At 73.6% G+C, this 56,276-nt stretch carries 46 protein-coding genes and 1 riboswitch (2 of these 47 running past the window's edge); of the genes, 10 read left to right on the forward strand and 36 right to left on the reverse strand.

What is annotated here, in order from left to right:
• The 21 genes from ACIQBJ_RS27170 to ACIQBJ_RS27270 all read right to left on the reverse strand — a co-directional run.
• A protein-coding gene (locus tag ACIQBJ_RS27170) for an acyl-CoA dehydrogenase family protein (RefSeq protein WP_400715604.1) crosses the window boundary here: on the reverse strand, positions 1-1,032 show its 5' portion. Its footprint begins 765 nt before the window's first position; 1,032 of the gene's 1,797 nt are visible here — the first part of the coding sequence; its start codon is at positions 1,030-1,032; its stop codon lies beyond the left edge, outside the window.
• Positions 1,029-2,768: a fatty acyl-AMP ligase gene (locus ACIQBJ_RS27175; RefSeq protein WP_400715606.1), complete on the reverse strand. Its 1,740-nt coding sequence runs from the start codon at positions 2,766-2,768 to the stop codon at positions 1,029-1,031. The genes ACIQBJ_RS27170 and ACIQBJ_RS27175 overlap by 4 nt, the downstream gene beginning before the upstream one ends.
• Positions 2,769-2,914: 146 nt before the next feature.
• A complete protein-coding gene (locus tag ACIQBJ_RS27180; RefSeq protein WP_400715610.1) occupies positions 2,915-3,247 on the reverse strand; it encodes a DUF6059 family protein in 333 nt (110 codons plus the stop codon).
• Between the two features lie 177 nt (positions 3,248-3,424).
• Positions 3,425-6,463 carry an AAA family ATPase gene (locus tag ACIQBJ_RS27185; protein ID WP_400715612.1) on the reverse strand — a complete coding sequence of 1,013 codons (3,039 nt, stop codon included), beginning with the start codon at positions 6,461-6,463 and terminating at the stop codon, positions 3,425-3,427.
• A 110-nt stretch (positions 6,464-6,573) separates the two neighbouring features.
• Complete coding sequence (locus ACIQBJ_RS27190; RefSeq protein ID WP_400715614.1) at positions 6,574-6,783, reverse strand: hypothetical protein; 210 nt, start codon at positions 6,781-6,783, stop codon at positions 6,574-6,576.
• Positions 6,784-6,997: 214 nt separating this feature from the next.
• Entirely contained in the window at positions 6,998-8,491 is a 1,494-nt protein-coding gene (gene gatB, locus ACIQBJ_RS27195) for an Asp-tRNA(Asn)/Glu-tRNA(Gln) amidotransferase subunit GatB (RefSeq protein WP_400715825.1), read from the reverse strand.
• Positions 8,492-8,496: 5 nt separating this feature from the next.
• Positions 8,497-9,129, reverse strand: coding sequence for a hypothetical protein (locus ACIQBJ_RS27200; RefSeq protein ID WP_400715616.1), 633 nt, complete (start codon positions 9,127-9,129; stop codon positions 8,497-8,499).
• Positions 9,126-10,244: an AAA family ATPase gene (locus ACIQBJ_RS27205; RefSeq protein ID WP_400715618.1), complete on the reverse strand. Its 1,119-nt coding sequence runs from the start codon at positions 10,242-10,244 to the stop codon at positions 9,126-9,128. The genes ACIQBJ_RS27200 and ACIQBJ_RS27205 overlap by 4 nt, the downstream gene beginning before the upstream one ends.
• 33 nt (positions 10,245-10,277) lie before the next feature.
• A complete protein-coding gene (locus tag ACIQBJ_RS27210) occupies positions 10,278-10,517 on the reverse strand; it encodes a hypothetical protein (protein WP_400715620.1) in 240 nt (79 codons plus the stop codon).
• Positions 10,514-12,007 carry an Asp-tRNA(Asn)/Glu-tRNA(Gln) amidotransferase subunit GatA gene (gene gatA / locus ACIQBJ_RS27215; RefSeq protein WP_400715622.1) on the reverse strand — a complete coding sequence of 498 codons (1,494 nt, stop codon included), beginning with the start codon at positions 12,005-12,007 and terminating at the stop codon, positions 10,514-10,516. Before gatA ends, ACIQBJ_RS27210 begins: the two co-directional genes overlap by 4 nt.
• A 5-nt stretch (positions 12,008-12,012) precedes the next feature.
• Positions 12,013-12,309 carry an Asp-tRNA(Asn)/Glu-tRNA(Gln) amidotransferase subunit GatC gene (gatC, locus tag ACIQBJ_RS27220; protein WP_014138188.1) on the reverse strand — a complete coding sequence of 99 codons (297 nt, stop codon included), beginning with the start codon at positions 12,307-12,309 and terminating at the stop codon, positions 12,013-12,015.
• 189 nt (positions 12,310-12,498) lie between these two features.
• Positions 12,499-14,088, reverse strand: coding sequence for a putative bifunctional diguanylate cyclase/phosphodiesterase (locus ACIQBJ_RS27225; protein ID WP_400715625.1), 1,590 nt, complete (start codon positions 14,086-14,088; stop codon positions 12,499-12,501).
• A 301-nt stretch (positions 14,089-14,389) separates the two neighbouring features.
• Complete coding sequence (ligA, locus tag ACIQBJ_RS27230) at positions 14,390-16,765, reverse strand: NAD-dependent DNA ligase LigA (RefSeq protein ID WP_400715827.1); 2,376 nt, start codon at positions 16,763-16,765, stop codon at positions 14,390-14,392.
• A 20-nt stretch (positions 16,766-16,785) separates the two neighbouring features.
• Positions 16,786-17,757, reverse strand: a complete 972-nt coding sequence (locus tag ACIQBJ_RS27235; RefSeq protein WP_400715829.1) for a methionine synthase — start codon at positions 17,755-17,757, stop codon at positions 16,786-16,788.
• Between the two features lie 91 nt (positions 17,758-17,848).
• A complete protein-coding gene (locus ACIQBJ_RS27240; RefSeq protein ID WP_400715627.1) occupies positions 17,849-18,874 on the reverse strand; it encodes a HEAT repeat domain-containing protein in 1,026 nt (341 codons plus the stop codon).
• Positions 18,875-18,945: 71 nt separating this feature from the next.
• Entirely contained in the window at positions 18,946-19,635 is a 690-nt protein-coding gene (locus tag ACIQBJ_RS27245) for an SDR family oxidoreductase (RefSeq protein WP_400715629.1), read from the reverse strand.
• A gap of 11 nt (positions 19,636-19,646) precedes the next feature.
• Positions 19,647-20,180 carry a TIGR00730 family Rossman fold protein gene (locus ACIQBJ_RS27250; protein ID WP_400715631.1) on the reverse strand — a complete coding sequence of 178 codons (534 nt, stop codon included), beginning with the start codon at positions 20,178-20,180 and terminating at the stop codon, positions 19,647-19,649.
• A gap of 175 nt (positions 20,181-20,355) precedes the next feature.
• Entirely contained in the window at positions 20,356-21,489 is a 1,134-nt protein-coding gene (gene mnmA / locus ACIQBJ_RS27255) for a tRNA 2-thiouridine(34) synthase MnmA (protein WP_400715633.1), read from the reverse strand.
• A gap of 392 nt (positions 21,490-21,881) precedes the next feature.
• Positions 21,882-23,291, reverse strand: a complete 1,410-nt coding sequence (locus ACIQBJ_RS27260; RefSeq protein WP_400715635.1) for an MFS transporter — start codon at positions 23,289-23,291, stop codon at positions 21,882-21,884.
• A 94-nt stretch (positions 23,292-23,385) separates the two neighbouring features.
• Complete coding sequence (locus ACIQBJ_RS27265; protein ID WP_400715637.1) at positions 23,386-23,877, reverse strand: MarR family winged helix-turn-helix transcriptional regulator; 492 nt, start codon at positions 23,875-23,877, stop codon at positions 23,386-23,388.
• Positions 23,878-23,924: 47 nt separating this feature from the next.
• Positions 23,925-25,106 (reverse strand): cysteine desulfurase family protein, encoded by a 1,182-nt coding sequence (locus ACIQBJ_RS27270; RefSeq protein ID WP_400715639.1) that lies wholly within the window; start codon positions 25,104-25,106, stop codon positions 23,925-23,927.
• A 103-nt stretch (positions 25,107-25,209) separates the two neighbouring features.
• On the opposite strand from ACIQBJ_RS27270, the gene ACIQBJ_RS27275 reads away from it, so the two are divergent.
• On the forward strand, positions 25,210-26,031 hold the full coding sequence (locus ACIQBJ_RS27275) for an IclR family transcriptional regulator (RefSeq protein WP_400715641.1): 822 nt from the start codon (positions 25,210-25,212) through the stop codon (positions 26,029-26,031).
• Here ACIQBJ_RS27275 and ACIQBJ_RS27280 read toward each other — a convergent pair.
• From ACIQBJ_RS27280 to ACIQBJ_RS27325, 10 genes are all read right to left on the reverse strand, one after another.
• On the reverse strand, positions 25,967-26,626 hold the full coding sequence (locus tag ACIQBJ_RS27280) for a trimeric intracellular cation channel family protein (RefSeq protein WP_400715643.1): 660 nt from the start codon (positions 26,624-26,626) through the stop codon (positions 25,967-25,969). The two genes, ACIQBJ_RS27275 and ACIQBJ_RS27280, sit on opposite strands and share 65 nt — an antisense overlap.
• A 45-nt stretch (positions 26,627-26,671) precedes the next feature.
• Positions 26,672-27,451 (reverse strand): ferritin-like domain-containing protein, encoded by a 780-nt coding sequence (locus ACIQBJ_RS27285; protein WP_400715645.1) that lies wholly within the window; start codon positions 27,449-27,451, stop codon positions 26,672-26,674.
• A 121-nt stretch (positions 27,452-27,572) separates the two neighbouring features.
• Positions 27,573-28,484: a DUF6891 domain-containing protein gene (locus ACIQBJ_RS27290; RefSeq protein ID WP_400715647.1), complete on the reverse strand. Its 912-nt coding sequence runs from the start codon at positions 28,482-28,484 to the stop codon at positions 27,573-27,575.
• A gap of 58 nt (positions 28,485-28,542) precedes the next feature.
• Entirely contained in the window at positions 28,543-29,577 is a 1,035-nt protein-coding gene (locus ACIQBJ_RS27295; protein ID WP_400715649.1) for an ABC transporter ATP-binding protein, read from the reverse strand.
• A 28-nt stretch (positions 29,578-29,605) separates the two neighbouring features.
• The gene (locus ACIQBJ_RS27300) at positions 29,606-30,652 is read right to left on the reverse strand and encodes an ABC transporter ATP-binding protein (protein ID WP_400715651.1); all 1,047 of its coding nucleotides are present in this window, start codon (positions 30,650-30,652) and stop codon (positions 29,606-29,608) included.
• A complete protein-coding gene (locus ACIQBJ_RS27305; protein ID WP_400715653.1) occupies positions 30,649-31,659 on the reverse strand; it encodes an ABC transporter permease in 1,011 nt (336 codons plus the stop codon). Before ACIQBJ_RS27305 ends, ACIQBJ_RS27300 begins: the two co-directional genes overlap by 4 nt.
• A gap of 113 nt (positions 31,660-31,772) precedes the next feature.
• A complete protein-coding gene (locus ACIQBJ_RS27310; RefSeq protein ID WP_400715655.1) occupies positions 31,773-33,533 on the reverse strand; it encodes an ABC transporter substrate-binding protein in 1,761 nt (586 codons plus the stop codon).
• Positions 33,534-33,595: 62 nt separating this feature from the next.
• A complete protein-coding gene (locus tag ACIQBJ_RS27315; RefSeq protein ID WP_400715657.1) occupies positions 33,596-34,579 on the reverse strand; it encodes an ABC transporter permease in 984 nt (327 codons plus the stop codon).
• A gap of 385 nt (positions 34,580-34,964) precedes the next feature.
• Complete coding sequence (locus tag ACIQBJ_RS27320) at positions 34,965-35,825, reverse strand: enhanced serine sensitivity protein SseB C-terminal domain-containing protein (protein WP_400715659.1); 861 nt, start codon at positions 35,823-35,825, stop codon at positions 34,965-34,967.
• 140 nt (positions 35,826-35,965) lie between these two features.
• Positions 35,966-36,733, reverse strand: coding sequence for an enhanced serine sensitivity protein SseB C-terminal domain-containing protein (locus ACIQBJ_RS27325; RefSeq protein ID WP_400715661.1), 768 nt, complete (start codon positions 36,731-36,733; stop codon positions 35,966-35,968).
• Between the two features lie 197 nt (positions 36,734-36,930).
• A riboswitch (glycine riboswitch) is annotated at positions 36,931-37,036 on the forward strand.
• A 101-nt stretch (positions 37,037-37,137) separates the two neighbouring features.
• On the opposite strand from ACIQBJ_RS27325, the gene gcvT reads away from it, so the two are divergent.
• The 4 genes from gcvT (at position 37,138) to ACIQBJ_RS27345 (ending at position 41,553) form a co-directional block, all read left to right on the forward strand.
• The gene (gcvT, locus tag ACIQBJ_RS27330) at positions 37,138-38,307 is read left to right on the forward strand and encodes a glycine cleavage system aminomethyltransferase GcvT (RefSeq protein ID WP_400715663.1); all 1,170 of its coding nucleotides are present in this window, start codon (positions 37,138-37,140) and stop codon (positions 38,305-38,307) included.
• A 92-nt stretch (positions 38,308-38,399) separates the two neighbouring features.
• Positions 38,400-38,774, forward strand: coding sequence for a glycine cleavage system protein GcvH (gcvH, locus tag ACIQBJ_RS27335; RefSeq protein ID WP_380464730.1), 375 nt, complete (start codon positions 38,400-38,402; stop codon positions 38,772-38,774).
• A 15-nt stretch (positions 38,775-38,789) separates the two neighbouring features.
• On the forward strand, positions 38,790-40,058 hold the full coding sequence (glyA, locus tag ACIQBJ_RS27340; protein WP_400715666.1) for a serine hydroxymethyltransferase: 1,269 nt from the start codon (positions 38,790-38,792) through the stop codon (positions 40,056-40,058).
• Positions 40,059-40,185: 127 nt separating this feature from the next.
• A complete protein-coding gene (locus ACIQBJ_RS27345; protein ID WP_400715668.1) occupies positions 40,186-41,553 on the forward strand; it encodes an L-serine ammonia-lyase in 1,368 nt (455 codons plus the stop codon).
• 210 nt (positions 41,554-41,763) lie between these two features.
• Here the strand turns inward: ACIQBJ_RS27345 and ACIQBJ_RS27350 are convergent, their stop codons facing one another.
• From ACIQBJ_RS27350 to ACIQBJ_RS27365, 4 genes are all read right to left on the reverse strand, one after another.
• Positions 41,764-42,237, reverse strand: coding sequence for an ATP-binding protein (locus ACIQBJ_RS27350; RefSeq protein WP_400715670.1), 474 nt, complete (start codon positions 42,235-42,237; stop codon positions 41,764-41,766).
• Positions 42,238-42,427: 190 nt separating this feature from the next.
• Positions 42,428-43,636: an Ig-like domain-containing protein gene (locus ACIQBJ_RS27355; protein WP_400715672.1), complete on the reverse strand. Its 1,209-nt coding sequence runs from the start codon at positions 43,634-43,636 to the stop codon at positions 42,428-42,430.
• Between the two features lie 189 nt (positions 43,637-43,825).
• On the reverse strand, positions 43,826-45,094 hold the full coding sequence (locus tag ACIQBJ_RS27360) for an Ig-like domain-containing protein (RefSeq protein WP_400715674.1): 1,269 nt from the start codon (positions 45,092-45,094) through the stop codon (positions 43,826-43,828).
• A 167-nt stretch (positions 45,095-45,261) separates the two neighbouring features.
• Positions 45,262-46,473, reverse strand: a complete 1,212-nt coding sequence (locus ACIQBJ_RS27365) for an Ig-like domain-containing protein (protein ID WP_400715676.1) — start codon at positions 46,471-46,473, stop codon at positions 45,262-45,264.
• 213 nt (positions 46,474-46,686) lie between these two features.
• Between ACIQBJ_RS27365 and glgX the strand changes: the two genes are divergently transcribed.
• The 3 genes from glgX (at position 46,687) to ACIQBJ_RS27380 (ending at position 52,629) form a co-directional block, all read left to right on the forward strand.
• A complete protein-coding gene (gene glgX / locus ACIQBJ_RS27370; RefSeq protein WP_400715678.1) occupies positions 46,687-48,864 on the forward strand; it encodes a glycogen debranching protein GlgX in 2,178 nt (725 codons plus the stop codon).
• 91 nt (positions 48,865-48,955) lie between these two features.
• The gene (locus tag ACIQBJ_RS27375; protein ID WP_400715680.1) at positions 48,956-50,800 is read left to right on the forward strand and encodes an ABC transporter ATP-binding protein; all 1,845 of its coding nucleotides are present in this window, start codon (positions 48,956-48,958) and stop codon (positions 50,798-50,800) included.
• A complete protein-coding gene (locus ACIQBJ_RS27380) occupies positions 50,797-52,629 on the forward strand; it encodes an ABC transporter ATP-binding protein (RefSeq protein WP_400715683.1) in 1,833 nt (610 codons plus the stop codon). Before ACIQBJ_RS27375 ends, ACIQBJ_RS27380 begins: the two co-directional genes overlap by 4 nt.
• Positions 52,630-52,672: 43 nt before the next feature.
• On the opposite strand, the gene ACIQBJ_RS27385 is transcribed toward ACIQBJ_RS27380, so the two are convergent.
• Positions 52,673-53,083 (reverse strand): hypothetical protein, encoded by a 411-nt coding sequence (locus ACIQBJ_RS27385; protein ID WP_400715685.1) that lies wholly within the window; start codon positions 53,081-53,083, stop codon positions 52,673-52,675.
• Positions 53,084-53,272: 189 nt separating this feature from the next.
• Between ACIQBJ_RS27385 and ACIQBJ_RS27390 the strand changes: the two genes are divergently transcribed.
• Together ACIQBJ_RS27390 and ACIQBJ_RS27395 are read left to right on the forward strand one after the other, a co-directional pair.
• The gene (locus ACIQBJ_RS27390) at positions 53,273-54,247 is read left to right on the forward strand and encodes an ArsR/SmtB family transcription factor (protein WP_400715687.1); all 975 of its coding nucleotides are present in this window, start codon (positions 53,273-53,275) and stop codon (positions 54,245-54,247) included.
• A gap of 145 nt (positions 54,248-54,392) precedes the next feature.
• On the forward strand, positions 54,393-56,276 hold the 5' portion of the coding sequence (locus ACIQBJ_RS27395) for a discoidin domain-containing protein (RefSeq protein ID WP_400715831.1). Its footprint extends 60 nt past the window's final position; only the first 1,884 of its 1,944 coding nucleotides appear in the window; the start codon lies at positions 54,393-54,395; its stop codon lies beyond the right edge, outside the window.

The raw sequence follows: 56,276 nt of genomic DNA on the forward strand, positions 1-56,276 counted from the left end.
GCCGAGGTGCGCGCTGTCCGGCAGCAGGTGCAGGGCGCGCAGCACCGCGGTGGCGGTCGCGTCGGACAGCAGCAGGTCGGCGAACACCCCGGCCAGCAGCGCCCGTTGGCGCGGACCGGCGGGCCGTCCGGCGGCGCCGGTGCCGGCCCGGACGGCGGCCCGCAGCACGGTGTCGGCGGCGGCCAGCACCAGGGCGGGGATCAGGCTGCGGTTCAGCTGGAAGGTCCGCAGCGCCAGCCGGACGCCCTCGCCGGGCCCGCCGACCCGGGCGCCGGGGGGCACCGCGAGGTCGGTGAACTCCAGTCCGGCGAAGTGGCAGCCGCGCAGGCCGGTGCTGATCCGGCGGGGCAGCACGGCGAGGCCGTCGCCGGCCCGGTCGGGGTCGACCAGCAGCACCGAGTGGCTGCCGCCGGGCCCGCCGGTGGCGGCGTACACCACCACCGCGCCGGCCCGCCCGGCGTTGATCACCACGTCCTTGCGGCCGCGCAGCCGGTAACCGTCGCCGTCCGGTTCGGCGGTGAACTGGCCCTGCCACATGGCGTTGCCGTGCGCGAGCTGGTGGTGCGCGATCGCCACCGGGCGGCCCGCCAGCAGCAGCCGGGCCAGCCGGTCGCGCTGCGGGCCGTCGCCGGCCGCCCAGACCGCGGCGGCGGCGAACAGCGAGGTGATGCCGTGGCCGAAGCCGAGCGACACGTCGCGCCGGAACACCGGCCGCAGCACCCGGGCCAGCACGTCGGCGCGGTCCAGCCGCCCGCCCAGCTCGACCGGGACCAGTTCGGCGCCGAAGCCGCCGTCGCGGAGCACCGCGACCGCCCCGGCGGCGAGTTCGGCCCGCTCGTCGGCGGCCATCAGCGCCCGGAACCCGGCCGGGTTGGCCGGGTCGCCGGGGTCGCCGAGCCGGCGCTCCCACTCGGCGACCCGGGCCCGGACCAGCCGTTCGGCCGGGGGCACGGCGCCGCCGGGGCGGGCCCCGGGGAGCGGCGGGCCGTACGCGGCGGCGGCCGCCGCCCGCTCCCGCTCGACCACGCTCACGGGACCACCACCCGGCCGGGCCGGTCGGGAACCGGCAGCCCGGCGTCGAGTCCGGCGTCGAGTTCGGCGTAGACGGGTCTCAACTCGCCGTCCAGGAACAGCCGTCGCATCGTCGAGCGGCGGACCTTGCCGCTGGTGGTGCGGCGCACCGAGCCGGGGCGGACCAGCACCACGCCGGCGGCGGTGGCGCCGAACTCCTCGGCCAGGCAGCCGCGCACCCTGGCGGCGAGCGCGGCGAGCGCGCCCGCGTCCCGGCCGGGGTGCCGGACCTCCTGGACCACCACCAGGCGGTCGGGCTCGTCGGCGCCGAACACCACGGCGGAGGCGAGCCGTTCGCCGCAGTCGATCAGGCGGCGCTCCATCTCCTGCGGGTGGACGCTCTGCCCGGCCACCACCACGGTGTCCTTGAGCCGGCCGGTCAGGTACAGCTCGCCGGCCCGCAGCACGCCGAGGTCGCCGGTGCGCAGGAAGCCGCGGGCGCCGCCCGCGGTGACGGCGCCGAACACCTCGGCGGTCTCCAGCGGCCGCTGCCAGTAGCCGGCCGCCACCGCCGGTCCGCGCACCCACACCTCGCCCTCGACGCCCTCGGGCAGCTCGGTGCGGTCGGCGGGGTCGACGATCCGGACCTCGCCGCCGCGCGGCGGGCCGCAGCTGACGACCCGTCGGTCCGGCATCGGCCCGTCGGCCGGCACTCCGGTCGCGGTCCGGACCGGGCCGGCGCCGCCGGTGGCGACCAGCAGGGTGGCCTCGGCGAGGCCGTACCCGGCGACCATCGCGCCGGGCCGCAGCCCGGCCGCGGCGAACCGGGCGGTGAACGCGTCCACGGTGGCCGCGGAGACCGGTTCGGCGGCGTTGACGGCGCACTCCCAGCGCGACAGGTCGAGGCCGGCCAGTTCGGCGTCGGTGACCTCGGCGGCGCACCGGGCGTACGCCGAGTCGGGGGCGGCCGCGACGGTCACCCCGTGCGCGTCGATCGCCTCCAGCCAGCGCGCCGGGCGGGCGACGAACAGCCGGGGCGGCATCAGCACGGCGGTGGCGCCCAGCCAGAGCGGGTGCAGCAACTGCCCGATCAGGCCCAGGTCGTGGTAGCAGGGCAGCCAGCCGCCGATCCGGGAACCGGCGTGGGTGCCGAGCGCCCGCCGGATCTCCGCCATGGTGGCGAGCAGGTTGGCGTGGGTGACCTGGACGCCGCGCGGGGCGGCGGTGGTCCCCGAGGTGTACTGGATCAGCGCGACGTCGCCGGGCGCCGGACGGGCCGGCTCCCAGGGCGCGGCGTCGGCCGCGGGCTCGGGCAGCGGACGGTCCACGGCCAGGCAGAGCACCCCGCCGCGGCCGGCCTCGGACAGGCTGCGCGACACGTCGGCGGCGTGCCCGGCCTCGGTGAGGACGACCGGCACGCCGGTCTCCCGGGCGATCGCCGCGGTCCGCTCGGCCGCGGCCGGGGACGCCGAGGGCGGCGGCACCGGCACCACGACGGCGCCCGCGTACAGGCAGCCGACCACGGCGACGGCCAGGTCGGCGCCGGTCTCCAGGGCCACCATCACCGGGCGGCCGGCCACCCGGTGCCCGGCCAGCCAGGCGCCCAGCTGCCGGGCCCGCCGGTCGAGTTCCCGGTAGGTCAGGGTGTGCGGGGCGGTCCCGGGTCCGGCGTCGCGGAGCGCGACGACGGCGGGGCCGTCGCCCGCCCGGGCGAACACCTCGGCCAGGGCTCCGGTCAGGGTCGCCGACTCGCGCATCCCGTACCTCCGGGGGTTCCGTCGCCGGTCCGCGGCTCGGACCGTGCTCCGTCCAGTCTCCGGCGGCCCGCTCAACGGCCTCTTGAAGCGCGCTCTCCTCCGGCTCGGCCGGGCCGGGCCGCCCCCGAGGGCGGCCACCGGGCCGGTCACCGCCGGTTCTCCCCGGGGATCAGCCGGTCCAGGTGCGCGAGTTCGGCGCGCAGCGCCAGCTCCAGCTCGCTCAGCGGCTGGTCCGGGACGAGCTGCTCGGGGTGCCCGGGCGGCGGCGGCAGCAGGGTGATCGGGGGCTGCAGCGGCGGGTGGGGCGGCCACGGCGCGTCCCGGTCGGCACCGCGCAGCCGGGCTTCCTCCCGGCACAGCTCCAGGTAGAACTGCACCCCGCTGTGGGCGTGCATCCCGCCGAGCAGCGCCAGTGCCCGGACCACCCGGCGGACCAACGCTCCCAGTACCTGCCATGCCGGTGTCCTCGGCCCGGCCATGTCCACCACCTCCTCCGTGTCCGGTGCGTGCCGGAGGGGAGGATGGAACAGCGCGCCCGAGCGCCGCTCGAACCCGGGTCGGGCCGGGGCCGGGCCGGGCTCGGAGCGGCGTCGGGGTGGCGTCGGGGCGGGCTCGCGGCGGCGTCGCGGCGGGGTCGGCGCGGAGCCGACGGGGCGTCAGACCGCCCCGGCCACCGCCCCGTTCGCCGGTTCCGCCTCGAACAGGCGGAGCCGGTGGGCCAGCGCGGCGGCCTCGCCGCGGCCGCCGACGGAGAGCTTGGCCAGGATGTTCGAGACGTGCACGCTGGCGGTCTTCGGCGAGATGAACAGCTGCTCGGCGATCTGCCGGTTGCTGCGGCCGAGGGTCAGCTGGCGCAGCACGTCCCGCTCCCGCGGGGTGAGGCCGAGGCCGTCGCCGCCGGGGCGGTCCGGGCCGTCCGCGCGGGCCAGGCCGAGCCGCTCGGCGAGCAGTTCGGCCTCCTGACGGGTCGGCAGGTCGCCGCGGTCGCGGGCGAGTCCGGCGGCCTCGCGGAGCATCGCGGCGGCCTGCTCGCGCTCGCCGGCCGCGGCGTGCTCCTCGGCGGCCCGCAGCAGGGCGGCGGCCAGCGGCCCGGGCAGCGCGGCGGCCCGGAGTTCGGCGACGGCGGCGGCCCAGTGCGCGGCGGCGGGGCGTCCGGCGGCGCGGGCGAGGTGGCCGGCGGTCAGCGCGGCGCGGCCGCGGTCGAGGGCGCAGCGCGGGACGAGCCCGTCGGCGGCGGCGGCGATCCGGGCCAGTGCGGCGGCGCCCTCGGGGGTGCGCGGGTGCTGGTCGGCCTCGGCCTCGGCGGCGTCCGCGAGCAGGGCCAGCAGGTGGCGGTCCTGCCCGTCCGCGGCGGTGGTGTCGAGGGCTTCGGCGAGCCGGGCGCGGGCCCGGTCGGGGTGGCCGAGGCGGGTGGCGAGGCGGATGCCGAGGGCGGCGGTGGGCAGCGCGTGCTGGGGCTGCCCGCCGTCGCCGCCGCTGGCGCGGGCGGCCGTCCAGTGGGCCTCGGCGCCGGCGGTGTCGCCGCGCAGCAGGGCGAGTTCGCCGCACAGCCGGTGCATGAACTCGCCGTGGGTGTCGGACTCCGGCCGGTCCTCCCACTCGGCGAGGACGGCGGCGGCCTCGGTGGTGCGGCCGGCCGCGAGCAGCGCCTCGGCGAGGTTGCCGGTGAGGATCGGGCCGGTGTTGAGCAGCAGGCCGCCGCGGCGGGCCGCGTCCAGGCCCTCGCGGGCGGCGGTCACCGCCTCCTCGGCGCGGCCGTGCGCGAGCAGCAGGCTGGAGAGGTTGTTGAGGCCGCGGGTGTACACGTCGTCGTGGCCGAGCGGGCGGGCCCGTTCCACGGCGGCGGCGAGCAGTTCGATGGCGCGGTCGCCGTCGCCGAAGTCGCCGAGCAGCCCGGCGAGGGTGATCTCGGCGTGCACCTCGACGGCGGGCGCGTCGACCTGCCGGGCGATGCAGACGGCCCGTTCGGCGGTGGCGACGACCTGCGGGCCGGGCTGCCGGAGCATGCCGTGCGCGGCGTCCAGGGCGAGCGCCTCGGCCTGCACCACGGACGGGCCGAGGCCCTGCACCAGGCGGTGGGCGTACTGGATCTCCTCGATCGCGCCGCTGCGCTTGAGGTGGCCGAGCATCCGGGCGCGCTGGAGCCGGAACCAGGCGGCCCGGGCCGGGCTGGTGCCCTCGTCGACCAGGGCGAGGGCGCGGCGGGCCAGCGACTGGCCGCGGTCGCGGTCCCCGGCGCGGCGGGCGGCGACCACGGCCTCGGCGAGCACGTCGACCAGTCGGAGCCGGTCGCACCCGTCGCGGCCGTCCTCGGCGCAGCCGCACGGCGGGTAGGTGTCGGCCCAGTCGTAGGGGCGCAGGGTGGTGGCGAGGGTCTCCTCGGAGACGGTGTCCCAGAGTTCGAGGGCCCGTTCCAGCATCTTCAGCTGCTCGGCGAAGGCGTTGCGGCGGCGGGCGGCGCGGGCCGCGTCCAGCGCGGTGGGCAGCGCCCGGGCGGGGTGGTGCGCGTGGTACCAGTAGTCGGCGAGCCGGGCGGGGCGCAGTTCGGCGCCGACCAGCTCCGGGTCCTCCTCCAGGACGGTGGCGTAGCGCCGGTTGATCCGGTGCCGCTCGCCGGGCAGCAGGTCGTCGGAGACCGCCTCGCGGACCAGCGCGTGCCGGAACCGGTAGCCCTCGCCGTCGGTGTCGGGGCGCAGGATGTTGGCGCCGACGGCGGTGCGCAGCGCGCCGATCAGCGCGTCCTCGCCGGGGACGGCGCCGCTCCCGGCGGCGACGGCGGCGAGCAGGCCGTGCTCGACCCGGGAGCCGCCCTCGGCGGCCAGTCTGACGACCCGTTGGGTCTCCTCGGGCAGTGCCTCGACCCGGACCAGCAGGATGTCGCGGAGCGTCTCGCTGAGGCCGGCCAGGCAGCCGTCCTGGTGCGCGGCGGCGAGTTCCTCGACGAAGAACGGGTTGCCCTCGGAGCGGCGGTGGATCCGGTCGACCAGGTCCCGCGGCGGGGTGCCGGTGCCGAGGATGCCGGCCAGCTGGGCCGCCACCTCGGGCCGGTCCAGCCGTTCCAGCTCCAGTCGCTGCACGGTGCGCAGCCGCTCCAGTTCGGCCAGGAACGGGCGCAGCGGGTGCCGGCGGTGCAGGTCGTCGGTGCGGTAGGTGGCGACCACCAGCACCCGGGAGCCGTGCAGGGTGCGGATCAGGTAGGCCATCAGTTCCCGGGTGGAGCGGTCCGACCAGTGCAGGTCCTCGACCACCAGGACCAGCGTCCGGTCCACGGCCAGCCGCTCGAACAGCCGGGCGGTGTGCTCGAACAGCCGGGCCCGGCCGTACTCGTCGTTGGACGCGCCGTCGGCCTCGCCGAACTCCGGCAGCAGGCGGGCGAGATGGCCCTCCATGCCGGCCGCGGCCCGCTCCAGCTCGGGCCCGAGCTGCCGGTGCAGGCGGCGCAGCGCCCCCGACAGCGGGCCGTACGGCAGGCCCTCGGCGCCGACCTCCAGACATGCGCCGAGGGCGGTGACCGCACCGCCCTCGTCCGCCCGCTGCAGGAACTCCTCGATCAGCCGGGTCTTCCCGACGCCCGCCTCGCCGCCGACCAGCACGGCGTGCGGCTCCCCCGCGGCCGCACGCCGCAGGGCGGCATCCAGGGCGCCGGTCTCCCGGCCCCGTCCGACGAACACCGGGCTGACCGTTGACTGCTCCATGCCCGTGAGCATCCCACAGACCTCGAACACGGCCGAACGGTTATCCCGGCGCCCGCCTCCCCCGCCCTCGCCGGGCCGGGACGACCCGGCCGGGCCGGGCCCGCCGGCCATCAGGCACAGCCGGCGGCGGCACCCGCGCGGGCGCCCCCGGCCCGGGTCCCGGCGGTGCGCGCCCCGGCCTCCCGGCGCACCGAGCGGGTCAGCCGGCCGAGCAGCCCGCGCTCCCCGCCGGCGCGCCGCGCCTCCCGGGCCAGCCGGGCGGCGGTGGCCGCCCCGTGCAGCTCGCGCTCGCGGCTCTTGAAGATCTCGTACTCGTACATTTCCGTTTCCCCTCGTTGGCGTCTGCGTCCAGCATCCGCCCCCAGAGGGGTCCGCCACATGGGGCGCCTTCCCCATCTTCCGCACCGTCAGGGGGCCGCCCCGGTGCCGCCGATGGGGAGGAAAGACAGGTGCCCGCCCCCTCCCGGGGACGGGCACCGTACGACTGCGCCTAAGGCCCCTCCTCAGACACTCCGGGAGGGCCTTACCCACTGCCTACTGGGCCAGTTTGGCCAGGATCAGGTCCTTGACCTTCGCCGCGTCGGCCTGCCCGCGGGTGGTCTTCATCACCGCGCCGACCAGGGCGCCGACCGCCTGCACCTTGCCGTCGCGGATCTTCGCCGCCACGTCCGGGTTGTCGGCGATCGCCTGGTCGACGGCCGCGCCGAGCGCCGAGTCGTCGGAGACCACGGCCAGGCCGCGCTTCTCGACCACCTCGTCCGGCTCGCCCTCGCCCGCGAGGACGCCCTCGATGACCTGGCGGGCCAGCTTGTCGTTCAGCTTGCCCTCGGCGACCAGCGCGCACACCCGGGCCACCTGGGCCGGGGTGATCGGCTGCTCGGACAGCTCGGTGCCGGTCTCGTTGGCGCGCCGCGCCAGCTCGCCCATCCACCACTTGCGGGCCTGGTCGGCGGGGGCGCCAGCCGCGATGGTCTCCGAAATGGGCTCCACCGCACCGGCGTTGAGCACCGACTGCATGTCCTGGTCGGACAGCTCCCACTCGGCCTGCAGCCGGGCCCGGCGGACCCGGGGCAGCTCCGGCAGCCCGGCCCGCAGCTCCTCGACCCACTCCCGGGCCGGGGCGACCGGCACCAGGTCGGGCTCCGGGAAGTACCGGTAGTCCTCGGCGTTGTCCTTGATCCGGCCGGCCGTGGTGGAGCCGTCCTCCTCGTGGAAGTGCCGGGTCTCCTGGACGATCGTCCCGCCGTCGCCGAGCACCGTGGCGTGCCGCTGGATCTCGAACCGGGCGGCCCGCTCCACGCTGCGCAGCGAGTTGACGTTCTTGGTCTCGCTGCGGGTGCCGAAGGTCTCGGTGCCGTGGGGGCGCAGCGACAGGTTCACGTCGCAGCGCATCTGGCCCTTGTCCATCCGGGCCTCGGAGACGCCCAGCGCCTTGATCAGCTCGCGCAGCTCGGCGACGTACGCCTTCGCCACCTCGGGGGCCCGGTGGCCCGCGCCCTCGATCGGCTTGGTGACGATCTCGATCAGCGGGATGCCGGCCCGGTTGTAGTCCAGCAGCGAGTACTCCGCGCCGTGGATGCGTCCGGTGGCGCCGCCGACGTGCGTCGACTTGCCGGTGTCCTCCTCCATGTGGGCGCGCTCGATCTCCACCCGGAAGACCTCGCCGTCCTCCAGCTGCACGTCGAGGTACCCGTTGAAGGCGATCGGCTCGTCGTACTGGCTGGTCTGGAAGTTCTTCGGCATGTCCGGGTAGAAGTAGTTCTTCCGCGCGAACCGGCACCACTCGGCGATCTCGCAGTTCAGCGCGAGACCGATCCGGATCGCCGACTCCACCCCGACCGCGTTGACCACCGGCAGCGACCCGGGCAGCCCCAGACAGGTCGGACAGGTCTGCGAGTTGGGCTCGGCACCGAGTTCGGTGGAGCAGCCGCAGAACATCTTGGTCTTGGTACCCAGCTCGACGTGGACCTCAAGGCCCATCACCGGGTCGTACGAGGCCAGTGCGTCGTCATAGGACACCAGGGTCATGGTGCTCACAGGAATCCCTTCGATTTCAATGCGTGTTCGGTGTCCGCGAGCCATCGCTGGTACGACGGCAGCCGTCCGAGAATGTCAAGATCAATGTGCTGTGCCAGTAGTTCCATGCTGTCGTCCAGCGCCCCGCCGTGGCCCTTCCCGGCGATCGCCTGCCAGACCCGCTTCGCGTAGGCGGGGTGGTCGGGGCTGTTGTGCGCCTTCTCCACGTCCGCCGGCTGCTGGTACGGGTAGGCCGTGAGGTCCGCCCCGCCGACCGCGACGGCGATCGCCTGCCGGTCCGCGAGCATCCACGACTCGGTCATCCGGACGGGGACCAGGACCACCGGCTCGGCGGCCCTCGACTCCCTTGCCCACGAACGCACTTCGGCCGCGAGGGCGTCCGCCTTGGCGCGTTCCTTCTCGTCGCTGTGCAGGAAGAGCAGCGTGTGCTCCACAGCCAGTTCCCTGGCCGCCTCGGCCGCGCCCGCAGCGGTGATCCGCACGACCGACACCTCGCACGGCTGCACGTCCACCGGCCCTGTCGCCTTGGCCAGCAGCAGGTCCTCCACCTGGCGGGTGATCAGCGTCCGCAGGAACGGCTCGTCGCTCACGCCTTCCGCCATCAGCCCGAGCGACAGCCAGCGGCTCACATCGCCCCCTGCCCGAGGCTGCGCAGCAGCCTCTCGACCGCCTGGGGAGACTTCGAAGTGCCGGGTTCGTTGTCCGGGGCGAACGGCAGCAGCGGACGGGGAGCCGTGATCCGGGAGATCGTGCCGCGCTCCGGGTCCACGTGGTTGGCCTGCTCCAGGAACACCACGCTCCCGGAGAGGTCACTGCGCAGCGCGGCCAGCAGCGCGGCCGAGTGCGTGGTGACCAGCAGTTGGCCGTCCCCGCGCCCGAGGCGGTGCAGCAGCCGAGCCACCTGGGAGAGGTGCATCCCGTTCTCGATCTCCTCCACGGCGAGCAGCCCCCTCTGCTTCGGGTCCCAGTACGCCGCCAGCAGGGCGAGTGCCCGCAGCGTGCCGTCGGAGAGCGAGGCGGGCGAGACCCACCCGGTGTGCTGGAACTCCACCTCGAAGTCGAACTCGCCCCGGGTGCGCAGCACTTCAGTGCGGATGCCCCGTACTCCGGGCACCAACGCCGCCAGGTCGGCCGTCAGCCGGACGAATCGGTCAGGAGCGGTCTCCTCGATCCGGTGCACCACCGTGGCGAGGTTGCTCCCGCGCGGCTCCAGCGGCCCGTCGGCCTCCGGACGCCCCAACTCCCGCAGTGCGGCGGGTTCGAGGGTGTACGGCTGCCAGGTGTCGCACTCGACGAGTACCTGGGCGAAGACTTTCAGCTCGTCGTCCGAGAACTCGCCCAGCCCCTCGCGGAGCACGGTCAGCGGAATCCGCGCCCCGGGTCGGCCGTCCGGTGCGAACAGCCTGACCCCGCTCCCGTCCCGGTCCAGGACCGCGCCCCCGTCCCGGCGCGCGCGCAGCACCACCTCGACCGGACGCGGAACAGTCATCCCGACCGTGATCGTGAACTCGTCCCGCAACGGCCCTGTCCCGCTCCGGTGGAACAGGTTGCGCGCGGCCAGCCGCCGGTCCGCCGCCAGGGTCTCCTTGAAACCCCGGTGGATCGTCCCGGCGACCAGCCGCAGCGCGTCGAACAGGTTGGACTTGCCGGCCCCGTTGACGCCGAGAAGAACCGTCACCGGATGCACATCGAGCTCGAAGCCGACGAACGACTTGAAGCCGTCGATGCGGATCTGCGTGATCATTTCTTCTTCCCGACCTCTCCGAGACCCGCGCCGCTAGCCGAGCAGGACGTCGTCGTCGCCGAGACGCTTGAGCTCGCGGACGAGGAGCGCGGTGCCGGTGATCAGGGCGGCGGCGCCGACCACGGCGTTGATCAGCTTGAGGGTGTCGTTGTCGGCACGGGCGCCGCGGATGTCCTTGGCGATGGAGAGCGCGCCGAAGGCGCTGGTGCCGATGGACAGCCACAGGCCGGGCTTCGAGTGCTTCCAGCCCTTGGCCTTCTCGATCTTGCTCATAGTGCCGGTGCCTCCTCCAGCAGGGTGTGACCCCACTTGTCGTTGAGCGCGGCCTCGACGGCGCCGCCCACGCGGTACAGGCGGTCGTCCGCCATCGCGGGGGCGATGATCTGCAGGCCGACCGGGAGATTGTCCTCCGGGGCGAGGCCGCAGGGCAGCGACATGGCCGCGTTGCCGGCGAGGTTCGAGGGAATGGTGCACAGGTCGGCGAGGTACATCGCCATCGGGTCGTCGGCACGCTCGCCGATCGGGAAGGCGGTGGTCGGGGTGGTCGGGGAGACCAGCACGTCCACGCCCGCGAAGGCGGCGTCGAAGTCCCGGGAGATCAGGGTGCGGACCTTCTGGGCCGAGCCGTAGTAGGCGTCGTAGTAGCCCGAGGAGAGCGCGTAGGTGCCGAGGATGATGCGGCGCTTGACCTCGTCGCCGAAGCCGGCCTCGCGGGTGAGCGCGGTGACCTGCTCGGCGGAGCGCTTGCCGTCGTCGCCGACCCGCAGGCCGTAGCGCATCGCGTCGAACCGGGCGAGGTTCGACGAGCACTCGGACGGGGCGATCAGGTAGTACGCGGGCAGGGCCAGCGTGAACGACGGGCAGGACACCTCGACGACCTCGGCGCCCAGCTCGCGGAGCAGCTCGACGGCCTCGTTGAAGCGCTGCATCACGCCGGCCTGGTAGCCCTCGCCGGAGAACTCCTTGACCACGCCGATCCGCATGCCGCGCACGTCGCGGAGCTTCGCGGCGGCGACCACGGCCGGGACGGGCGCGTCGATCGAGGTGGAGTCGAGCGGGTCGTGCCCGGCGATCGCCTCGTGCAGCAGCGCCGCGTCCAGCACGGTGCGGGCGCACGGGCCGCCCTGGTCGAGCGAGGAGGAGAAGGCGATCAGGCCGTAGCGGGACACCGAGCCGTAGGTGGGCTTGACGCCGACGGTGCCGGTGACGGCGCCGGGCTGGCGGATCGAGCCGCCGGTGTCGGTGCCGATCGCCAGCGGGGCCTCGAAGGCGGCCAGCGCGGCGGCCGAGCCACCGCCGGAGCCGCCGGGGATGCGGGTCAGGTCCCACGGGTTGCCGGTCGGGCCGTAGGCGGAGTTCTCGGTGGAGGAGCCCATCGCGAACTCGTCCATGTTGGTCTTGCCGAGGATGACCACGCCCGCGTCCTTCAGACGCCGCGTCAGGGTGGCGTCGTAGGGCGGGATCCAGCCCTCCAGCATCTTCGAGCCGCAGGTGGTCGGGATGCCCCGGGTGGTGAAGACGTCCTTCAGCGCGAGCGGGACGCCGGCCAGCGGGCCCAGCTCGGCGCCGGCCGCGCGCTGCGCGTCGACGGCCCGGGCCGCGGCCAGCGCGCCCTCGGTGTCCACGTGCAGGAAGGCGTTGACCTTCTTGTCGACGGCGTCGATCCGGTCCAGGTGGGCCTGGGCGACCTCGACCGCGGAGACCTCTCCGCCGGCGATCGCGGCGGCCGTCTCGGCCGCCGTGTACTTGATCAGTTCGGTCATCTCGGTCAGTCCTCCCCGAGGATCTGCGGCACGCGGAAACGCTGGTCCTCACTCGCCGGGGCGCCGGACAGCGCCTGCTCCGGGGTCAGCGACGGTCGCACCTCGTCCGCGCGCATCACGTTGGTGAGCGGGAGCGGGTGGGAGGTCGGCGGGACGTCCTGCCCCGCGACCTCGGAAACGCGGGCGACCGCGCCGATGATCACGTCGAGCTGCTCGGCGAAGTGGTCCAACTCCTCCGCCTGCAACTCCAGACGCGACAGCCGGGCGAGGTGGGCGACCTCCTCGCGCGTGATGCCAGGCATGCAGCGATCCTCAAGGGTGAGTTCTGGTGGGCCGGGCGCCTGCCACTGGCCGCACCCGTCCCTTTCGGTCAGGGGGCCCATCCTATGGGCAGAAGGGGTGCGGCCCGGGGTGCGGGCGACCGGGCACGCGCGGCGGGGCCCGCCCGAGGACGGGACCACCCCCTCGGACGGGCCTCGCGGCGCACCCGCCTACCGCGGCAGCGACTCCACCGGCGACGCCCCGGTGCGCCGCACCAGCAGCCACGCGGTGGCCTGGTCGGCGGGGAGCGCCGCCGACACCAGCCAGCCCTGGACGGCGTCCACCCCCATGTCGTGCAGGCGCTCCCAGGTCTCGTCGTCCTCGACGCCCTCGGCGACCACGGTCAGGCCGAGCGAGTGGGCCAGCTCGACCGAGCAGCGGACCACCGCCGCGTCATGGTCGTCGGCGACCATCCGGGACACGAAGGACCGGTCGATCTTGAGCTCGCCGACCGGCAGGCTGCGCAGCCGCACCAGCGAGGAGTGCCCGGTGCCGAAGTCGTCCAGCGACATCCGGACGCCGTAGCGGCGCAGTTCGGCCAGGGTGTCGGCGGCGCGCCGGCTGTCGTCGAGCAGCAGCCGCTCGGTGATCTCCAACTGGAGCGCCTCCGGCGGGACCTGGTGCCGGGTCAGGTGGCCGGCGACCCGGGCCGCGAAGCCCGGATTGAGGACGTCGCGGGGCGAGACGTTGACGGCGACCGGCACCATCAGGCCCTGGTGGCGCCAGCGGGCGATCTGCCCGACGGCGCTCTCCAGCACGTAGTCGGTGAGCCGGGGCATCAGCCCGGAGGACTCGGCGAGGCCGATGAACTCGTCGGGCGGCACCCGGCCCTGGCCGGGGCGGTCCCAGCGGACCAGCGCCTCCAGCCCGACCACGCTGCCGTCGAAGGCGACCTTGGGCTGGTAGTGCAGCTGCACCTCGTTCATCTCGATGGCCCGCCGCAGGTCGCCGAGCAGGCCGATCCGGTACGGGGTGTCGAGGTCGCGGGACTCGTCGTAGCGCTCGACGCCGCTGCGGCTGTGCTGGGCGTGGCCCATCGCGACGTCGGCGCGGCGCAGCAGCGACTCGGCGTCCTGGGCGTGCGTCGGGTAGACGCAGACCCCGGCGCTGGCCTCCAGGACCAGCAGCAGGCCGTCGAGCCGGATCGGGGCGGCGAGTTCGGCGATCAGCGCCTTGGCGACCCGTTCCAGCACCTCGGGGCTGCCGACGCCGGGCAGCAGGACGGCGAACTCGTCGCCGCCCATCCGGGCCACCACGGGGCGCTCGCCGCGGCGGACCGGCGGGGGCAGCGCGGAGCCGTCCTCGCCGTCCCGGGCCGGGCCGGCCCCGGAGCGCAGCGCCCGGTGCAGGCGGCGGGCGATGTGCACCAGCAGCCGGTCGCCCGCGGTGTGGCCGAGCGCGTCGTTGAGGGAGCGGAAGCGGTCCAGGTCGAGCAGCACCAGCCCGACGCTGTAGCCGGGTTCCTCCTCGTGCTTGGCGAGGGCCTCCTGGGTGGCGATCAGCAGCGCCTGCCGGTTCGGCAGGTCGGTCAGCGGGTCGGTGAGCTGGTCCCGGGCCCGGTCCCGGGCGATCCGCCAGGCGGCGACGAGCACGGCCAGGGGAACCGCGAACAGCGGGAGCAGTTCGGGTTCGTAGCGGTACACCAGGACGGCCAGCGGGATGAGCGGCGCGGCTCCGGCCAGCAGCACGCCGAGCAGCAGGACCGCACCTGCCACCCCCTGCGGCGGGCGTGTGGGCGCGCCGCCGGTCGTACGATCCATAAGCCCAGTCCTCCGTCGGGCCCGCCCCCGCAGGGCCGCCTCACGGTGAGGCACCCCTCTCCTCAGGGGTGCCGGTGGACGTCAGACGAGGGCGTGTCCCCGGGGCTCCGGCGGCGAAACCGTTGCCACACACTCCTTGCTGACAGTTCGTAGCGCCCAGGGTAAGCCGGGGCGCCCCGCAGGGGCGCACTTTCCGGTCACCTCCGAGCGCGACGCCTTATCCGCGCGCTGCTCAGTGACACAATGCCCGATTTCGCTCTCGAACACCCGGCTGACGCGGCATCAGGACGATAACGACCCGTCAGGAAACCGGCTCCTCCTGCTCTTCCGCGGCCTTTTCCGCCTTTTCCGCCTTTTCCGCCCCGGCCGCGGGCCCGTCCGCAGGCCCGTCCGCAGGCCCGGCCGCGGGCTCGGCCGCGGGCTCGGCCGGGGCGAGCGGCTCCAGGCCGAGGTGGGCCCGGGCGGCGTCGGCCCCCCGGTCGAGCAGCACGGTGAAGCCCGCGTCGTCCAGCACGGGGACGCCGAGTTGCACCGCCTTGTCGTATTTCGATCCGGGATTGTCGCCGACCACCACGAAATGCGTCTTCTTCGAAACCGAGCCGGTGACCTTGGCGCCGCGCGAGGTCAGCGCCTCCTTGGCGCCGTCCCGGGTGTGCCCGGCGAGGGTGCCGGTGACCACCACGGTCAGGCCCTCCAGCGGGCGCTCGCCCGGCTCCTCGCCGCCCTCCTCGACGAAGGCCACCCCGGCGGCCCGCCACTGCTCCAGGACCTCCCGGTGCCAGTCCTCCGCGTACCACTCCTTGATCGAGCGGGCGATGGTCGGGCCGACGCCCTCGACGGCGGCCAGCTCGGCCTCCTCGGCGGCGAAGATCCGGTCCAGGTCGCGGAACTCGCGGGCCAGCTCCTGGGCGGAGACCGGGCCGACGTGCCGGATCGACAGGCCGTTCAGGAAGCGCCACAGCGGGCGGTCCCTGGCCCCGGCCAGGTTCTCCAGCATGGTGGTGGTGTTCTTCTTGGCCGTGCCCGCGTTGTTGGCGAAGAAGAACACCTCCTTCTCCTCGCCGGTCTCGTCGTCCAGCTTGGGCATGCCGGTCTTCTGGTCGCGCACCAGCACCTTGATCGGCAGCAGCTGCTCCTCGGTCAGGCCGAAGATGTCGCCCTCGGTGCGCACCGGCGGCTCGGCCGGCGCCAGCGGCTGGGTGAGCGCGGTGGCGGCGACGTAGCCGAGGCCCTCGACGTCCAGGCACTGGCGGCCGCAGAGGAAGGCGATCCGCTCGCGGATCTGGGCCGGGCAGTACCGGGCGTTCGAGCAGCGCAGGTCGATGTCGCCCTCGGACATCTGGCGCAGCGGGCTGCCGCACTCCGGACACTCGGCGGGCATCACGAACTCCCGCTCGGTGCCGTCCCGCAGGTCGTAGACCGGGCCGAGGATCTCCGGGATCACGTCGCCGGCCTTGCGCAGCACGACGGTGTCGCCGATCAGCACGTCCTTGGCCTTGACGATCTGCTGGTTGTGCAGGGTGGCGTACTGCACCATCGAGCCGGCCACCTTCACCGGCTCGGCCAGCATCGCGTACGGGGTGGCCCGGCCGGTCCGGCCGATGCCGATCTTGATGTCGGCGAGCTTGCCGGTGACCTCCTCCGGCGGGTACTTCCAGGCGATCGCCCAGCGCGGCGACTTGGAGGTGGAGCCGAGCCGGCCCTGCAGGGCGATCTCGTCGACCTTGACCACCACGCCGTCGATCTCGTGCTCGACGGAGTGCCGCTGCTCGCCGAAGTGCGCGACGAACGCCCGGACCTCGTCCAGCGTGCCGACCACCTTGTTGTGCCGGGCGGTGGGCAGGCCCCAGCCGTGCAGCAGCTCGTAGGCGTGCGACTGGCAGTCGATGGCGAAGCCCGTCCGGGCGCCGATGCCGTGCACCACCATCCGCAGCCCGCGGGACTTGGTGATCAGCGGGTCCTTCTGGCGCAGCGAACCGGCCGCGGCGTTGCGCGGGTTCATGTACAGCTTGCCCATCGCCAGCAGCCGCTTGCCGGCCGCGGCGCGCTCCACGTTCTCCAGCCGGCGGCGCTCGTTCTCCTCCGCGATGGCGGCGTTCAGCGCGTCGAAGGCCGCGTTCGAGAGGTAGACCTCGCCGCGGACCTCCACCAGCTCCGGCAGGTCCTCGCCGTGCAGCCGGTGCGGGACGCCCTCGATGGTGCGGACGTTGGCGGTGATGTCGTCGCCGACCGTGCCGGTGCCGCGGGTGGCGGCCAGCACCAGTTCGCCGCGCTCGTACGTCAGGTTGACGGCCAGGCCGTCGACCTTCAGCTCGCACAGGTAGTGGTAGTCGATGCCGGCCAGCTCCTCGGCGACCCGCTCGGCCCAGGCCGCCAGCTCCTCGTCGTCCATCGCGTTGTCGAGGCTGAGCAGCCGCTCGCGGTGCACCACGGGGGCGAACTGCGCGCTCGTCCCGCCGCCGACCTGCTGGCTCGGCGAGTCGGGCGTCCGCAGCACCGGGTGCGCGGCCTCCAGTGCCTCCAACTCCCGCATCAGGGCGTCGAACTCGCCGTCGCTGATCACCGGGGCGTCCTGGTCGTAGTACCGGGCCCGGTGCTCCTGGATCTCGGTCGCCAGCTCGGCGTGCCGCGTCCGCACCTCCGCCGGAATCTCCTCCCAGCCCTCCACAGCCGCCACCGCGCCGTCCTCCTCGCTCGTCACTCCGGGTTGTCCACCAGGCTCCGGGCGGCCCGCACCGCCGCGGCCAGCGCCCGCCGCGCGTACGCCGGGGAGGCCCCCGCCAATCCGCACGTCGGTGTCACCACCACGCGGCGGCCCAGCAGTTCGGGGGCCAGCCCCAGCCTGCGCCACAGCGTCCTGACACCCTGGACACTACCGGCCGGGTCGGACACCGTTTTTGATTCGGCGGGTGTCGCGTCGGTGGACGGCACCACTCCGGCGAGCAGCAGGGTGCCGCCCTCGACCGCCTCGCCCAGGTCGTCGTCGTGACGCTCCGTCAGCAGCGAGAAGTCCAGCGAGATCCCGGCCGCACCGGCCCGGCGCAGCAGCGGGATCGGCACCCCGGGCGCGCAACTGTGCACCAGGACGGGCGCGTCGAGGCCGCCGATCACCTCGCGCAGCGTCTGCTCGGCGACCTGGCGGTCGATCGCGCGCAGCCGCTGGAAGCCGCTGGCGGTCTTCACCGACCCGGCCAGCACGGCGGGCAGCAGCGGCTCGTCCAGCTGCAGCACCACCGTCGCGCCGGGCACCCGGCGGCGGACGTCGGCGAGGTGGCGGCGCAGGCCCTCGGTGAGCGAGCCCGCGACGTCCCGGCAGGCCCCGGGGTCGCTGAGCGCCTTCTCGCCGTGCTTCAGCTCGATCGACCCGGCCAGCGTCCACGGCCCGACGGCCTGCACCTTGAGCAGGCCCGCGTAGCCCTGGGTGTACTCCTCCAGCGCGTCCAGGTCCTCGCCGAGCCAGGAGACGGCCCGCCGGGTGTCCCGGCCGGGCCGGTCGGTGAACCGCCAGCCGCTGGGCTCGGTCTGCACGAACAGCTCGGTCAGCAGTCCGGCGCCGCGGCCGATCATGTCCGCCCCGGGCCCGCGCCCCGGCAGTTCGGGCAGGTGCGGCAGCTGCTCCAGCTCGGCCGCCACCCCCCGGGCCATCTCCCGTACGTCCGCGCCGGGCATCGACCCCACTCCGGTCGCGGCTCCGGCCAGTTCGGCGAACACGTCCACGTCAGTCACACGGAGAGGGTACGCACTCCGGTGGCCCCGGCCCTCATCCGGCGAGGTCGGCCAGCAGCAGCCCGGCCGCCCGGGCCGGGTCGCCGTCGGCGCGCTCCAGCAGGTCGGCGGCGGCGTACCCGTCCCGGTCCGCCCCCGGCACGGTCACCCGCAGGGCGTGCACGGAGTCGTGGCGCGGTGCGTGCAGCGCGGCGCCGAGGCCGGGGCGCAGCCGTTCCAGCTCCCGCACGAGCGCCCAGGCGTCGTCCTCGGTCCGGGCCCGCCGGGCGGGGTCGCAGGCGGCGACGGCCTCCTCCGTCCCGGCCCCGTCGCCGTGCGCCCGCAGGGCGGGGAGCAGCGCGGGGTCGCCGAGGATCTCGGCGGCCTCCAGCAGGTGGGTGCCGGGCCCGTCGTCGGCCAGCAGCCGGGCGACCAGCTCCACCGTGCCGGGGGCGTGCCGCCGGGCCAGGCAGCGCGCGGCCTCCTGCCGGACTTCGGCGTCCGCGTCCTCGGCGCACCGCCACAGCGCCGCCCGGACGGCGGGCGTGTCGTGGTCGCGCAGGCAGCCCAGCGAGAAGACCGCCCAGTTGCGGACCTCGGCGTCCTCGTCGGCGGTGAGCCGGAGCAGGGCGCGCACGTCCTCCCCGTCGGGGCCGCCGTCCTCGACGGAGCCGAGCGCGCAGGCGACGTGGAAGCGCAGCTCGGCGTCCGGGTGCCCGGCCAGCCGGAGCAGCACGGGCAGGGCCCGCGGGTCCGCCGTCCGCCCCAGGCCGGCCGCCAGCGAGCGCAGCACCCCGACCGCGGTCTCCGTCGCGGCGAGCGCGGTCAGCGCCTCGGCCACCGGGCCGCGCGCGGGGGCGTACCGGTCGGCCGCGCCGGAGAGCAGGTCGCAGCCGACCTGGCGCGCCAGCGGGTCGGCGGCGGCCAGCAGGGCCGTGCCGGTCCGCAGCGCGGCCGCCCCGCCGTCCGCCACGAGCGCCTCGTCGAGGAGCCCCCAGTAGGCGTGGCCGTCCTGGTCGTCCTCGCTGTCCCGGGCCTGCCGGGCCGCGGCCGTCAGGCGCTCCGCCGTGTTGTCGTCCATGGGCGGCATTCTGGCCCGGCGGGGCTGCCGCCCGGTACGGGTTTTCGCCCGGCCGCGGCTACCGGCCGCCGCTACCGGCCGGGGCGGACGGTGATCTCGGTGATCTCGGCGTCCAGCGGCAGGTCCAGCGCGGCGAGGATCGCGGTGGCCACCGACTCCGGGGCGATCCAGCGCTCCGGGTCGTACTCCTTGCCCTCCTGCCGGTGCACCTTCTCCTGCATCGGGGTGGCCGTCCGCCCGGGGTACACGGTGGTGACCCGGACGCCGTGGCCGTGCTCCTCCTGCCGGAGCGCGTCGGCCAGCGCCCGGACCGCGAACTTGCTGGCCGCGTACGAGCCCCAGGTCGGGTCGGCGCGCAGCCCCGCCCCGGAGTTGACGAACACCACGTGGCCGCGGGCCAGCCGCAGCGAGGGCAGCAGCAGGCGGGTGACCTCGGCGGGCGCGACGGTGTTGACGTTGAGCTGGTGCTGCCAGGCCTTGACCGGGGTGTCGCCGATCTCACCGAGCTCCACCACCCCGGCGATGTGCAGCAGCGAGTCCAGTTCGACCGGCAGCGCCTGGTGCCCGAACGCCCAGGACAGCTTGGCCGGGTCGTCCAGGTCGCCGACCAGCGTCCGCGCGTCGGGGTGGCGCTCGCGCAGCTGGGCGGCCCGGCGCGCGTCGCGGGCCAGCAGCCACAGCTCCTCGCCGCGTTCGGCGAGCCGGTCGGCGACGACCGCGCCGATGCCGGAGCCGGCTCCGGTGATCAGGTGGGCACCCATCGCTGTCTCCTTCAGTTCCGGTGGGCGTTCAGGTGGGCCAGGACCTCGGCGGGGGTCCGCGCGAAGACCACCAGCTCGGCGAGCGGGCGCGGCAGGAAGCCCTCCGCGTCCATCCGCTCCAGCTGGAGCCGCAGGCCCGCGTAGAAGCCCTCGGTGTCCAGCAGCACCACCGGCTTGTCGTGCATGCCGTGCTTCTTCAGCTCCAGCACCTCGGTGACCTCGTCCAGCGTCCCCAGCCCGCCGGCCAGCACCACCAGCGCGTCCCCGTGCGCCAGCAGCTCGGCCTTCCGCGCCGCCAGGTCGGGCGTGGTCACCATCACGTCCGCGCCCTTGTAGACCTTGTGCTGCAGGAACTCCACCGAGATCCCGACCAGCCGCCCCCCGGCCGCCTTCACCCCGTCCGCCAGCTGCCCCATCAGCCCGGCGCGCGACCCGCCCCACACCAGCGTGTGCCCGCCCTCCCCCAACAGCCGGGCGAACTCCGCCGCCGGAACGGTGTACTTCTTGTCGAGCCGATGCGCGGAACAGAAGACGGTGATGTTCATAGTGCCCCCAGTCCTACCACCCCCCGCCGCGCCCCGGTCAACCCGATAACCGTTCGCCCACCGCCCGCCCCGCCCGCCCCGGCTGCCCCGCCTGCCGCACGTGACGACGGAGGAGCACGACTTCGAGTGACCCCGCCGGGCCGACCTGGCCGACCTGGCCGACCTGGCCGAAGTGCTAGACGGCGACGGCCCGTTCGGTGCCCGCGATGGTCGCGGAGCCGACCACCCGGGTGCCGTCGTACAGCACGACGGCCTGGCCGGGGGCGATGCCGCGGGCGGGGGTGTCGAGGCGGACGTGCAGTCGGTCGTCGGCCAGGGTGGCGGTGACGGGGACCTCTTCGCCGTGGGCCCGGAGCTGGGCGGTGTAGCGGCCCTCGCCGGTGGCGGGGGCGCCGCACCAGCGGGGGCGGATGGCGGTGAGGGCGTGCACGTCGAGGCCCTCGACCGGGCCGACGGTGACGGTGTTGTTCACCGGGGAGATGTCGAGGACGTAGCGGGGCTTGCCGTCGGCGGCGGGGCGGCCGAGCCGCAGGCCCTTGCGCTGGCCGATGGTGAAGCCGTACGCGCCGTCGTGCTCGCCGAGCTTGGTGCCGTCGGTGTCGAGGATGTCGCCGGTGGCGGTGCCGAGGCGCTCGGCCAGGAAGCCCTGGGTGTCGCCGTCGGTGATGAAGCAGATGTCGTGGCTGTCGGGCTTCTTGGCGACGGCCAGGCCGCGCTGTTCGGCCTCCGCGCGGATCACGTCCTTGGTGGTGTCGCCGAGCGGGAACAGCGAGTGCGCGAGCTGTTCGGCGTCGAGGACCCCGAGCACGTAGGACTGGTCCTTGGCGGCGTCGACGGCGCGGTGCAGTTCGCGGGTGCCGTCGGGCCGGTCGGCGATCCGGGCGTAGTGGCCGGTGCAGACGGCGTCGAAGCCGAGCGCGATCGCCTTGTCGAGCAGCGCGGCGAACTTGATCTTCTCGTTGCAGCGCAGGCACGGGTTGGGGGTGCGCCCGGCGGCGTACTCGGCGACGAAGTCGTCGATGACGTCCTCGCGGAAGCGCTCGGCCAGGTCCCAGACGTAGAACGGGATGCCGATCACGTCGGCGGCGCGGCGGGCGTCCCGGGAGTCCTCCAGGGTGCAGCAGCCGCGGGCGCCGGTGCGGAAGGACTGCGGGTTGCTCGCGAGGGCCAGGTGGACGCCGGTGACCTCGTGGCCGGCCTCCACCGCGCGGGCGGCGGCGACGGCGGAGTCGACGCCGCCGGACATCGCGGCGAGCACGCGCAGGCGGCCGGTGGACGGGGTGGTCGGGGCGCCGGGGAAGTCAGTCATAAGGCTTCCAGCGTAACGGGGCCCGGCCCGGCCCCCGCAGCCGATCCGCCCCGCCGCTCCCCGCCTCCTCCACCGCCCGGCCGCTCCCCCGCTCCACCGCTCCCCGCCACCCGAGCCGATCCGCCCCGCCCCGCCACCCCTGCCCTCCCTCCGCCCCTGCCCTGCCACCCCCGACCCCCAGCTCCTCCGCCGGTCCGCCCTGCTGCACCCCTTGGCCGATCTCCCACCCCCGTCCTCACCACTCCGTCCCCACCGCCCGAGCCGATCCGCCTCGGCGACCCTGCCCTCCCTCTGCCACCGCCCTGCCACCCCTCTCGGCCGATCCGCCCCATCCCCCCATCAGCCCCTCCACCGATCTCCCACCCCCTTCCCCGCTGCCCCCGCCCGGCCGCTCAGCCGTGCGCCAGGACGGGCGGCGCGGCCCCGGCGGCGGCGGGCGCGGCCCCGGCGGGGCGCTGCCGGGGCAGGGCGAGGGCCAGCAGCAGGGCGGTGAGCAGCAGTGCCGCTCCGGTGCCGAAGGCCAGCCGGTAGCCCGCGACCCCGTCCCCGGGGCCGCCGGCCAGCGCGGTGAGGACGGCGACGCCGAGCGCCGCGCCGACCTGCTGGGTGGTGTTGAGCAGGCCGGAGAGCAGCCCGGCGTCCTCGGGGCGGGCGTCGGCCATGCCGAGGGCGGTGAGCGCGGTCGCGGCGAGGCCGAAGCCGGCGGCGCTCAGCAGGGTGGGCAGTACGTCGCGGGCGTAGTCGAGGTGTCCGGCGGGGAGCCGGACCAGCAGGGCGATGCCGACGGTGAGCAGGGCCAGGCCGAGCAGCAGGGTGCGGCGTTCGCCGAGCCGGGCGATGGTGCGGGCGGCGAGCAGCAGGGAGACGACGGCGATGGTGAGGGCGGCGGGCAGCATGGCCAGGCCGGTGGCGAGCGCGCTGTAGTGCTGGACGTTCTGCAGGTACAGGGCGAGCAGGATCTGGAACCCGAACAGCGCGGCCAGCATGAGCAGTTGGATCACGTTGACCAGCGCGGTGGTGCGCGAGGCGAGCACCCGCAGCGGCAGCAGCGGGGTGGCGGCGCGGGCCTGCCGGAGCAGGAACGCGGCCAGCAGTGCGATCGAGGCCGCGGCCAGGACCGCCGTCCGGCTGCCCGCGCCGCCCTCGACGATGGCGTAGACGCCGAGCATCAGGCCGCCGGTGACCAGCACCGCGCCGGGGGCGTCGGCGCCGGCCCCCGGTCCGGGGCCGCGGTCGTCCGCGAGCAGGCGGCGGCCGGCCGACACGGCGGCGGCGCCGATCGGGAGGTTGATGAAGAAGATCCAGTGCCAGCCGAGGCCCTGGGTGAGGACGCCGCCGAGGACCTGGCCGAGCGAGGCGCCGGCCGCGCCGGTGAAGCCGACCACGCCGAAGGCTTTGGCCCGCCCGGCGGGGTCGGGGAACAGCGCGACCACCATGCCGAGGCCGACGGCGGAGGTCATCGCTCCGCCGACGCCCTGCAGGAAGCGGGCGGCGATCAGCATCGCGGGGGTGGTGGCGAGTCCGCAGAGCACGGAGGCGGCGGTGAACACGGCGATGCCGGCGAGGTAGATCCGGCGGCGGCCGAGCAGGTCGCCGAGGCGGCCGGCCAGCAGCAGCAGTCCGCCGAAGGCGATCACGTAGGCGTCCACCACCCAGGCCGGTCCGGCCGGGCCGAAGTGCAGGTCCTGCTGGATGGCGGGCAGCGCGACGGTGGTGATGGAGCCGTCCAGGATCACCATCAGCATGCCTGCGCAGACCACGGCCAGGGCCGACCAACGGGCGCGTGACGAGTGTTCGGACATGGGTGTCTCCCTCCCGGGGGGTGCGCGGATGCGCGATCCCGACGAGAGAGACCGTAGCAGATGGTTTTTTAATAGACGATCTAAAACGGGAGCATCAGCCTTGTCGCGAACGCCGCGGCCTCCGCACCACGCCGCCCTCCCCCACCATCGGGACCTCCGCCGCCTGCTGCAGCCGGTCCAGCGCGTCCACGAACACCTGCCGCTCCCCCGCCGACAGTTCGCCCAGCGCCTCCCCGTGCACCCGGTCGACGATCGCCTCGCCACGCCGCACCAGCGCGGCGCCGGCCGGGGTGACATGGATGACCTTCACCCGCCGGTCGGTCGCGGACGGGTGGCGCTCGGCCAGACCGTCCCGCTCCAGTTCGTCGGCGGTCACCACCATGGTGGTCTTGTCCAGCCCGGCGATGGCGGCCAGCTGGGACTGGGTCCGCTCGGCCTCCAGGGCGTGCAGCAGCACGCAGTGCCTGCGCGGGGAACTGTCGATCTCGGCCAGCGCCAGCGACAGACGGGTGTTCATCGCGTGCGCGGCCTGGACCAGCATCCCGGTGAGGTCGCGGACGGTGCGCTCGGGGAGGGGTGCGTTCATGCCCCCAGAATACGTCCGACAGCAGAACGTCCCGCAAGAGACGGAAGTCAGCGCGCGGCGCGCACCAGCCCGGCCCGCCGGGCCCGCTCGACCGCGCCGGGCAGCGCGGCGGCCAGCGCCGCCACGTCGTCGGCGGTGGAGGTGTGCCCGAGCGAGAAGCGCAGCGAGGCGCGGGCCCGCTCGGGGTCGACGCCCATCGCCAGCAGCACGTGGCTGGGCTGCGGGACGCCCGCCGAGCAGGCCGAGCCGGTGGAGCACTCCACCCCGGCCGCGTCCAGCAGCATCAGCAGCGCGTCGCCCTCGCAGCCGGGGAAGGAGAAGTGCGCGTTGGCGGGCAGCCGCCCGTCCGCGCCGGGGTCGCCGTTCAGCACCGCGTCGGGCGCGGCGGCCCGCACCGCGGCGAGCAGTTCGTCGCGCAGCACGCCGACCGCGGCGGCGTGGCCGGGCTGCCGCCGCACGGCGAGCCCGGCGGCCACCGCGAACCCGGCCGCGCCGGGCACGTCCAGCGTCCCGGAGCGGACGTCGCGCTCCTGGCCGCCGCCGTGCAGCAGCGGGACGGGCGCGGCGGAGCGGGCCAGCAGCAGCGCGCCGACGCCGTAGGGGCCGCCGACCTTGTGGCCGGTGACGGTGAGCGCGGTCAGCCCGGAGTCGGCGAAGGAGACCGGGACCTGGCCCAGCGCCTGCACCGCGTCGGAGTGCATCGGGATGCCGAACTCGGCGGCCACGGCGGCGAGTTCGCGGATCGGCTGGACGGTGCCGACCTCGTTGTTCGCCCACATCACGGTGACCAGCGCGACGTTCTCCGGGGCCCGCTCGATCGCCTCCCGGAGCACCTCGGGGTGCACCCGGCCGAGGCCGTCGACCGGCAGGTACTCGACCTCGGCGCCCTCGTGCTCGGCCAGCCAGTGCACCGCGTCCAGCACCGCGTGGTGCTCGACGGGGCTGCTCAGCACCCGCCGCCGGACCGGGTCGGCGTCCCGCCGGGACCAGTACAGGCCCTTCACGGCGAGGTTGTCGGACTCGGTGCCGCCGCCGGTGAGCACGATCTCGCTGGGCCGCGCGCCGAGCGACTCGCCGAGCGACTCGCGGGCCTCCTCGACCGTCCGGCGGGCCCGCCGCCCGGCGGCGTGCAGCGAGGAGGCGTTGCCGACCGTGCCGAACTGCGCCGTCATCGCGACGATCGCCTCGGGCAGCATCGGGGTGGTGGCGGCGTGGTCGAGGTAAGCCATAGCGGGACCAGTGTAGGCGGCCGAAGAGTCACGATTTGGCCATTGCACCCTCTGCAACGCGCCGTTAGCCTTCCGGCCACGCTGCTGTGAGAGGAGAGGGGCCGTGTCCCAGACGGTCGACCGCGCGCTGACCATCCTGGCCTCGCTCGGCGAGGGCCCGGCGTCGCTGGAGCAGGCCGCCGCCCGGATCGGTGTGCACAAGTCCACCGCGCTGCGGCTGCTGCGCACCCTGCAGGAGCACGGCTTCGTCCACCGGCAGTCCGACCAGCGCTACCGGCTCGGCGGCCGGCTGTTCGCGCTGGCCCACCAGGCGCTGGAGGGCATCGACATCCGGCAGGTCGCCGCCCCGTACCTGGCGGTGCTGAACGAGCGCTACGGGCACACCGTGCACCTGTCGGTGCTGGAGGACGACGAGGTGCTGTACCTCGACAAGGTCGAGGCCAAGTACCCGGACCGGGACCGCAGCTGGCTGGGCGAGGCCAGCCGGATCGGCAAGCGCGCCCCGGCGGTGGCGACCGCGGCGGGCAAGGTGCTGCTGGCGGACCTGCCGGCCGAGCGGCTGGCGGCGTTCCTGGCGGAGGCCGAGTTCCCGGCCCGCACCCCGCAGTCGATCCGCGACCCGGAGGCGTTCCGGGTCGAGCTGGCCGAGGTGCGCCGGCTGGGCTGGGCGGTGGACCAGGCCGAGTACCAGGAGACGGTGAACTGCATCGCCGCCCCGATCGCCGGGACCGAGGGCACCGCGATCGCGGCCTGCTCGATCTCGGCGCCGGTCCGGGTGGCCTCGGTGACCGAGCTGAGCAAGCTGCTGCCGGAGCTGCTGTGCACGGTCGAGGCGATCTCGCTGGCGTACGGCGGCTCGCCTACTCCTCGCTGGTGCGAGAACCGTTGCGGTGCCAAGCACGAGGTGCGCGCCAGCCGTACTTGAGCGCGAACATCCGCATGGTGAACGCGGCGACGGCGGCCAGCGAGGCGGTCAGCGGGGTGAGCCGCCCGGTGGCGATCAGCAGCGTGACGATCGCCGAGCCGACCAGCGCGGGCACCGCGTAGATCTCCCGGTCCCAGCGCAGCAGCGAGGGCGGCTCCATCGCCAGCAGGTCGCGGACCACGCCGCCGCCGGCCGCGGTGAGCATGCCGCAGGCCACCGAGGCGACCGCGCCGAGCCCGTGGTCGTGCGCCTTGATGGTGCCGGTGACGCAGAACAGGCCGAGGCCCGCCGCGTCCAGCACCATCACGGCCCGGGTGATCCGCTCCACCTCGGGGTGCAGGAAGAACACCACCACGCCCGCGACCAGCGGGGTCGGGAAGTAGCCGGCGTTGGTGAACGCGGCCACCGGCAGCGCGCCGATCACCAGGTCGCGCAGCACGCCGCCGCCGAGCGCGGTGGCCTCGGCCAGGACGCAGATGCCGAAGATGTCCATGTTCTTGCGGACCGCCATCAGGCCGCCGGAGAGCGCGAACACGAAGATGCCCACCAGGTCGAGCACCTGCTGGACGTTGTGCGGGAAGATCTCGGATGTCACCCGGCCAGTGTCCATGTCGCCGTTCCGCGGCCCGCCCCCGGGCCGTCAGGCGTAGGACTCGCGCGGCGCCGGACCGCCCAGCGCGTTCCGCCTGGCCGGCATCCGAAGGGTCGTCATCCGCCGCCAGCCGCCCGCCCGTTCGTAGCCGTGCACGGCGTGGATGCCCGCCGCCAGCGCCGCCGACTTGGCGCGCGGCCAGTGCAGCAGCTCGCCCAGGTGCGCCATCACGGCGAGGCTGACGTCCCGGTAGGTGCGGATCTCGGCCCGGGCGGTGGACTGCAGGGTGTCCAGGATCGTCCGGCCGTGGCCGAGGCGGGCCAGCCGGAGCAGCTCCTCGTGGCAGAACGCCAGGTGGTTGTCCTCGTCGTGGGAGATCATCCGGACCGCCCGGCCCAGGTCGGGGTGGTCGCCGAAGATCTTCTTGAGCATCAGCATCTGCTCGGCGGCGCGCTGTTCGGTGACCCGGCTGTGCGCCAGGTAGGTGATCACGTCCCGCTCGGCCAGCGGCTCGTCGCGGCGCAGCCGGGCGTGCGCGAGGCCGATGCCCCGGCGCTCCAGGATCATCGTGTAGTCGGTGTCGCCGGGGACGTCCCGCTCGGTCAGGCCGCGCCTGTGCAGCAGCGCCTTGAAGATCCGGCCGTGCTTGTCCTCGTCGGCGCCGTGCCGGGCGACCTTGGGGGCCAGTTCCGGGTCGGGGACCAGGCGGGCGATCCGGCCGTTCTCCCAGCCGCCCTGGTCCTCGCCCTTGGCGGCGATCGAGCAGAACAGCCGGAACGCCTGGTCGTCGTCGTGGATCTCCTGGAACAGACTGCGGGCCGACAGCATGGTGACCTACCCTCGCGCGGAAGCCTGGACGTTCCGCTCCAGTCAAGGCACCCGCGATCCGCCGGGCAACAGCTCGGCCGGGGGGCTGCGCCGGACGAAGGACGGCCGTGCCGCGCTCGGCCTAGCCGACCAGCCGGCGCCGCCAGTCCAGGCCGGTGACCCGGATCGCCTGGGCGGGGTCGCCCTCCCAATGGGTCGTCAGTTCGGCTGCCGCCAGCGCCCGGACGACCTCGTGGCCGACGGCGGCGGTGGTCTCCTCGGAGCCGTCGAAGCCGCCGTAGTACAGCATCAGGGTGCCGCCGGAGGCGACCGCCCCGGTGCTCTGCTGATGGAAGTAGACGAAGCCCCGGGCGTCCTCGTTCTCCGCGCCGATCTCCGCGTTGCCGCAGCTGCGGCAGCAGGCGAAGTTCTCCCGGGCGGTGAGGCCGGCCTCCTCCAGGGCGGCGAAGGCCCGGGCCAGCCGCTCCGGGTCGGTCTCGCCGGCCCAGTCGCGCTGCTCGGCGACCCGCTCCAGCCACAGCCGGTCGGCGAGCTGCTTGGCCTGCTCCTCCGTCACCGGCCGGCGGTCGCCGTCGACCAGGTACTCCTCGGCCAGTTCGGCGGCCTCCGCCAGGGTGGCGTAGCCGCCCGCCAGCAGCTGCCGGACCTCGTCGACCAGGGCCTGCTCGTCCTCCGCGGACAGCGTGAGCGGCGCGGGCTCCGGGTCGGGCCCGAAGTCGATCCGCTCCCACTCCGCCCCGGCGTCCCAGTCGGCGTCCCCGCGGGCCCAGCCGAGCAGCAGCGCGCCGACCTGCTCCGGCCCCTCGACCCGCGTCCCGTAGTGCCGGGACGGGGCGCCGTCCCGGTGCTCGACCGTCCAGCCGCCGTTCTCGGGGCAGGCCTGGGCGTAGGTGTCCGGCAGGTCGGGGACCCGCTGGAGGACCAGGAAGGCGTCCGGCCAGTGGACCATGTCCCGCACCATGTCGAGGAGTTCGTCCTCGGACACGCGCACCCGGAGGACGTCGGACTGGTCCCGCACCGCGATCTGAAGCATGGCGGCCACTGTGCCACGCGGTGCGGACAGTCCGGTCCCCGGGCCGCTCCGGCCCGGGCTACTCCGCGGCGTTCTCCGGGAAGTGGCAGGCCACCTGGTGCCCGGCGGCCGCGACGGTCAGCGGCGGCTCCTCGACGGCGCACTTCTCCTGGGCCTTCCAGCAGCGGGTGCGGAACCGGCAGCCGGACGGCGGGTTGAGCGGGGAGGGGACGTCGCCGGTGAGGCGGATCCGCTCGCGCTGCTCCTTGCGCCGCGGGTCGGGCACCGGGACGGCGGACATCAGCGCGTTGGTGTAGGGGTGCATCGGGCGGGCGTAGAGCGCGTCCCGGTCGGCGATCTCCACCACCTTGCCGAGGTACATCACGGCGACCCGGTCGGAGACGTGCCGGACCACCGAGAGGTCGTGCGCGATGATCAGGTAGGTCAGGCCGAGTTCGTTCTGCAGGTCGTCGAGGAGGTTGACCACCTGCGCCTGGATCGAGACGTCGAGGGCCGAGACCGGCTCGTCGGCGACGATCATCCTGGGGCGCAGGGCGAGCGCCCGGGCGATGCCGATGCGCTGGCGCTGGCCGCCGGAGAACTCGTGCGGGTAGCGGTTGTAGTGCTCGGGGCTGAGGCCGCACAGCTCCAGCAGTTCCTGGACGGCCTTCTTCACGCCGCCCTCGGTGGCGACCTTCTGCAGCCGGAAGGGCGCGCCGACGATGGTGCCGACGGTGTGCCGGGGGTTGAGCGAGGAGTACGGGTCCTGGAAGATCATCTGGATGTCCCGGCGGAGCGGTCGCATCGCCGCGGCGCCGAGGTGGGTGATGTCGGTGCCCTCGAACTCGATCGTCCCGGAGGTGGGTTCGTCGAGGCGGGTGACCAGGCGGCCCATGGTGGACTTGCCGCAGCCGGACTCGCCGACCACGCCGAGGGTCTCGCCGGCCCGCACCTCGAAGTCGATGCCGTCGACCGCGCGGACCGCGCCGACCTGGCGCTTGAACAGGCCCTTGGTGACGGGGAAGTGCCGGGTGAGCCCGGTGACCCGCAGCAGGGGTTCCCGGTCGGACGGTCCGGCCTGGGCCGGCACGGTCGCGGTCTGACGGTCCGTCATCGCTGCTCTCCAAGTGGGTGGTACGTGCTCACAGCCGGGGCGCGATCTCTTCGGCGAAGATCCGGTGGCGTTCGGCGATCGGCAGGTGGCAGGCGGCGTGGTGCCGGGGCGCGGCCTCGGCGAGGACGGGCACCTCGCTCGCGGAGCGGCCGCCGGTGAGCTCGGCGTACGGGCAGCGCGGGTGGAAGGCGCAGCCGGACGGCACGTTGATCAGGCTGGGCGGGGTGCCCTTGACCGGGGTGAGCCGGTCCTGCAGCTCGCGGTCGAGGCGGGGCATCGAGCCGAGCAGGCCCCAGGTGTAGGGGTGTTCGGGGCCCTCGAAGAGGGTGGCCGCGGGGCCGCGCTCGACCGGCTTGCCGCCGTACATCACCAGGATGTCGTCGGCGAGTTCGGCGACCACGCCGAGGTCGTGGGTGATGATGACGACCGCGGAGCCGAACTCCTTCTGCAGGTCGCGGATCAGGTCGAGGATCTGCGCCTGGACGGTGACGTCGAGCGCGGTGGTCGGCTCGTCGGCGATCAGCAGCGAGGGGTCGTTGACCAGCGCCATCGCGATCATCGCGCGCTGCCGCATGCCGCCGGAGAACTCGTGCGGGTAGCTGTCGACCCGCTGGTCGGGCTGCGGGATGCCGACCCGGTCGAGCATCTCGACGGCGCGCTTGCGGGCTTCCTTCTTCTTGGCCTGCGGGTGGTGCACCCGGTACGCCTCGGTGATCTGCTGCCCGACCGTGTAGTACGGGTGCATCGCGGTCAGCGGGTCCTGGAAGATCATCGCCATCTCGCGGCCGCGCAGTTGGCGCACCCGCTCGGGGCCGGCCGCGATCAGCTCCTCGCCGTCCAGCCAGATCTCGCCGGTGATCCGGGCCCGCTTGGAGCGGTGCAGGCCCATGATGCCGAGCGAGGTGACGGACTTGCCGGAGCCGGACTCGCCGACGATGCCGAGGGTCTTCCCGCGCTCCAGGTCGAAGCTCACCCCGTCCACCGACTTGACCAGGCCGTCGTCGGTGTCGAAGTGGATCTTCAGGTCGCGGACGGAGAGGAAGGCCCCCGGGGAAGGCTTCTCGATCTCGATCATGACAGCCTCACGCGGGGGTCGACGGCGGCGTACAGGAGGTCAACCAGGAGGTTGCAGAGGACGATGAAGAAGGCGGCGACCAGGGTGACGCCGAGGACCTTGGGGAGGTCGTTCTCGCCGATGGCCTGGACGGCGTAGGCGCCGATGCCCTTGAGCGAGAAGACCTGCTCGGTGATCAGGGCGCCGCCGAGCAGCAGGCCGAGGTCCATGCCGAAGATGGTGATGATCGGGGTCAGCGCGGCGCGCAGGCCGTGCCGGACGACCACCTTCCGCTCCTCCAGGCCCTTGGCCCGGGCGGTGCGGATGTAGTCCTCGCTCATCGTCTCCAGCATCCCGGCCCGGGTGAGCCGGGCGTAGAGCGCGGAGTAGAGGAAGGCGAGCGAGATCCAGGCGAGCATCAGGTGCCCGGCCCAGGCGAACGGGTCGTCGGTGAAGGCGACGTACTCGATGTTCCCGAAGACCACCCACTTGTAGTGGAAGAGCCACTGCACCAGCAGGCCGGTGAAGAAGATCGGGGCGGAGACGCCGGCCAGCGCGATGCCCATCGAGGCGCGGTCGAAGACCGAGCGCGGCTTGAGCGCGGAGACCACACCCGTGGAGACGCCCGCGACCAGCCAGATCACGGCCGCGCCGATGGCCAGCGAGAAGGTGACCGGGATCCGCGAGGAGATCTCGGGCCAGACCTCGACGTGGTTCTTGAAGGAGTACCCGAAGCAGGGGACGTGGCAGCTGACCGGGTCCGGGCCGAAGCTGTACTCGGCACCGCTGACCAGGCCCTTCAGGAACCGGCCGTACTGGACGTAGAGCGGCTGGTCGAACCCGAGGTTCTGCTTGACCGCGGCGATCGCCTCGGGGCTCGGGTTCTTGCCGACGTACTGGGCGGCCAGCTGGTCGGTGGTCTCACCGGCCAGGGCCGGCAGCACGAAGAAGATCGCGAAGGTGATCGCGCTGACCACCAGCAGCAGCAGGACGGCCGCGGCGACCCTTCGGATGATGTAAGCGAGCATAGTTGGACGGCCGCGGCGGCCCGCCTCCGTCCCGGGGGTCCGGGTCGGAGGCGGGCGCCGCTGCCTTCACCTGCCTTCAGGGGTGTGGAGCCAGGGTCTCTGGAGCCAGGGCCTTACTTGGAGACGCCGATGTTCAGGTAGTCGTACTCACCCGAGAAGGCGGGGGTGGTGCCCATGTTGGTGGCGGACGCCGGGCGGTACAGGAAGACCTTGTAGTAGGTCAGCGGGACGATGACCGCGGCCTCCATGGTCTTCTTGTCGATCTCGGCGTAGATCTTCTCGCGGGCCGCGCGGTCCGGGTTGGCGATCGCGTCGGAGAGCAGCTTGTTGATCGCCGGGTCGTTCAGCTCGGACAGGTTGGTGTTGCCGGACTTCTTGATCGCGTTGCCGTCGACGACCTGCTGCAGGAAGCCGTAGCCGGTCGGCCAGTCGGAGCCCCACTGCATCATCATCAGGCCGATGTTGTGCTCCTTGTTGTACGCCGGAACACCCGCGAAGTCCGAGAAGTACTTGCCCTGCGGGAACTGCTGGATGTCGACGGTGATGCCGACCTTCTGCAGGGCGGCCTGGACGGCGGTGGCCGAGGCGACCTCGGTGGCGCGGTCCTGGCGGGCCATGATGGTGGTCTTGAAGCCGTCGGGCTTGCCGCACGCCTTCAGGGCGTCCTTGGCCTTGGCCTCGTCCGCCTTGTTGCCGGCGGTCTGGTACAGGTTGAAGTCCTGGTGGCCCGGGATGTCCGGGGGCAGCACGGTGGAGGCGATGTCGCCGCGGATCGGGCCGCCGATCGCGGTCTGCACCGAGACCTTGTCGATCGCGTACTGGACGGCCTTGCGGCAGTCGATGTTGTCGAACGGCGCGACCTGGGTGTTGATCGCGGTGTAGACCAGGCGGCCGCCGTAGGCGTTGTCGGTCGCGGCCTTCAGCTTCGGGTCCTGCAGGATCTTGGCCTGGGTCTGCGGGTCGACGCCCTTGCCGGCCAGGTCGACCTGGGCGTTGCCGGCCAGCAGGTCCTGGTCGATGGTCGCCTGCGCGATCTTCAGCTTGACCTGGATCTTGTCCGCGAGCTGCTTGCGGATCGGGTCGCTCTTCGGGTCCCAGTTGGTGTTCGGGACGAGCACGACCTCCTTGCCGTCCTCGTAGCTCTGGAACTTGTAGGAGCCGGAGGAGACGATGTGCTTCACGTAGTCCGCGCCGGTGTCCTTGGCCTGCGGGACCGGGACGGTCTGCGGGGCGGAGACCAGGTAGTCGAAGTCCGCGAACGGCTGCTTCAGGTGGAAGACGATGGTGGTGTCGTCCGGGGTCTCGATCGACTTCAGGTCGCCGGTCTTGTCCTTGTACGGGCCCTGGTACGGCTCCGGGTTGTCGACCAGCAGGTCGTGGAAGTAGGTCGGGCCGTTGGACAGCACGTCCGGCGCGAAGTTGGAGCGCTCGACCGCGTACTTGACGTCCTTCGAGGTGATCGCGGTGCCGTCGTCGTACTTCAGGCCCGCGCGCAGCTTGTAGGTCCAGGTCAGACCGTCGGTGCTGACCTTGCCCAGCGACTCGGCCAGGTCGGGGACGAGCTTGTTCGCCTCCTCGCCGGCGGCCGGGTTGAAGGTGGTCAGCGGACGGCCGTACAGGCGCGAGAAGTTGTACATGTACGCGTAGTACGTGTTGCCCGGGTCGAAGGAGTCCGGCACGTCGGAGTGCTCGTAGACAACCGTGCCGCCCTTCTTGTCCGAGACGTTCACGACGGCCTTGGTCGCGGCGTTGGCACCGGCGGCCTTGTCGCCACCGGAGTCACCGCTGCCGCCCTTGCTGCTGGAGCAGCCGGTGAGCGCCAGCGCGGTGGCCGCGGCGAGCGCGGTCAGCACGGTGATACGGGACCTGCGCATGGGAGAGATCAACCCCTTGGACGGTAGGAACGCGGGTGTGGCGGTGGAATCCTGACCCGAGGTCAGTTGTTCTTGGGGTCGAGGGCGTCTCGCAGCCCGTCGCCCAGCAGGTTGAAGGCCAGTACCGTGATGAAGATCGCCAGGCCGGGGACGAGCATGTACTGCGGGTCCACCTGGTAGTAGTCGATCGCGGTCGCCAGCATGCCGCCCCAGGAGGCCTGCGGAGGCTCGACGCCGACGCCGAGGAAGCTCAGGCCGGCCTCGAAGAGGATGTTGGTCGGGATCAGCAGGGTCGAGTAGACCAGGATCGGGCCGACCAGGTTCGGCAGCAGCTCCTTGAACAGGATGAACGGCGTCCGGGCGCCCAGGCTGCGGGCCGCGAAGACGAACTCGCGCTCGCGCAGCGAGAGGGTCTGGCCGCGCACGATCCGGCCCATGTAGGGCCAGTTGAAGAAGCCGATCACGAAGACCAGCACCGCGATGTGCAGCGAGGTCCCGTGCAGGCCGAAGGCGCCGTCCTTGAGCGAGGCCGAGATGGCGATCGCGAAGAGCAGCAGCGGGAAGGCCAGGAACATGTCCATCAGCCGGCTGATCACGGCGTCCACCCGGCCGCCGTAGTAGCCGGCCACGATGCCGAGCACGGTGCCGATCACGTTGGACAGCACCGTGGCGCCGAACGCGACCAGCAGCGACACCCAGGAGCCCTCGATGATCCGGGTCATGATGTCGCGGCCGTACTGGACGTCGATGCCGAGCGGGTGGTCCCAGCTCATGCCGCCGAAGTCGCCGGGCGGGATGCCGCCGAGGTTGGCGTCCAGCAGGTCCTGGTGGAACTCGTTCGGGTCGAGCCCGAAGACGGCCTCGATCGGCTTGGCCAGCACCGCGAGCAGCACCAGCAGGATCACCACCACGCCGCCGGCGACGGCGATCTTGTCGCGCTTGAAGCGCGTCCAGGCGATCCGGCCGAGGGAGCGGCCCTCGATCTGCTTGGCCGCGGTGGCGGCCTCACCGGCGGCGGGGCCGGCGGTCTCGGTGGGTGTGGTCATGGGTCAGTTCGTTCCCCTCGCCGACGGTGGCGGCCTCGGGTGGTGGTACCGCAACACCGGTCGGCGGTGCAGAAGTTCGTGCGGGATAACCATCAGGCGGGTTGCGCAGCACTCTCTGTCATGGGGAGCACCCGGCGGAAGACCGTGTTCGGGAAGGATGCCTAACTGTGATCTGTGGGCATGCAAGATCACTCACTGCGCATATCGCTCTTCACACAGCTGTTACATGTCCGTCAAGAGGCCCCGTGACGACACCCCGCCACTGGCGGGATAACGCCAGGTGTTCCGGGTGCTCCGCGCGTAGACACCGGGGTGACGAAAAACCCCCGCCGGCTGCGGAAGCAGCCGGATCGGGGGTTTTCGAACGGTCCGTCAGGGGGTATGGTCAACGGCCCCCGTAGCCCGGCCAGGGAGCCTGCGGCCAGCCCTGGGCCGGCCCGGCGGGCGGTTGCGCTCCGTAACCGAAGCCGGTCGGGTAGGGCTGCGGACCCCCGTGCGGACCGCCCTGCGGCGCCCCGTGCGGCGCGCCCTGCCGGTCGAAGAACGGGCGGGCGTTGGCCCACATCCACATCGCCACCGGGTCGAACTCGTCGGCCAGCATCACGGTGGAGACGGCCGGCCCCTCGGGGGCCTGCGCGGCAGCGCGCTGCACCAGCGCCCGGGCCGCCTCGACCGCGGGCGGCGAGGTGTCGTACAGGTCCAGCCCGACCGCCAGGTAGGGCTCGCCGAGCACCGGCTGCACCCAGGCCCGCCGCAGCGAGCGCAGCGGCCGCACCTCGGGGGCCTGCTGCTCCAGCACGGTGAAGAACTGCGGTGCCCGACCGGCCGGTTCGGAGATCCGCAGCGGCCCGGCCGGCAGCAGGTCCAGCCCGACCGCGATCCGCCGCAGGTCGGCCCAGGGCACGCCGACCCCGCCGCCGGGGCGGTGCGGGTCCAGCCACAGGCCCCAGCGGGAGCGGTACAGCGAGGCGGCGATCTCCGGCCCGGAGACCACCTCGTGGCCGCGCGACCAGCCGCAGGCGGCCAGTTGGTCCGGCGAGGTGACGCAGGGGGCGTAGCCGTGGCCGCCGACGTCCATGTTCCCGTACTGGGCGTCCGGGCTGCCGGGGCTGCCGTGCCAGAGCAGCATCCAGACCTGCCCGCCCGCGAGGGCGCGCAACAGCCCCTCGTACGCCTCCCAGCGCTCCGGTGCGACCGCTGCGAGGGCGCGCTCGATCGCGCCCGGGTCGCCGGCTGCTCCCGCCACGTCGCCGCCTCGTCTCTCGTCTTCCTCGCCCGCCCGGTCCACCGCGCTCGGTGGGCCGGGGCAACCCTATGGGGCGGGCCCGACAGCCGTCATGCCGCGTCCCCCGTGCGGCCCCCGCGGGGCGGCCCGGGCCCGTCGGCTCAGGGCCGCACGTAGAAGGGCTGCACCCGGCCGAGCAGCCAGTCCACCACCGGGTCGGCGACCAGGTCGAGCAGCACCAGGTGGACGCCCCACGAGGGCGCCGCGGTTCCGAGCGCCCGGCCGAGCGCCAGGTTGACCTCGCCGGGGTCGGCGGGGGCGGCCGGGTCGAGCTGCACGGCGACGTACAGCAGGGTGGCCTCGCCCTCGACCTTCGCCAGCGCCCGACGGGCCGTCAGCACGCCCGGCAGCGCGGCGAGTTCGCCAGTGGCGGCGGCCAGGAAGGCGAACGGCTCCTGGTGCGGCTCGGGCTCCTTGAGCGCCACCCGGGCCCCCTCGGTGACGCCCTGCGCCTCCCACTCCTGGCCGCGCGGCCCGCGCCGCAGCTCGCCCACGCCCTCCGGCGGCACCGGGATGCCCACCGGCGCCTCCGGGTTGACCGCGACGCCGATGCCCAGCGGCAGGCCGCGGGCGAACTCCCACATCGGGGCGATCGCGAACGGCAGTCCCGGGCAGTGTTGGAGGAACTGCTCCTGCGAGGAGTACACCGGCACGTAGGGGGCGCCGGCCAGTTCCAGGGTCGGCAGGTCGAGCGCGCCGGACTGCGGGTCGGCGCCGGACGGCAGCGGGACCCACACCTGGCTGCGGGCCAGCACCTCGATCACCCGGGGCGTCGCCCCGGGGTCGCCGAGCGCCGCCGTCAGCACCTGCTCCAGCTCGTTGGCCGGCCAGGCCCCGCCCTCCGGCACCTGCCCCAGCGGGAACCCCATCTCGCCCCTCCACATCCGCGGTTGCGCCCAGATTAGCGGCGCGGGCGGGTGCCCCGCGGCACCCGCGGCACCGGGGCGCCCGGCGGCCCGGCGGGGGGCCGGTCGCAGGTGTACCCCCGGGGCGCGGCCCGACCCCTCTCCCGCGAGCGGCCCGCGGCATGCCATGATGGGCCCGCCCAAACTTCATACCGGCCGCTCGAACCCGCGCGGGAGAGCCGGAACGGCCTGTCCACAGGCCGCGACCGGCGCCGAAGGAGCAAGTCCTCCCCGGAATCTCTCAGGCACCCCTACCGCGTGGGCGAGGCAGATCTGGAAAGTGGACACGGCCGCGCCGTGCGCCCACCCACGGTGCAAGCCGCCCTACCTTGTTCAGGAGGCGGTGAAGCTCTCAGGTTCGACGACAGATGGGGAGACCCGCCCCAGCCTGCCCGTTTCCAGATCCCGGGAGTCCTGTCGTGTCCCTCCGCCTGACCGCGCTCGACGCGCTGCACCGCTCGCTCGGCGCCACCATGACCGACTTCGCCGGCTGGGACATGCCGCTGCGCTACGGCAGCGAGCGCGAGGAGCACCTCGCGGTCCGCACCCGGGCCGGGCTGTTCGACCTCTCGCACATGGGCGAGATCACCGTCTCCGGCCCGCAGGCGGGCGAGCTGCTCGACCACGCCCTGGTCGGCTTCATCTCCGCGCTCGGCGTGCTGCGCGCCCGCTACACGATGATCTGCCGCGAGGACGGCGGCATCCTGGACGACCTGATCGTCTACCGCACCGCCGAGGACGAGTACCTGGTGGTCGCCAACGCCTCCAACGCCCAGGTGGTGCTGGACGCGCTGACCGAGCGCGCGGCCGGCTTCGACGCCGTGGTCCGCGACGACCGGGACGCCTACGCGCTGCTCGCCGTCCAGGGCCCGGAGGCGAACGGCATCCTGGCCAAGCTGACCGACGCCGACCTGCCCGGCCTGAAGTACTACGCCCTGCTGCCCGCCACCGTGGCCGACCGCCAGGTCTGGCTGGCCCGCACCGGCTACACCGGCGAGGACGGCTTCGAGGTGTTCTGCGCCCCCGCCGACGCCGCGCACCTGTGGACCGCGCTCTCCGAGGCCGGCACCGCCGAGGGCCTGGTCCCGTGCGGCCTGTCCTGCCGCGACACGCTGCGCCTGGAGGCCGGCATGCCGCTGTACGGGCACGAGCTGTCCACCGGGCTGACCCCGTTCGACGCCGGCCTGGGCCGGGTGGTGCGCTTCGACAAGACCACCAACGACGGCGCCTTCGTCGGCCGCAAGGCCCTGGAGGAGGCCGCCGCCGCGGCCGAGGCCAACCCGCCGCGCAAGCTGGTCGGTCTGGTCTCCGAGGGCAAGCGCGTCCCGCGCGCCGAGTACTCCGTGGTGGACGCCGAGGGCGCCGTGATCGGCCGGATCACCTCCGGCTCGCCGTCCCCGACGCTGGGCAAGCCGATCGCGATCGCGTACGTGGACGCCGCGCACGCCGAGCCGGGCAGCACCGTCGCGGTCGACGTCCGCGGCAAGGCCGAGCCGGTCCAGGTCGTCGCGCTGCCGTTCTACAAGCGCGCCCGCTGACCCCCCGTCAGCCCCCAGAGCAGTCCTTTTCCGGTTCGTCCGCCCAGCGGACGGCCGCGCCCTCCCCTCCCGCGATCCTGGAGAATGACGTCATGAGCAACCCCACGCACCTGCAGTACACCAAGGAGCACGAGTGGCTGACCGCCGCCGTGGACGGGGTGTCCACGGTCGGCATCACCGCGCACGCGGCCGACGCCCTCGGTGACATCGTGTACGTCCAGCTCCCCGAGGTCGGTGACACCGTCACCGCGGGTGAGACCTGTGGCGAGCTCGAGTCCACCAAGTCGGTCAGCGACCTCTACTCCCCCGCCACCGGCGAGGTCACCGAGGTCAACCAGGCCGTCATCGACGAGCCGGCCCTGGTCAACTCGGAGCCCTTCGAGGGCGGTTGGCTGTTCAAGGTCCGGGTCGAGGCGACCGACGAGCTGCTCGACGCCGACGGCTACACCGCCTTCACCGGCGCCTGACCGGGAGACCCCCTCATGACGGTTCTCAACCAGTCCCTCCACGCGCTCGACCCGGAGATCGCCGCCGCGGTCGACGCCGAGCTGCACCGCCAGCAGACCACCCTGGAAATGATCGCCTCCGAGAACTTCGCCCCGGTGGCGGTCATGGAGGCCCAGGGCTCGGTGCTCACCAACAAGTACGCCGAGGGCTACCCCGGCCGCCGCTACTACGGCGGCTGCGAGCACGTCGACGTGGTCGAGCAGATCGCCATCGACCGGATCAAGGACCTGTTCGGCGCCGAGCACGCCAACGTCCAGCCGCACTCCGGCGCGCAGGCCAACGCCGCCGCGATGTTCGCGCTGATCCAGCCGGGCGACACCATCCTGGGCCTGAACCTGGCCCACGGCGGTCACCTGACCCACGGCATGAAGATCAACTTCTCCGGCAAGCTCTACAACGTGGCCGCCTACCACGTGGACGAGAAGACCGGCCAGGTCGACATGGCCGAGGTCGAGCGCCTCGCCAAGGAGCACCAGCCCAAGCTGATCATCGCCGGCTGGTCCGCCTACCCCCGCCAGCTGGACTTCGCCGCGTTCCGCCGCGTCGCGGACGAGGTCGGCGCCCTGCTGATGGTCGACATGGCGCACTTCGCCGGCCTGGTCGCCGCCGGTCTGCACCCCTCCCCGGTGCCGTACGCGGACGTGGTCACCACCACCACGCACAAGACCCTGGGCGGCCCGCGCGGCGGCGTCATCCTCTCCAAGGCCGAGTGGGCCAAGAAGATCAACTCCGCGGTCTTCCCCGGCCAGCAGGGCGGTCCGCTGGAGCACGTGATCGCCGCCAAGGCCGTCGCGTTCAAGGTCGCCGCCTCCGAGGAGTTCAAGGAGCGCCAGCAGCGCACCCTGGACGGCGCGAAGATCCTCGCCGAGCGCCTGCTCAAGGACGACGTGGCCGCCTCCGGCGTCTCCGTCCTCTCCGGCGGCACCGACGTGCACCTGGTCCTGGTCGACCTGCGCAACAGCGAGCTGAACGGCCAGGACGCCGAGGACCGCCTGCACGAGGTCGGCATCACGGTCAACCGGAACGCCGTCCCGAACGACCCGCGCCCGCCGATGGTCACCTCCGGCCTGCGGATCGGCACCCCGGCGCTGGCCACCCGCGGCTTCGGCGCCGAGGACTTCCGCGAGGTCGCCGACGTCATCGCCGAGGCCCTGCTCCCGGGCTTCGACGAGGCCAAGGCCGAGGCGCTGAAGGCCCGGGTCTCCGCCCTGGCCGCGAAGCACCCGCTCTACCCCGAGCTGTAACCCCACCCCCTTCGGGTGGTCCCGGGGCACCGCGCACACTGGACAGTGAGTGCGGTGCCCCGTTCCATGCCCCGCTCCCGTCCCACCGGACGGGCCACTCCACGAGACCCGACAAGGACGTCACCCCGTGGCCCTCAGCGTCTTCGACCTCTTCTCCATCGGCATCGGGCCGTCTTCCTCGCACACCGTCGGCCCGATGCGGGCCGCCCGGATGTTCGCCCGCCGCCTCAACTCCGAAGGCCTGCTCGACCGGGTCTCCTCGGTCCGCGCCGAACTGTACGGCTCGCTCGGCGCCACCGGGCACGGCCACGGCACCCCCAAGGCCGTCCTGCTCGGCCTCGCCGGCCACTCGCCGCGCACCGTCGACGTGGAACTCGCCGACGGCGACGTGGACCGCATCCGCGCCGAGAAGCGGATCGGCCTGCTCGGTCGGCACGAGATCCCGTTCGACCCCGACACCGACCTGGTGCTGCACCGCCGCAAGGCCCTCCCGTACCACGCCAACGGCATGACCCTGTGGGCGTACGCCGCCGACGGCGGCGAACTGCTCGCCAAGACCTACTACTCCGTCGGCGGCGGCTTCGTCGTCGACGAGGACGCCATCGGCGAGGCCCGGGTCAAGCCCGACGACACCGCGCTGCGCTACCCCTTCCGCACCGGCGAGGAGCTGCTCCGCCTCACCCGGGAGACCGGCCTGTCCATCTCCGGCCTGATGCTGGAGAACGAGAAGGCGTGGCGCACCGAGGCCGAGATCCGGACCGGGCTGCTGGAGATCTGGGCCGTCATGAAGGAGTGCGTCGCGGCCGGCATGGCCCGCGAGGGCATCCTCCCCGGCGGCCTCAAGGTCCGCCGCCGCGCCGCCAGCGCGGCCCGCGCGCTGCGCGCCGAGGGCATCGGCCCGGGCAACGCGATGGAGTGGGTCACCCTCTACGCGATGGCCGTCAACGAGGAGAACGCCTCCGGCCGCCGGGTGGTCACCGCCCCCACCAACGGCGCGGCCGGCATCATCCCCGCCGTCCTGCACTACTACCTCAACTTCATCCCCGGCGCGGACGAGGACGGCATCGTCCGCTTCCTGCTCGCCGCGGGCGCGATCGGCATGCTCTTCAAGGAGAACGCCTCCATCTCCGGCGCCGAGGTCGGCTGCCAGGGCGAGGTCGGCTCCGCCTGCTCGATGGCCGCCGGCGGCCTCGCCGAGGTCCTCGGCGGCTCCCCCGAGCAGGTCGAGAACGCCGCCGAGATCGGCATCGAGCACAACCTCGGCCTCACCTGCGACCCGGTCGGCGGCCTGGTCCAGATCCCCTGCATCGAACGCAACGGCATGGCCTCCGTCAAGGCCGTCACCGCCGCCCGGATGGCCCTCCGCGGCGACGGCCGCCACCACGTCTCCCTCGACAAGGCCATCAAGACCATGAAGGAGACCGGCGCCGACATGAAGATCAAGTACAAGGAGACCAGCCGCGGCGGCCTCGCCGTCAACGTCATCGAGTGCTGACGGCGCACTCCCCCGAAAACGGTGCGGGGCCCCTGTCCGCGGTGTCGCGGTCCGGGGCCCCTGCGCGTCACCCGGCGGCCTGGGGGGTGCGCGCCGCGGGTGGGGTGGTCGGGTTGTTGTGCCCGACGTGCATGACTATCGCATGATTTGGGTGGCGGGTAAAACCGAAAGCAAGGTCTGTGGCTCAGTTCACCTTCGGATGCCAGGCGGTCAGGCGACCGCGGCGGCGGCGCGTTCGCGGATCTTGATCTCGAACCAGACGCCCTTGCCGCGCGGCAGCAGGTCCGCGCCCCAGCGGTCGGCGATCGAGTCGACCAGCTTGAGGCCGTGCCCGTTGACGCAGACGGACTCGGGGGCGACGATCAGGCAGGGCATCGCGCGCGAGGAGTCGCGGACCTCGACCCGCAGCCAGCCGGGCCGCCGGACCACCTTGAGGCCGATCATCCGGCCCCCGGCGTGCCGGACGGCGTTGGCGACGAGTTCACCGGTGAGCAACTCGACGGCTTCCAGGAGCTGATGGAGTTTCCAGGTCTCTAAGACCGAGCGCACCAGCCGCCGGGCCACCCCGGCCGACTCCGGACGGGAGGGCAGCCGCACCTCCTCGCCGGCGTCGGGATCACTGAGGACGCCGAAGAAGATGTGCTCCATCTCCTCCGGCGTCAGCCGTTCCAGGTCGGCCAGCACGACGCGGGCGCCGATCCCCGACGGATCGTCACCCCGGCTGCCGGCCGGTGGAAGTGATGCCCGCTCCGCTTCGCCCCATCCCGCCATGCGCCCCATCATTGCGGAACGCGAGCGGCCGCGTACGGACAATGAGCAAACGATCACTATTCAGTTGGCATATGCCGTCAGCAACCGAACTGGTGACCTACCGTCACCACTGCGCCCACGGCAGGTTCCAGCCGCTGAGGCCGTTCGACGGGGAGACCTGGTCGCTCTTGGAGTTGACCACCTTGAAGACGTCGCCGACCAGGGTGGAGTCGTAGAGCTTGCCGGCGTCGGTGCTCGGGCTGCCGGTCTTGGTGTCGGTGACGCCGATGCAGCCGTGGCTCTCGTTGGAGCGGCCGATCTTCGACCCGGTCCAGGAGTTGCCGTGCACGTAGGTGCCGGAGTCGGTCAGCCGCATCGCGTGCGGGACCACCAGGTCGTACTCGTCGCCGGAGCCCTCCTTGGTGATGCCGTTGGAGGTCATCCGGGTGGTGCCCTCCTTGGCCTCGACCACCATGATGCCGCTCCAGGTGTCGAAGCCGGGCTTGCCCGCGGTGATCGGGATGTCGTCGACCTGCTGGCCGTCCCGGAACACCGTCATCCGGTGGGTGGCGGCGTCCGTGGTGGAGACCTGGGAGCGGCCGATGGCGAACGGCTCGTCCTTGTCGACGCCGCCGTACACGCCGGGCGCGGTCTCCACGTTCTTGAGCTTGTAGTGGATGGTGACCTTGGTGTTGGCGTTCCAGTAGTTCTCCGGCCGGAAGTCCAGCCGCTTGTCGCTGAACCAGTGGCCCTTGACCTTGGTGCCGTCCGAGGTCTCGAAGGCGATGCCGGCCAGCACCGCGTCCTTGTTCTTCACCGCGCGGTCGAAGTTGACCGAGACGATCATGCCGACGCCGTAGGTCTCGTTGTCGGCGATGTTGTCGCTGACCCCGGCGTCCTTCTCCGGCGTGAGGGTGGTGAAGGAGGAGCGCGCGTTGACGACCACGCCCTGGGCGTCCTCGGCGAGCGCGTCGACGGTGTAGGCGGTGCCGACCAGCAGCGGGCCGCCGGGGGCCCAGCCGGTGCCGTCGGCGGTGAGCGCGCCGGGCACCTGGGTGCCGTCGGGGCCGGTCACCTTGACCGAGGTGAGCTTGCCGCCGGCGGCCGTCACCTTGACCGTGCCGGACGGCTTGACGTCCACCGTGCCGTTGGCCGGCTCGATGGCGATGGTGGCGGCCGACACGGTCGGCTTCGGCGGGGTCGCCGTCGCGCTGCTGCCGGCACCGCCGCCGCCCCCGGTCCCGCCCTCCGCCTTCGCCGGCCCGCTGCACCCGGCCGTGGCCATCAGCACCAGGGCGCCCGCGAGCGCCCCCACGGCGAATCCCCCGCGCATAGCCTTCACGATTCCGCTCTCCCCACACACCCCGCCTGTCGGCTGACAGGTCTTTCGGTTGATATGACGGGCCAAGTCCCCGAAACGTTGCGGGGGAAGTGTCCCGGTCCGGTCACGAACGGACCACGGCCCGGCAGCCGCGCGGGCTGCCGGGCCGTCGCCGCGGTCACGGCCGCGGAGCGCCGAGGGCTACCACTGGCTCCACGGGAGGGTCCAGCCGCTCAGGCCGTTGTCCGGGGAGACCACCTTGCTGGTGGAGTTCTTGATCGTCACCACGTCGCCGATCATCGACGAGTTGAAGAACTTGCCGGAGGGCGAGCTGTCGCTGCCGTCCTTGGTGTCCTGCAGGCCGACGCAGCCGTGGCTGGTGTTGGCCTTGCCGAAGGCGCTGCCCCAGTAGTTGCCGTGCACGAAGGTGCCGGAGTCGGTCAGCCGCATCGCGTGCGGGACGTCCGGGATGTCGTACTCGTCGCCCTTCATGTTGGACAGGGTCGCCGAGTTCATCCGGGTGACCTTGTCCTTGCTCATGATCACCATGCTGCCGTTCCAGGACGAGTACTGGTCCTTGCCGGCCGTGATCGGGACGTTCTGGGTGGAGCCGTCGCCGTGCGCCACCGACATCATGTGGGTGGCCGCGTCGACGGTGGAGACCTGGTAGCGACCGATGGTGAACGGCTCGTCCTTGTCGATGTCGCCGTAGATGCCGGGCGCGACCTCGACGTTCTTCAGGCGGTACTTCACCGTCACCTTGGTGCCGGGCTTCCAGTACTTCTCCGGCCGGAAGTCCAGCCGCTGGGTGCCGAACCAGTGGCCCTTGGCCTGGGTGCCGTCCGAGCCGACCACGGTGATGGCGCCCAGCACCGCGTCCTTGTTCTTGATCGACTTGGCGAACTTCACCGAGACGATCATGCCGACGCCGTAGGTGCCGTTGTCGGCGATGTTGTCGCTGGTGCCCGCGGTCTTCGCCGGGGTCAGCGTGGTGAAGCTGGTGGTGGAGGCGGCCACCAGGCCGGCGGCGTCCACCGCCTGGGCGTTCACCGTGTAGGTGGTGCCCACGGCCAGCTGGCCGGTGGGCTTCCAGCTCAGGCCGTCGGCGGCGATCTCGCCGGCCACCGCGGCCCCGTTCTTGTCGGCCACCTCGACCTTGGTCAGCTTGCCGCTCGCCACCGCGACCTGCAGGCCGTCCTTGGGCGCGACGTCGGTGGCCCCGTTGGCCGGGGTGACCGTCAGCTGCGCGGTGGAGACCTTCGGGGTGGCGTCCGAGCTGCCCGCGGTGCTGCTGTCACCGCCCTTGGCCTCGGTCGAGCTGCCGCCGGTGCCACCGGCCTTCGCGTCGTCGTTGCACGCCGTGCCGAGCAGCAGGACGCCGCCCATCAGCAGGGCGGTCGCGGCACGGCGTGCCCCGCGTCCGCGCCCGCCGTCGGCTATTCCCGCACCGGACTTCTGAACCGCCTTCACCGTGCTGCTCCCCTCCAGGTATTCACGACGAATACACGTGTGGCGCCCGGGATCGGTTGCACCGGGTCGGATGCGGTCGGCGCCCTCCCGAACGGGGAGCGGTCGCGCGCGGGGGTCAGGATAACCGGCGCGCCTGAGTGAATCCCCGGGGGGAGCGGGGTGGTGGTTCAGTGAACGTCCGGCGCGGCGCCGGTCCGCCAGGCCGACCAGGCCAGGTTCCAGTCGCCGAGGCCGTTGTCGGGGGCCACCCGGTCGCCGCGCGAGCCCCGCACCTCGACCACGTCGCCGACCATGACCCGCCGGTACAGCCAGCCGGCCGGGGAGTCGTCGGAGCCGCCCTTGGCGTCGGCCAGGCCGAGGCAGCCGTGGCTGGTGTTGGCCGAGCCGAACACCGCCGGGTCGGACCAGTAGTTGCCGTGCACGAAGGTGCCGGAGGCGGTCAGCCGGAGCGCGTGCGGCACGTCCTTGATGTCGTACTCGTCGCCGAGGCCGACGGTCTGCGAGTTCATCCGGGTGGTCTCGAAGCGCTCGGAGACCACCATGGCGCCCAGGTAGCTGGCGTGCTCGGGGCTGCCGCCGCTGACCGGCAGGGTGCGCAGCACCCGGCCGTCCTGACGGACCGTCATGGTGTGCGCGTCGAGGTCGACGGCGGCGACCAGCGAGCGGCCGACGGTGAAGCGGACGTCCTTGCGCTGGGTGCCGAGGTACCCGGGGGCGGCCTCGACGTCCTTGAGCCGCAGCGCCAGGGTGACCGCCGTGCCGGGCTTCCAGTACTTCTCCGGCCGGAAGTCCAGCCGCTGGTCGCCGAACCAGTGCGCGCCGACCTCGACCGGCGGGTCGGCGGTGACGGCGACCGCCCGCTCGACGGCGGCCCGGTCCTCGACCGGCCGGGAGAAGCGCAGCGAGACCGGCATGCCGACGCCGACGGTGGAGCCGTCCTCGGGGGTGAAGAAGGCGACGAAGGTGTGCTCGGGGGCGAGGGTGGCGAAGCCGGCGTGCTGGACGGCGCGCAGCCCGGCGGCGTCCTCGGCGACCGCGTCCAGGGTGTAGGCGGTGGCGGTGGCGAGCTTCGCGTCGGGGGCCCAGCCGGTGCCGTCGGCGGCGAGCGTGCCGGGCACCTGGGCGCCCCGGTCGTCGGCCAGCCGGACCGAGAGCAGCCGGCCCTGCGCGACCGTCACCCGGACGGCGCCGTCCACCGGGACGTCCTGCGCGCCGTCGCCGGGGGCGAGCGCGAGCTGGGCCCGGGAGACCGGCGGGGCCCCGGCGGGGGCGGGGGCGGCGTCCTCCGCCGGGGTCCGGCCGCCGCCGGAGCAGCCGGTCAGCAGGACCAGTCCGGCCGCCGCCGCCCGCCGTGCCCAGAGCCGTACCGCGGCGCGCATGCCGTCCTCCCGGGTTCGTCCGACACCACCTGTCGCCGGGCTCAACGAGGGATTCCGCCTCCCGGACACGACCGGATGGTTTCCACCCCCGACTCCGCGGGGCACATGATCGGTCACGGTGCGTCACACTCCCGGCCGGGGGTGCCGGACGGCATCGGGCAGGGAACAACCGGAAGAACGGGGACGGGCCCCCGGACGGCTGGGAGGGTCGCCATGACGGCGTGGCAGGAGCTGGGCACGGACGCGCGCCGGGAGTCGCGGGCCGCCGCCCCGGACGGGCCCGTGCCGCCCTGGCCGGGCAGCTGGCAGCCGCTGGGCGCCCGGTTCCGGGCCGACGGCGCGGGCGGGCGGGGCACCAACTTCGCGCTCTGGGCGCCGAACGCGGAGGCCGTCGACCTCTGCCTGTTCGACGAGGCGGGCCGGGAGACCCGGCACCGGCTGGCCGAGCAGACGTACCAGACCTGGCACGGCTACCTGCCGGGTGTGCTGCCCGGCACCCGGTACGGCTTCCGGGTGCACGGCCGGTGGGACCCGTGGACGGGCGCCCGGCACAATCCGGCCAAACTGCTGCTCGACCCGTACGCCCGGGCGGTCGACGGCGGCTACACCGCCCACGACGCGACCTGCGCGGCCGTCCGGAACTGGCCGGAGCGGGACGTCGCGGACACCGTCCGGGACGACCGGGACTCGGCGCCGTACGTGCCCAAGGCGGTGGTGGTGCACGACGACGACGACTGGTACGACGACCAGCGGCCGAAGACGCCGTGGGCCGAGACGGTGCTGTACGAGCTGCACGTCAGGGGCTTCACGATGCGCCACCCGGAGGTCCCGCCGGCCCTGCGCGGCACCTACGCGGGGCTGGCCCACCCGGCGGCGGTCGCGCACCTGACCCGGCTGGGCGTGACGGCGGTGGAGCTGCTGCCGGTGCACCAGCACGTCAGCGAGGACCACCTGCAGGCCCGCGGCCTGGTCAACTACTGGGGCTACAACACGCTCGGCTACTTCGCCCCGCACGCGGGCTACGCGGCCTCGGGCAGCCGGGGCCAGCAGGTCGGCGAGTTCAAGCGGATGGTGCGGGCGCTGCACGCGGCGGGCATCGAGGTGATCCTCGACGTGGTCTACAACCACACCGCGGAGTCCGGGGCGATGGGCCCGGCGCTGTCCTTCCGCGGCATCGACAACGCGGGCTACTACCGGCTGGACCGCTCCCGGCGCGGCTACGCCGACTACACCGGCTGCGGCAACACCCTGGACACCCGGCGCCCGCAGGTGATCCGGCTGATCACCGACTCGCTGCGGTACTGGGTCGCCGAGATGGGCGTGGACGGCTTCCGGTTCGACCTGGCGGCGGCGCTGGCCCGCGGCGGCGACGGCGTGGAGATGGAGCACCCGTTCCTGGCCGCGGTCTCGCAGGACCCGCTGCTCAGCCGGGTGAAGCTGATCGCCGAGCCGTGGGACGTCGGCCCGGGCGGCTACCGGGTGGGCGGTTTCCCGCCGCTGTGGGGCGAGTGGAACGACCGCTACCGGGACACCGTCCGGGACTTCTGGCGCGGCGCCCGCCCGGACGTCCGGGAGCTGGCGACCCGGCTCTCCGGCTCCTCCGACCTGTACCAGCGCGGCGGCCGGCGGCCGTACGCCTCGGTCAACTTCGTCACCGCGCACGACGGCTTCACCCTGCGCGACCTGGTCTCCTACGACCGCAAGCACAACCTGGCCAACGGCGAGGACAACCGGGACGGCACCGACGACAACCGGTCCTGGAACCACGGCGCGGAGGGCGAGACCGCGGACCCGGCGGTCCGCGCGCTGCGGGTCCGCCAGCTGCGCAACCTGCTGACCACGCTGCTGCTCTCCAGCGGGGTGCCGATGCTGACGGCGGGCGACGAGATGGGCCGCACCCAGGGCGGCAACAACAACGCCTACTGCCGGGACGACGAGACCAGCTGGCTGGACTGGTCGCTGCTGGACGACCCGGACTGGCGCTCGCTGACCGAGCTGACCGCCCGGCTGGTGCACCTGCGCCGGGCCCACCCGGTGCTGCGCCAGCGGGCGTTCTTCTCCGGCCGCCCGGACGGCCCGGACGGGCAGCGCGACCTGGTCTGGCTGACCCCGGAGGGCCGGGAGATGACCGACGCGGACTGGTTCGCGCCGGGCCGGGCGCTGGCGATGCGGCTGTCCGGCGGCGCGATGTCCGCGCGCGACCCGCAGGGCCGGGAGGTCCGGGACGCGGACTTCCTGCTGCTGCTGAACGCGGCTCCCGAGCCGTGCCGCTTCACGCTGCCCGCCCCGCACGTCCCGCTGCTGGACACCGCGCTGGCGGGCGAGCCGGCCGCGGCGCCGGTCTCGGAGATGCTGCTGACCGGCCGTTCGGCGGTGCTGCTGACGGCCTGAGCCGCGCGCCGCCCGGCCCTGGCCGGTTCTCACCGACAGGGGCAAAAAACCGGATGAGAAATGTCAGTGCGGGCGCCTACCCTGCTCGGCGATGGCCGAGAACCAGAACCCCGCTCCGCCCACCCCCGCGGATTCGAACGAACCGTCCACCGACGGGCCGCACGGCACCCCGGCACCGGTACCCCGGTCCGCCGTGCGCTCGCTGCTGCGCCTGTGGCCGTACGCCCGCGAGGCCCGCTGGCGGATCTTCGGCTCGATGACGGCCGCCGGGCTCGCCTCGCTCAGCGTGCTGGCCGTCCCGGTCGTGCTGCGCCGGATCGTCGACGGGCCGGTCGCCCGGCACGACCTGGCCGGCCTGTGGCCGCTGGCCGTCGCCCTGCTGCTGCTCGGCGTCGCCGAGGCGGTGCTGTTCGGCGTCCGCCGGGTGATCGTGGCCCGCCCGCTCGCCCGGGTCGAGACCCGGCTCCGCGGCGACCTGTTCGCCAAGCTCCAGCGGCTGCCGATCTCCTTCCACGACCGCTGGCCCTCCGGCCAGCTGCTCTCCCGGGCCACCTCGGACCTGTTCGTGCTGCGGATGTTCCTGGCCTTCCCGCTGGTCTTCCTGGTCGTCAACTCGACGGTCTTCCTGACCGGCACCGCGCTGATGTTCGTGCTGGACTGGCGGCTCGCCCTGATCACGCTGGTCCCGGCGATCCCGCTGATGGTCTTCACCCGCCGCTTCGAGGCCGGGTACTCCGCCGCCTCCCGGCTCGCCCAGGACCAGAACGGCGACCTGGCCACCGTGGTCGAGGAGTCGGTGCTCGGCATCCGCATCCTCAAGGCGTTCGGCCGGCACCGCACCATGGCCGAGGAGTTCCGCGACCGCAGCGCCGAACTGCGCGCCACGGAGCTGCACAAGGCCGGCCTGCTCGGCAACCTGTGGGCGGTCATCGTCGGCCTGCCCGAGCTGGCCCTCGGCGGCGTCCTCGCCACCGGCGCCGTCCTGGTCGCGCACGACGAGCTCTCGGTCGGCACGCTGGTCGCCTTCCTCTCCACCGCGCTCGCCCTGCGCTGGCCGGTCGAGTCGATCGGCTGGCTGCTCGGCTTCGCCGCCGAGGCCGCCAGCGCCGCCAACCGCTACTTCGAGGTGATGGACGAACCGGAGCCGGCCGACCCGCCCTCCGGCCTGGCCCCCGCCGACGACCGCGGCATCCGCTTCTCCGGCGTCCGGTTCCGCTACCCCGACGCCCCCGCCGGCACCCCCGACCTGCTGGCCGGCATCGACCTGCACGTCCGCCCCGGCGAGACGCTGGCCCTGGTCGGCGCCACCGGCAGCGGCAAGACCACGCTGACGGCGCTGCTCCCCCGCCTGTACGACCCCACCGCCGGGTCGATCACGCTGGACGGCACCGACCTGCGCGACCTGCCGCGCGAGCGGCTCCGCCGCGAGGTCGCCGTCGCCTTCGAGGACCCGACGCTGTTCTCCGCCACCGTCCGGGAGAACGTCCTGATGGGCGCCCCCGACGCCGGCCCCGAGCAGGTCGGCTCGGCACTCGCCACCGCCCAGGCCGGCTTCGTCGACAAGCTCCCCGAGGGCCTCGACACCGAGGTCGGCGAGCAGGGCCTGAGCCTGTCCGGCGGCCAGCGCCAGCGCCTCGCGCTGGCCCGCGCCGTGGTCGGCGGGCCGCGCTTCCTGGTGCTGGACGACCCGCTCTCCGCGCTCGACGTGCACACCGAGGCGCTGGTCGAGCGGGCGCTGCGCGAGGTGCTGGCCGACACCACCGCCCTGGTCGTCGCGCACCGCCCGTCCACCGTGCTGCTGGCCGACCGGGTCGCGCTGCTCGCCGACGGCCGGATCGCCGCCGTCGGCACCCACCAGGAGCTGCTGCGCTCCTGTCCCGCCTACCGGGCCCTGATGTCCGGCGAATCCGAACTGGAAGGGGCGCTGGCCCGATGACCACCGCCGTCGCCGAACCCGCCGTCGACGAGGACGACCTCCTCCCCCCGGCCGCCGACGACCAGGACATCCCCGTCCCGCCCGGCGCCCCGCGCGCCCTGCTCGGCTCGCTGCTCGCCCCGCACCGCCGCCGGATCGCCGTCGCCGTCCTCGCCGTCCTGGTCCAGCAGGCCGCCCTGCAGGCCGGCCCGCTGCTGGTCGCCTTCGCCATCGACCGCGGCGTGCCCGCCCTGCGCGAGCACGACTCCGGCCCGCTGATCGCCGTCACCGCCGCCTACCTGGGCTGCGCGCTGGTCGCCACCCTGCTGCAGCGGGCCTTCATCCGGCTCGCCGCCCGGATCAACCAGGACATCCTGCTGGAGCTGCGCGGCCGGATCTTCCGGCACGCCCAGCGGCTCGGCCTGGACTTCCACGAGCGCTACACCTCGGGCCGGATCATCTCCCGCGCCACCAGCGACGTCGACACCCTGCGCGAGCTGCTCTCCGAGGGCCTGCAGGAACTCCTGATGGTCTTCCTGTCGGTCGGCTACATCACGGTCGTGCTGATCGTCGTCGACTGGCGGCTCGGCCTGGCCGCGCTGGCCTCCTTCCTGCCGATGTACCTGATCGTCCGGTCCTTCCGGCGCCGCTCCCAGCAGGTCTACCGGCGCTCCCGGACGGCCGTCGCCACCCTGATCGTCCGCTTCACCGAGACCATGAACGGCATCCGCCCGGTCCAGGCGTTCCGCCGCGAGGCCGCCAACGACAAGGCGTTCGGCGCCCTCAACCGGCAGTCCGCGACCGCCACCGCGGACGGCCTGCTGGAGATGGCCCGGTACGTCTTCCTGTCCCGGCTGACCGCCAACGTCTGGATCACCGGCGTGGTCGTCCTCGGCGCCCTGCTGGTCACCGACGGCAGCCTCGAACTCGGCGTGCTCACCGCCTTCGTGCTCTACCTGCGCCGGCTCTACGACCCGATCGACCAGCTGGCGATGTTCCTCAACAGCTACCAGTCCGCGGCCGCCGCCCTGGAGAAGATCTCCGGCCTGCTCGCCCACGAGCCGTCCGTCGCCGAGCCCGCCGAGCCCGCCGCGCTCCCCGCCCCGGTCGGCAAGGGCCGCGAGATCGCCTTCCGCGACACCCGCTTCGCCTACGCCGACGGCAAGGAGGTGCTGCCCGCCTTCGACCTGGTCCTGCCCGCCGGGCGGACCACCGCCGTGGTCGGCGCCACCGGCGCCGGCAAGTCCACGCTGGCCAAGCTGCTCGCCCGGTTCTACGACCCCACCTCCGGCAGCATCGCCCTGGACGGCGTCGACCTCCGCGCGCTCACCACCGCCGACCTGCGCGCCAACGTCGTGATGGTCACCCAGGAGTCCTTCCTGTTCTCCGGGACGGTCGCCGAGAACATCGCCGTCGGCAGGCCGGACGCCACCCGCGCCGAGATCGAGGCCGCGGCCCGGGCGATCGGCGCCCACGCGTTCATCGCCGAGCTCCCCGACGGCTACGACACCGACGTCCGCAAGCGCGGCGGCCGGATCTCCGCCGGCCAGCGCCAGCTCGTCGCCTTCGCCCGCGCCCTGCTCGCCGACCCCGCCGTCCTGATCCTCGACGAGGCCACCTCCTCCCTCGACGTCCCCGGCGAACAGGCCGTCCAGCACGCCATGCGCACCGTCCTGGCCGGCCGCACCGCCGTGATCATCGCCCACCGCCTCTCCACCGTGGAGATCGCCGACCGCGTCCTCGTCATGGACCAGGGCCGCGTCATCGAGGACGGCACCCCCGCCGCCCTCATCGCCGGCGAGGGCCGCTTCGCCACCCTCCACCGCACCTGGCAGGACAGCCTGGTCTAGGCCGTCGGCCCGGCCCGGCGGGCCGGGCCGGGCCGACGGTCCGTCAGCACACGTCGAAGCTCCAGACCGGGTTGAAGTCGAAGTCCGGCGAGGAGGTGCCGGGGCTGGCGTGCCCCACGATGGCGCCGCTCCCGTCGCGGAACCAGACGAGGTACTTGGAGTTGTTGACCCAGGAGCCGTGCGCGTTCCAGTTGTCCATCGTGTAGTGCCTGCAGGTGGACGGGAAGGCCCAGGTGTGGAAGGTGTCGTACTGGGTGTGCGCGAGCATGCAGAACGACCCGGACGGGCAGACGCCGCTGCCGGTGTACAGGGGCTGGGCGACCCCGTTGTACCTGATGACGCCGTTGTTGTTGTCGTGCGTCCCCGCCTGCGCGGAGGTCGCCGCGACCCCGCCGGCCAGCAGCAGGGCGGCCAGGCCGGCCAGGACGGTGGAGGTCTTGCGTCGGACGGACATGCTTCTCCTCGATGACGGGACCGGGGACCGCCGGTCGGCCGGCGGTCCGGCCGACCCCGCTCACGGGGCCGGCCGGGGCCAACGATCCCGGTCCGGCGACGGGCGCACGAGCTGTTCAGTCCCGCCTTAAATCCCGTGCCCACCGGGGTACCGTGGCGCCCTCGCACGCTCGCGGACCGGGGGGAAACCGTGCTCAGAATCCACTTCACCGTCGACGACCTGGCCAACACCCGCGTCGCCACCGCGCCCGACCTGGCCATGGAGACGGTGCTGAGCCTGCGGGTCCTCGACAGCGGCGCGAACGACCTGCGGTTCCGGCAGTGGCGGCGGACCTTCCTGCGGCACCGCGATCCGCACACCCTGCTGCTCGGCGAGCTGTGCACGCCCACGGTGCTGCCCGCCTTCCTGGAGGACCACATCAGGCCCGACGCCCGGGCCACCGCGGCCTCCGCCGCCGGACCGGACCTGGCCTACCGGCGCGCCTACATCGAGTTCCTGGCCAAGTTCCGGCCGCTCACCCCGTTCGCGCGCCACCTCGCCGACGAGGACCCGCGGGCCCGGGCGCTGTTCGGCCGCGCCCTGGGGGGCTACCAGGCGACCGCGATCGACCCCTTCCGCGCCCAGATCCGCGCGCTGTTCGCGGCCGACCGGGCCCACGGCGCGCCCGGGCCCGGCGACGGCCTGCGGCAGCTCTTCGACTCCCTGCACCCGGGCGTGCGGTGGAACTCCCCGGTCCTGGAGGTGGACGTGGCACGCCGCGACGACCTCGACCTCCACCTCGGCGGACGGGGCCTGCTGATCCAGCCGACCGTGTTCGGCACCGCCCACCCCCTGGTGGTCGGCTACAACACCCCGGACGAACGCCCCAGCCTGTGCTACCCGATCCGCAGCCGGGCACTGCTCGGGGTGCACGACACCGAGTCCGTCGACCACCTGGTCCCCCTGCTCGGCCGCACCCGGACCGCCGTGCTGACCGCCATCGCCGAACGCGACCTGCACTCCACCGGTGAACTCGCCCGCCACATCGGCTGCACCCCGGCCGCGATCAGCCAGCACACCGCCGTCCTGCGGGACAGCGCGCTGCTGCGCACCCATCGCACCGGTCGGAGCGTCCGCCACGTGCTCACCGACCTGGCCGTGGCTCTGCTCGGCGCGAACCCCTGATCGGCGCGCGGGCAGCACCACCCTCGAAGATCCGATTCTTTCCAAGTCTCATCAGCTTCTTGCCATCCATGTCGAACATATTGCTGTGTCATGTCAACTTGGCTACGCTCCCGGGTCGTTGACCGACAAGGACGGAGGCAGCGACATGGTGGTGACCCGGCGGGTCTTCCTGCAGGCGACCGCGGCGGCGGGCGTCGCGATCGGCCTGGGCGAGGGCGTGTCGCACGCCGCGAGCCCGGCGGGCGACGTCGTGGGGAAGGTGACGGTCGGCTACCAGGGCTGGTTCGCCTGCCCCGGCGACGGCGCCCCGATCAACGGCTGGTGGCACTGGGCGCGGAACTGGGGTGCCGCCCCCTCGCCCTCGAACAGTTCGATCGTCGCCTGGCCCGACGTCCGCGAGTACCCGAAGACGTACGCCACGGCCTTCGCGAACCTGAACAACGGTCAGCAGGCGGCCCTGTTCTCCTCCTACGACCGGTCGACGGTCGACACCCACTTCCGCTGGATGAAGCAGTACGGCATCGACACCGCCGCCCTGCAGCGCTTCAACCCGACCGGCGGCGAGGGCCCGACCCGGGACGCGATGGCGGCCAAGGTGCGCGGCGCCGCGGAGTCGCAGGGCGTGAAGTTCTACGTCATGTACGACGTCTCGGACTGGACGACCATGCAGTCGGACATCAAGGCCGACTGGACGGACAGGATGCGCGCCCACACCGCCTCGCCCGCGTACGCCCGGCAGAACGGGAAACCGGTGGTGTGCGTCTGGGGCTTCGGGTTCAACGACGACCAGCGCCCGTTCACCCCGGCCCAGTGCCTGGACGTGGTCAACTGGTTCAAGGCGCAGGGCTGTTACGTGATCGGCGGGGTGCCGACCTGGTGGCGGACCGGCGACCGGGACTCCCGGCCGGGCTTCGCGGAGGTCTACCACGCCTTCGACATGCTCTCGCCCTGGCTGGTCGGCCGGATCGGCAGCGCCGCGGACGCCGACAACTTCTACACCGTGGCGACCGTCCCGGACCTCGCGGAGTGCGACGCGCACGGCATCGACTACCAGCCGTGCGTGCTGCCGGGCGGGGTCGGGGACCGGCAGCGGGCGCACGGCGACTTCATGTGGCGGCAGTTCTACAACATGGCCCGGGCCGGGGTCGCCTCCGCGTACGTCTCGATGTTCGACGAGTACAACGAGGGCAACCAGATCGCGAAGACGGCGGAGTCGCAGTCCTGGGTACCGGCCGGGTCCGGGTTCCTGGCGCTGGACGAGGACGGCACGGCCTGCTCCTCGGACTACTACCTGCGCCTGACCGGCGACGGCGGCCGGATGCTCAAGGGGCAGCTGCCGGTGACGGCGGCCCGCCCGACCAAGCCGTTCCCCACCGCACCGGACACCACCGCCCCGACCGCGCCGGGCGGCCTGCGGGTGACGGGGCAGAGCGACACCACGGTCTCGCTGGCCTGGAACGCCGCCACCGACGACGTGGGCGTCACCGGCTACCGGGTCGTGCTCGGCGACGCGGTCGCGGCCACCACCGCCGCCACCGCGCTCACCGTCACCGGCCTGTCCCCGTCGACCTCGTACGGCTTCACCGTCCGGGCGCTGGACGCGGCGGGCAACGTCTCGCCCGCCTCCGACCGGGTCACGGCGACCACCTCGCCCGCCACCGTGCCGTCCGGCGACCTGGCGCTGCGCCGGCCCACCGCGGAGAGCGGCCACACCCAGGTCTACGGCTCCGGCAACGCGGTGGACGGCGACCCCAACAGCTACTGGGAGAGCCCCAACAACGCCTTCCCGCAGTGGCTCCAGGTCGACCTGGGCTCGGTGCTGCCGGTCCGCCGGATCGTGCTCTCGGTGCCCCCGTCCGCCGCCTGGGGCACCCGCACCCAGACCGTGGAGGTGCAGGGCAGCGCCGACGGGGCGACGTTCGCCCGCCTGCTGGCACCCGCCGGGTACGTGTTCGACCCGGCGGGCGGCAACACCGCGGCGCTCGCCCTCCCCGCCGCGGCGAGCGCCCGCCACCTCCGCCTGGTCTTC

Origin of the sequence: Kitasatospora sp. NPDC088391, assembly GCF_044753345.1 — a bacterium.
In the GTDB taxonomy this organism is placed as follows: domain Bacteria; phylum Actinomycetota; class Actinomycetes; order Streptomycetales; family Streptomycetaceae; genus Kitasatospora.

Excerpts from the sequence above, each read along its gene's own strand:
- ACIQBJ_RS27175 (WP_400715606.1), bottom strand. The coding sequence starts at position 2,768 with ATGCGCGAGTCGGCGACCCTGACCGGAGCCCTGGCCGAGGTGTTCGCC.
- ACIQBJ_RS27180 (WP_400715610.1), bottom strand. The coding sequence starts at position 3,247 with ATGGCCGGGCCGAGGACACCGGCATGGCAGGTACTGGGAGCGTTGGTC.
- ACIQBJ_RS27185 (WP_400715612.1), bottom strand. The coding sequence starts at position 6,463 with ATGGAGCAGTCAACGGTCAGCCCGGTGTTCGTCGGACGGGGCCGGGAG.
- ACIQBJ_RS27190 (WP_400715614.1), bottom strand. The coding sequence starts at position 6,783 with ATGTACGAGTACGAGATCTTCAAGAGCCGCGAGCGCGAGCTGCACGGG.
- gatB (WP_400715825.1), bottom strand. The coding sequence starts at position 8,491 with ATGACCCTGGTGTCCTATGACGACGCACTGGCCTCGTACGACCCGGTG.
- ACIQBJ_RS27205 (WP_400715618.1), bottom strand. The coding sequence starts at position 10,244 with ATGATCACGCAGATCCGCATCGACGGCTTCAAGTCGTTCGTCGGCTTC.
- ACIQBJ_RS27210 (WP_400715620.1), bottom strand. The coding sequence starts at position 10,517 with ATGAGCAAGATCGAGAAGGCCAAGGGCTGGAAGCACTCGAAGCCCGGC.
- gatA (WP_400715622.1), bottom strand. The coding sequence starts at position 12,007 with ATGACCGAACTGATCAAGTACACGGCGGCCGAGACGGCCGCCGCGATC.
- gatC (WP_014138188.1), bottom strand. The coding sequence starts at position 12,309 with ATGCCTGGCATCACGCGCGAGGAGGTCGCCCACCTCGCCCGGCTGTCG.
- ACIQBJ_RS27225 (WP_400715625.1), bottom strand. The coding sequence starts at position 14,088 with ATGGATCGTACGACCGGCGGCGCGCCCACACGCCCGCCGCAGGGGGTG.
- ACIQBJ_RS27235 (WP_400715829.1), bottom strand. The coding sequence starts at position 17,757 with ATGCCCGGCGCGGACGTACGGGAGATGGCCCGGGGGGTGGCGGCCGAG.
- ACIQBJ_RS27240 (WP_400715627.1), bottom strand. The coding sequence starts at position 18,874 with ATGGACGACAACACGGCGGAGCGCCTGACGGCCGCGGCCCGGCAGGCC.
- ACIQBJ_RS27245 (WP_400715629.1), bottom strand. The coding sequence starts at position 19,635 with ATGGGTGCCCACCTGATCACCGGAGCCGGCTCCGGCATCGGCGCGGTC.
- ACIQBJ_RS27250 (WP_400715631.1), bottom strand. The coding sequence starts at position 20,180 with ATGAACATCACCGTCTTCTGTTCCGCGCATCGGCTCGACAAGAAGTAC.
- mnmA (WP_400715633.1), bottom strand. The coding sequence starts at position 21,489 with ATGACTGACTTCCCCGGCGCCCCGACCACCCCGTCCACCGGCCGCCTG.
- ACIQBJ_RS27260 (WP_400715635.1), bottom strand. The coding sequence starts at position 23,291 with ATGTCCGAACACTCGTCACGCGCCCGTTGGTCGGCCCTGGCCGTGGTC.
- ACIQBJ_RS27265 (WP_400715637.1), bottom strand. The coding sequence starts at position 23,877 with ATGAACGCACCCCTCCCCGAGCGCACCGTCCGCGACCTCACCGGGATG.
- ACIQBJ_RS27270 (WP_400715639.1), bottom strand. The coding sequence starts at position 25,106 with ATGGCTTACCTCGACCACGCCGCCACCACCCCGATGCTGCCCGAGGCG.
- ACIQBJ_RS27285 (WP_400715645.1), bottom strand. The coding sequence starts at position 27,451 with ATGCTGTCGGCCCGCAGTCTGTTCCAGGAGATCCACGACGACGACCAG.
- ACIQBJ_RS27290 (WP_400715647.1), bottom strand. The coding sequence starts at position 28,484 with ATGCTTCAGATCGCGGTGCGGGACCAGTCCGACGTCCTCCGGGTGCGC.
- ACIQBJ_RS27295 (WP_400715649.1), bottom strand. The coding sequence starts at position 29,577 with ATGACGGACCGTCAGACCGCGACCGTGCCGGCCCAGGCCGGACCGTCC.
- ACIQBJ_RS27300 (WP_400715651.1), bottom strand. The coding sequence starts at position 30,652 with ATGATCGAGATCGAGAAGCCTTCCCCGGGGGCCTTCCTCTCCGTCCGC.
- ACIQBJ_RS27305 (WP_400715653.1), bottom strand. The coding sequence starts at position 31,659 with ATGCTCGCTTACATCATCCGAAGGGTCGCCGCGGCCGTCCTGCTGCTG.
- ACIQBJ_RS27310 (WP_400715655.1), bottom strand. The coding sequence starts at position 33,533 with ATGCGCAGGTCCCGTATCACCGTGCTGACCGCGCTCGCCGCGGCCACC.
- ACIQBJ_RS27315 (WP_400715657.1), bottom strand. The coding sequence starts at position 34,579 with ATGACCACACCCACCGAGACCGCCGGCCCCGCCGCCGGTGAGGCCGCC.
- ACIQBJ_RS27325 (WP_400715661.1), bottom strand. The coding sequence starts at position 36,733 with ATGGGGTTCCCGCTGGGGCAGGTGCCGGAGGGCGGGGCCTGGCCGGCC.
- gcvT (WP_400715663.1), top strand. The coding sequence starts at position 37,138 with ATGGGGAGACCCGCCCCAGCCTGCCCGTTTCCAGATCCCGGGAGTCCT.
- gcvH (WP_380464730.1), top strand. The coding sequence starts at position 38,400 with ATGAGCAACCCCACGCACCTGCAGTACACCAAGGAGCACGAGTGGCTG.
- glyA (WP_400715666.1), top strand. The coding sequence starts at position 38,790 with ATGACGGTTCTCAACCAGTCCCTCCACGCGCTCGACCCGGAGATCGCC.
- ACIQBJ_RS27355 (WP_400715672.1), bottom strand. The coding sequence starts at position 43,636 with ATGCGCGGGGGATTCGCCGTGGGGGCGCTCGCGGGCGCCCTGGTGCTG.
- ACIQBJ_RS27365 (WP_400715676.1), bottom strand. The coding sequence starts at position 46,473 with ATGCGCGCCGCGGTACGGCTCTGGGCACGGCGGGCGGCGGCGGCCGGA.
- glgX (WP_400715678.1), top strand. The coding sequence starts at position 46,687 with ATGACGGCGTGGCAGGAGCTGGGCACGGACGCGCGCCGGGAGTCGCGG.
- ACIQBJ_RS27375 (WP_400715680.1), top strand. The coding sequence starts at position 48,956 with ATGGCCGAGAACCAGAACCCCGCTCCGCCCACCCCCGCGGATTCGAAC.
- ACIQBJ_RS27380 (WP_400715683.1), top strand. The coding sequence starts at position 50,797 with ATGACCACCGCCGTCGCCGAACCCGCCGTCGACGAGGACGACCTCCTC.
- ACIQBJ_RS27385 (WP_400715685.1), bottom strand. The coding sequence starts at position 53,083 with ATGTCCGTCCGACGCAAGACCTCCACCGTCCTGGCCGGCCTGGCCGCC.